The organism is Mojavia sp. (genome assembly GCF_059505145.1).
This window is the reverse complement of the sequence record NZ_JCACKA010000047.1, coordinates 506,982-564,652: the sequence shown is the minus strand read 5'-3', so window position 1 is coordinate 564,652 and position 57,671 is coordinate 506,982. Positions and strand designations below refer to the sequence as shown.

The following is a 57,671-nucleotide window of genomic DNA, read 5'->3' as shown; positions in this document are numbered from 1 at the left end:
GGGAGGGCATCCTTTGCAAGGCCATGTAAAAGTGAGCGGGGCCAAAAACTCAGCACTGGTGATCATGGCTGGAACTTTGCTATGTTCAGGAGATTGTCACATCCGTAATGTTCCCTTATTAGCGGACGTAGAGCGGATGGGTCAGGTTTTATCAGCTTTGGGTATTCGTTTAACACGAAACGGTGACACTTTAGATATCAATGCCAGTGAAATTACCACATCCAAGGCTCCCTACGAACTCGTTACCCAATTGCGGGCAAGTTTTTTTGCCATTGGCCCGATTTTGGCACGGCTGGGAGTAGCCCAAATGCCGTTACCAGGCGGTTGTGCAATTGGGGCAAGACCAGTTGATTTGCATGTCCGGGGACTGCAAGCCATGGGAGCCGAAGTCCAGATTGAGCATGGTATTTGTAATGCCTATGTTCCTGGCAGCAGTGGCAGGTTAAAGGGAGCGAAGATTTATCTGGATAGCCCCAGCGTGGGAGCGACAGAAACTTTGATGATGGCCGCTACTCTAGCAGATGGCGAAACGATCATCGAAAACGCTGCACGAGAACCAGAAGTAGTCGATCTGGCGAATTTCTGTAATGCGATGGGGGCTAAGATTCAGGGTGCTGGCACTAGTACGATTACAATCGTTGGTGTACCCAAGTTGCATTCTACTGAATACAACATTATTCCCGATCGCATCGAAGCAGGAACTTTTTTGGTCGCAGGGGCTATCACTCGCTCAGAGATTACTTTGTCTTCAGTGTGTGCAGATCATTTATTTCCGGTGATTGCCAAGTTGCGAGATATTGGCGTGCGGATAATTGAGGAAGGGTCTGATTGCTTACGTATCCTGCCTGCGGAATCTCTCAAGGCAACAGATATTGAAACATTACCCCATCCAGGCTTTCCCACAGATATGCAAGCACCATTTATGGCTTTGCTAACTCTGGCAGAAGGCGACAGCTTAATTAACGAATCTGTGTTTGAGAATCGGTTACGTCATGCCTCAGAGTTAAATCGCTTAGGGGCAGATATTCGCGTCAAGGGCAATGCTGCCTTTGTTCGAGGAGTACCGATGTTATCAGGCGCACCAGTAATAGGCACAGACTTGCGAGCATCAGCAGCCCTAGTCTTAGCAGGACTGGCAGCAGAAGGGAAAACTACATTTCAGGGATTGCACCATCTTGATCGCGGCTATGATCGATTCGATTTGAAGTTGCAGCAATTGGGAGCGAGAATCTTGCGCGTGAGCGAAGCCTCAACAAATGTAGAATTGGCAACCAGCACTAACAATTCCCCAGCGTCAATGACGACCTAGTAGTTAGGTGGGCATTGCCCACCCTACTTAATCGTTATACTAACTGTGGGAGGCTGTTTAGCTGACCAGCCACACTCCCCAGTACCGTTGTTTTTGAGCTTCCTGCACCATGTCTTTCCTAAAAACTCCGCTGATTGGTTTAAAAGCTGACTCCTTTCGTCATCCGTTAGATTTGGAAGCTACCAAAGCTCTCAAGCAGATACCTGGTTTAGATATGATGGTGCGGAATTGGCTTGGGCCAATGGCAGAACAGGTTTTCTATGTAGAAAATATTGCGTCTAGCGTTTTGGTAGGTGAAAAACAACTACCCGATTTACACAAGCTGTTGTTAGAAGCTTGCAAGATTTTGGATTTAGAGCCTCCGCAGTTGTACATCAGGCAACATCCTGCTCCCAACGCCTACACTTTTGCGATGCGAGGTAAACAGCCTTTTGTGGTGCTGCACACCTCCCTAATTGATATCCTTACACCAGAAGAAATTCAGGCTGTGATTGCTCATGAATTGGGTCATCTCAAGTGTGACCACAGCGTTTACTTGACTCCTGTGAATTTATTAGTATTGGCAGCAGGTATCTTGCCCAACGTCGGGGCTGTGATTGCTCAAGCAATACAGTCACAGCTTTTGGAATGGGTACGCTGTGCTGAGTTTACCTGCGATCGCGCCGCATTGTTAGCCACCCAAAATCCTAAAGTTGTTATGTCGGTGTTGATGAAACTGGCGGGTGGTTCCCCAAGCCTAGCACCGCAACTTAATCTTGATGCCTTTGTTGCCCAGGCTCGTGCCTACGATGATATTAGCAAGACTGAACTGGGTGAAATGGTTAAAGCCGCCCGTACAGCTCAATTAACTCATCCAGTACCAGTACTACGGGCACGAGAAATTGACCGTTGGGCAAGCAGCACAGAATATCAATCTTTATTACACAATCACGACTTAAAGTCTAACAATGAGGTTGCTTCCAAGGGCGGTTGGCGCAACTGGTAGATGTATCCTCATTAACAGGACTTACGCCAAATCTCTCTCAAACCCTCTTACTTTGTGACCTTTGTGGCGGCAGTCGCTCATGGGGGAAACCCCCAAGACCGCGCTGCCTCTCCTTTGCGGTTCGTTTTTCTTTGTTACTGCGTAAGACAAAGGGCATTGCTGATTGATGGGATGATTTTTCTCACGCAGAGGCACAGAGACACAGAGAGAATGAGGGTTTAGAGATTTTAATGCTAAAATTTTATCCCTCATTTATGCAACGCCAGACAAACACATCAAGATGCAAAAGTTTTTTTAGCAGCTTTACGTGAGATAACAAGAAGTGGTTACCACTCAAGCGCCATCATGACAGGTGTATCACAGGATAATCACTTCCTACCCATTAACTTATTTGAGTATGAAAATCTAGCGTCACAACATTTGTCTCAAATGGCGCTTGATTATTACAATAGTGGGGCTTGGGATGAAGTCACATTGCGAGATAATCGTGCTGCGTTTGAGCGAGTTAAGCTGCTACCGCGAATGCTAGTTGATGTGAGCGATCGCAACCTTAATACTTCAATTTTAGGAGAACCTTTACAGCTACCCCTACTAATTGCACCAATGGCTTTTCAATGCCTTGCCCATCCAGATGGAGAAGTGGCTACAGCAATAGCTGCGGCATCAGCTGGTGTGGGTATGGTTTTGAGTACATTGGCGACTAAAAGCATTGAAGAAGTGGCAACAGTCCAACAGAATTTTCCTAATGCCTTGCAATGGTTCCAGCTTTATATTCACAAAGACCGGGGACTGACTCGCGCTTTGGTGGAGAGAGCTAAAACCGCAGGTTACAAAGCATTATGTCTGACGGTAGATGCACCTATTTTAGGACGGCGGGAGCGTGATCGGCGTAATGAGTTTTCCTTACCGCCAGGATTACACGCAGCTAATCTTGCAACTATATCAAGGCTAGATATTCCCTATGAACAGGGAGAATCTGGGCTATTTACCTACTTTACCCAACAATTAAACCCAGCGTTAACTTGGAAGGATTTAGCATGGTTGCAATCAATCTGTCCTCTTCCGTTAGTTATAAAAGGTATTTTACGTAAGGATGATGCTGTGCGTGCTGTAGAGTGCGGAGCCAAAGCTATTATTGTTTCTAATCACGGCGGCAGACAACTAGATGGTGCGATCGCATCTTTAGATGCCTTGGCTGAGATAGTAGCAGTTGTAGATGGCAGAGCCGAAGTGTTATTGGATGGGGGTATTCGCCGAGGTACAGATATTTTAAAAGCCATAGCATTGGGTGCAAAAGCTGTACTCATTGGACGGCCTGTTTTGTGGGGGCTAGCATTAGCCGGAACCGCAGGTGTATCTCATATCATCTCGTTGCTAGAAGATGAATTCAGTGTGGCTATGGCACTCAGCGGCTGTGCCAAGCTACAGGATATTGACTCTACTTTAGTTAAACAAGTAAGTGTCTCCGGTAGCTAGATCAGAGCTTCCCAAGTGTAGATTAAAACGGGTGAATGCCACAATTCTCTGTACTAAATTTGTAGTTTTTAGGAGTAATTCTGGAATCCATATTATTCCTTGTTGCAAAATTCCTAAATAGTATATAATAGTAGAGTTGCATCCAAGGGCGGGTGGCGAAACTGGTAGACGCACCACACTCAAAATGTGGCGACCTTGCGGTCATAGGAGTTCGATTCTCCTCCTGCCCATATTGAAAGATTTAGCTACAAAACACTTCAGGCAATAAGCTTCTTTGACATGGGTAGTCAGGAAACAAGAGAAGACTACAGAGCTAACCCATATAAAATAAACAAAATTTGGCGTTGCAGAACAGTGGGATGAATTGGGCAAGCTGGGGTAGCAGGGGGAGAAGTTTTCTGGTGTTGCTAAATCATCCCGCAAATAAGCAACGCCCAAAATTTTAGTAGTTGCCAAATATTTTTTGAAGAATTTGGAACTATCCAGCGTGTAGCTGTGTCTAACGATTCAAATGCTACTGTTTGCATATATGAATTTATAGTATTTGATCCCCAATTTCAAAACTATAAATTTTAAAAATAAATATTTCTCAAAGTGGCAACAAAAATCTAGCAACTGTTGTTAGTGTTAACCGTAACTATTTTTGTGATACGGGTAAAATCTGCGTTTTAAATTTCAAGTGTTTATACGGAAAATCTATCTCGACGCAACTTCCTTTGGGGAGTTGACAAAAAAGTATTTATAAGATATTTTTAAAGCAAAATATAATTTATGCATGATGCCCTCGTTAGTAATTTTTTAACTTTAAACAAAGATCGAAAATTATGAGATTAAAAAGATGGGAGTCTCCTCGTCGAGAAGGCAGGAATGATAAAGGTAAAGGTGGTTCAGCGAGAAAGCGGCAACTAAAAAAACAAAGGCAAATGCTGCGGCAGAAACTCAAAGAAGCAAACAAGAAAGACAACAATAATAAGAAGCAGGGGGAAGAACAAATGTTCTTCCCCTTATTTTTTTAGTTTTTCGCAAAGAACCAAATTAAAAGTTTTTTTGCTTAATAGCATAGATAAAAAATATAAATGTAACAATTGTAACTATTATTTTAAGTAATAAAAAAAAATTATTATTAACCTAGTGGAAAAATAGTATTTTACATTACATTTTTTATTATTTATCCTCATATAGTCAGTATTTGACAGCTTGTCTGTCTGGGTTTAGTTTTTGCTAAATGATTATTTTAGACAAAAGAAAATATTATTACGTTAATTCTATTTATAGAAATTGTAATGGTTATATGAAGTAATTACAAACTAATTATGAAGTAACCGTAAAATTACATATTAAAAATGGGAAAAGCCTTAATTCAACTTGTAAACTAATATACGGAAACATCAAAATTTAAAAATACTAGGGTAGCCACGAATTTGCTGATAAAGCTATTGGATCTCCATGTGTATGCACCCGACCATGCTACAAGCCTAGAAAGAAGTCAGCAATAGTACCACCTAATTTTTCAAAACTTCGCAAATTTTCCAGGTGGTATACAGGATTTTTGTCTTTGACACAAGGAGTAATTTATGGGCGAGATAGCTTTCCTGCCTACTCAAAAAGTTCTTGATTTTCCCATTACTGCCTTACGCTTTGAAGAGCAGATACAAACAATACTAAAGTGGGCGATCGCTCGAGAAAGTAGAACAGTATGTGTAGCCAACGTGCATATGCTCATGGAGGCTCACTGGAATCCAGAGTTTGCCAGTGTATTACATCATGCAGATGTAGTAACCCCTGATGGGATGCCTCTAGTTTGGATGATGCGGCAAATGGGAGTTCGCTACCAAGATCGTGTGGCAGGGATGGATATCCTACAAGCATTATGTAAGTCAGCTCAAGTCCAAAATCTCAGTGTTTTCTTTGTGGGTTCGCAAACGGAAATTCTTTCTAAAATGAGGAAAAGGCTAGAGCAGGAATTTCCTAGCCTGAAAATAGCGGCGATGGAACCCTTACCCTTTCGTCCTCTCACAGAAAATGAAGATGCAGATCTAATTAATAAGATTAACTCAAGTGGTGCTGGTCTAGTATTTTTATCACTAGGTTGTCCAAAACAAGAAAATTGGATGGCTCAACATAAGGGTAAAATTCAGGCAGTCATGATTGGTATGGGTGGAGTTTTCCCGGTTTACGCAGGAATCCATAAGCGAGCGCCTCGTATAGTTCGAGATTTAGGTTTTGAATGGTTGTATAGATGGATTCAAGAACCACGCCGCCTCTGGAGCCGTTATATAAAAACGATCCCACCTTTTATGTGGCTAGCTACAAAACAGCTACTGTCATCAAGTCGTCTTGCAGAAGTAACTTTCAAGGAAGCGGGAATTGAGAAATCATAATTTGGGTAGTTGACAAAACAACTATGTTTCTGAATGAACGCAGATATGACAAATTTCAAGGCAAGTTTCAGGCGATCGCGTCCGGCACTAGGCATAGCCCAATTGCACATTGCCTATATATAGCGATACAACTTCCTGCTAATTAGATGAACGACAAACAACTCATGATTGAGGCAGGTCGGACTGAGCGCCAGTACTAGAAATGCAAAGAGTTATTCGACTTTCTGGCATGACATAGACATTAATTTATCGATTAAATTACGAATCTGTATGTATGAAGCTGAAAAAAACCAGAGTTGTATACCGACCTGAAAGTCCAATAAGACATCCACTGCAACTATTTCAAGACATGGGGCGGGACTTACTAGCATCGCGAGAATTAGCTTGGCGGCTTTTAGTGCGTGATATTAGCGCTCAATATCGTCAATCATTGCTAGGAATTTTCTGGGCATTCATACCTCCAGTAATTACAGCAGCTGGTTTTACCCTTGCTAAAAGTAATGGTATTGTCAACATTGGTAATACAGAGTTACCCTATGCAGCCTATGTTATGTTTAGCATGTCACTGTGGCAAACCTTTGTCGAAGCATTAAATGGCCCGATTCAAGCAGTAACAGCAGCTAAATCAATGTTGGCAAGAATTAACTTCCCTCGCGAAGCATTAATTGTTGCCAAATTAGGGGAAGTATTTTTTAACTTTGGCATCAAGCTCATCTTAATTGTGGGTTTATTTATCTGGTTCAAAATACCAGTAACTTTGAGCTTAATTTTAGCACCAGTAGCATTAATTCATTTAATATTGCTAGGGACATTTATCGGTTTGCTGTTAGCCCCAATGGGAGCTTTATACCAGGATGTTACCAAGGGATTAACATTGATTACGGGATTTTGGTTATTTCTCACACCAGTAGTTTATCCAGTTCCTAGTAATGGCGTATTTGGCAATATTGTAAAGCTAAATCCTGTTACTCCATTGTTAGTGACGACACGAGAATTAGCGACAACAGGTGTCATCTCAGACCCGCAGGGATTTTGGATAGCAAGCCTTATTGCAATATTAGGTTTGCTGTTAACTTGGATTATTTATCGTCTAGCAATGCCCTTTGTAGTTGAGAGGATTAGTTCCTAATTATGACGATTATCAATGAGAAAGCAATAGTCGCACCGCAAAGTAGTGAAAGTGATATTGTCCTTTCAGCTAATGGAGTGTCTAAAAAGTTTTGTCGAGATTTAAAGCGGTCTTTGATGTATGGTGTTCAAGATATTACCTCAGAGTTATTAGGGCTACGAGAAAAGAGCGATAAATTGCGAAAAAAAGAATTTTGGGCACTGGATAATGTAAGTTTTGAATTGCGACGAGGAGAAGCATTAGGCTTAGTTGGAAAAAATGGTAGTGGTAAATCTACTCTGTTGCGGATTATTGCAGGTTTAATTAAACCAGATGCTGGTTGTGTTGAAGTTAATGGTCGAGTAGCACCATTGATTGCACTCGGAGCAGGATTTAATCCTATTTTGACAGGGCGGGAAAATATTTATGCCAATATGTCAATTTTGGGGTTGTCAAAAAAGGAAATTGATGAGCGATTTGATGAAGTTATAGATTTTGCTGAAATTGGTGATGCAATTGATGCACCAGTGCAAAGTTATAGTTCGGGAATGGCAGCTAGGTTAGGTTTTGCCAGTGCTATTCATACAGAGCCAGACATTCTTCTCATTGATGAAGTGCTGGCTGTGGGAGATGTTAAATTTAGGGCAAAGTGTGAACGTAGGCTGCATGAGTTACGTCGTAAGGGTACGTCGTTTGTATTGGTTAGCCATCAACCTTCTGCAATATTGAATGTCTGTGATACTGCAATTTACCTGTCAAACGGTCAGTTAATCGCGTCTAGCGATAGCTTTTCAATCATAAGTCAATATGAAGAAGATTTATTCTTCGGTGACATGAAGAAAGCCGTCGGAATGATGACATTTCCGGAAAAAAATGTAATTGAGAGTACAGGAGTAGATATAGTTTCTCTATTTTTTAGAGACGAAGATGGAAATATTATTGAAACACCTGTAACTGGAGAGCCATGCATTTTTTGTGTAGGATATAACTCTTACGTAGAAATAGATAATGCAGGACTTAATTTTACTATTCAAGAAGTTGGTGGAGAAAGTAATCATGTGTTACGAATAAGTAGTTTTCAGGATAAACAATTATTGAAGATATTGCCAGGAAAGCACGAAATACAAGTTCGTATGCCATACCTTGGAATTAAGCCAGGTTCATATACGATGACTCTTAACATTAGAAAAGATTCACTTTATATATTTGATATAGTTGAGTCTTTCAAATTTTCAGTAGTCGCAAATAAGCCAATGTCTTACTGTTTATTTTATCAACCCCGAACATGGGAAGTTGTTAGTAACTAAACTGCTGATATGCACTTGGGTTTACCGGAATAATCAATCACGCACGATAAATTATTTAATATGACAACTACGTCAGCTAAAAAGCTCGATATTTCATTATTTTTAACTCAGAGCTTAATTGTTAATTTTAAAGGAGAACGCTGCAAATGTTCAGTTTAAAAAAGTTTTATTGGAATTGGAAAAAGCGGTTGATGCAGCGATTTAAAGTGCAAATTGTCCCGCTCTATCTCTCAACTTACGTTGCACTGCAAAAGGTAATTCGCCAGACTAGAGTTAGTGGGGATAAATTTTCATCAGTCCTTATACTTCCTCCAGCACCACCGGGCAGCCTTGGGGATGAGGCTTTATTAACTGCCACCGTAGAATATTTTAAGATGCAGGGTGCAAAGCGTATTGGTATAGTTACGTATGAATCAGACTCACAGTGGGCAAATATTAGTCTAACTGACGACGAAACTACAAGCCTAAACTACCATTACCTGCATGAATATTTGAGTTCCCCAGAAGCCTTGTTCCACTTCGCTCACGCAGTAAGCTCCTACGAATGTTTTTATTGTATTGGAGCAGATGTAATGGATGGGTATTATTCTGAGAAAGATACTCTTCAAAGACTGAAATTTGTTTCAATGGCGAATGCGATGGGAGTTAAGGCTGCTGTTGTGAGTTTCAGCTTTAACGATAAACCTATACCTAATGTAATTCAGTCTTTGCAGGAATTGCCTTCAGATATTCGATTATGCTCGCGTGATTTAATTTCATATCAGCGCCTAATTCATCATCTCAAGCGTCCGGTTGAACTTGGAGCAGATCTAGCATTCCTTCTCAACCCCGATATGGATACGGAAATTGTTGAGAGCATTTCTCAGTGGGTCTGTCAACAACGTGCTAACAATCGTATCGTTGTTGGAATAAATGCTAATTACAAACTTATAGATGAACTTGAAGTTAAAACTCTCGATCAATTAATTAAAACTTTTGTTGATACTTTAATAGGACTTTACTCTAAAAATGAAAAACTTAGTTTTTTATTGATTCCCCATGATTTTCGCAATATCGGTGAAAAGAACAGTGATGTATTTCTAGCTGAGGCAATTCTTGAGGTTCTTCCTTCAGAAATACGAACTCATTGCACCAAAGTTCCAACACCATGTAGTGCTAGAGAGATAAAAGCTATATGTAGAAATTTAGATATTGTTCTGAGTGGCAGAATGCATCTTGCGATCGCCTGCTTGGGTCAGGAAACTCCGGCAGCCTGTATTACTTATCAGGGCAAGTTTGAAGGTTTGTATAAGCATTTCGAGCTGGATGGAATGACAATTGAGCCACAACAAGCTCTTCAACCCGGTAATTTAGTCAACTTTTTTATGCCTCTAATTGAAAAAAGAGACGATATTCGTAAACATATACGAGCAAAGTTACCAAATATACAAAAATTAGCCAAGGCAAATTTTGGCTGATGGACGTTTTAGGCATTAACAGAAACTTGAAAAGAGGTAAGTTTCAATGAGGGTTTTATTTACTAATAATTATGCAATGGATCGGACTTGGGAGCAATGGAAAAAAGGAGAGCATCCTGGAAATCATCTTTGGGGAGTTACACATTTACCGCAATATGGGATTGATGTTGATATCTTGCCTTATGAGAAATATGCAATTTTGAATCAAATAGGGCGTAAACTTAAACTCGGAGGCTATCTAGATCAAGAACTTAGAATTTTCTTCAACTTGTCTCAGTATGACCTAGTTTATTCAGGAAATACAGACACTACATTTATACTGTCATATCTTCGTTATCTGGGGATATTTAAAAAACCAATTATCTGTGTACTACACCATACGTTACAACCAAACAGGTTACGCCATAAAACAGTTGTGAAAGGTCATGATAGATTGTTGTGCTTGAGTAATAAAATTAAAAGCGATATTGAAATGAATTTTAGCATAAATCAAGATAAATTAGAAGTTTTAGAGTGGGGATTTGATTTATCTTTTTATGACAATCAAGCAAAAAAATATAACATTGCAAATAGTAAGCCTGAGTTGATTATAAGTGCTGGGCATACGTTACGAGATTACGATACTTTGGTAAGAAGTTTTACTGATATTAATTATAGGTTGCATATTTATTCTTCAGAACATAATATTCCTAAAATTTCCGATATCCCTTCAAATATAACATTTAAATGCGGAAGTTTTCTTGGAAAACATGCACTTGAATATGGTGAACTTGTAGCAGAGTATGGAAAAGCATATGCAGTTGCTATTCCTTTGGATATTCCTTTTGAAGAAAGTAATACAGTAACTCAAATTGGACTAACAAGCCTTCTGGAAGCTATGGTTCTCGGAAAAGCAGTGGTAATGACTAGAAGTAAGCATATTAGTATTGATATAGAAAAGGAAGGAATTGGAATTTGGGTTGATTACAAAGATGTAAAAGGGTGGCAACAAGCAATTTCATATTTGCTGGAACACCCTCGTGAGACTATCGAAATGGGAAAAAAAGGACGTCAGTTGTGTGAGAGCAAATATAATTTAGAATCGTTTTCATCAAAATTAGCTGGAATTTTGAAAGGATTTATTACGAAAGGCTATTCTTAAGTAATAACTTAAGCAAAAGTATAATGGACATAGAATTTGTTCTTGTAGATAATACTGAAAATCCTGCCGATCCAATCACAAACTCAGGAAAAGTAGATTATATTTTTCAAATTGGAAAATATCAAATTACCAATACTCAATATGCGGATTTTTTGAACGCAGTTGCGGCTTATTCCGATCCGTACAACTTATATAACGTGAATATGGAAAGGGGACTCTTTGGTGGAATCAAACGCACCAAAAAAGATAGCTGCTATTTTTACGAGCCTTTAGAAGGCTATTGTGATTTGCCAGTAGTTTATGTCTCCTGGTTCGATGCTGCTAGGTTTTGTAATTGGTTGCACTTTGGTAAGCCAAAGTTAGGGGAATCAATCTTGGGTACGACTGAAGGTAATTCAGAAATAGGAGCATACAACACTTCTCTATTTTCCGATGGGCGTGAAATCCAAGAAGTTAAAGCGCATAATCCTGAAGCAAAATATTGGATTCCTACTTTAGACGAGTGGAACAAGGCAGCATACTTTGATCCATCGAAAAATGGAAGTGGTGGATACTGGCTTTATCCTACAAGAAGCGATACTAAACCTCAAGCAATTGCACCACCTGGTGATCAGTTTTCGGCTAACTATTATGACTTCAAATGGGCAGCACCAGAACTATATTTAACGCCTGTTGGTAGTTATAAATATGCAACCAGTTATTACGGCACTTACGATCAAGGTGGTAATGTATGGGAGTGGGTTGAAACCCTACGTGGTAACCATCATCGTTGGGTAAGAGGTGGGGGGGCAACAACTTTTGACCATGCCCTTTCTCGTCTTAATGTTGACTCTGAATATAGCGACCATAAATTATATATTTTCGGTTTTAGAGTAGCAAAAAATGCTGAATAAAAGAGCTAAAATTGCCTTATATTATGTTAGTTTTTCTTTTATTATTAGACTTAATTGATTAATTATTCCCTACTAATTCTTGAAATGAGGATAACAATAAATGATATGGAATTTGTAGTTATTGACGAGGTAGGAAATAGAGAAGACCCAATTTATGGGTTTGGTCATGTTCCTTATATCTATGAGATTGGTAAATTTGAAATAACCAATGAAGAATACGCAGAGTTTCTAAACGCAGTTGCCAAATATGATGACCCTTATTCGCTGTATAGTCCTAGTATGTCGATGGGATTATTTGGCGGAATTGATAGATTCAGCAAAGAAGGTATTTACGTTTATCATCCCAAGCAGGGGTGGGGGAAAAGACCTGTAGTCTATGTTTCTTGGTATGATTTGGCTCGGTTGGCTAATTGGTATCATTATAAAAAACCATGTACAGGAAGAGCAGAGCTAGGTACAACTGAAGGAACTAATAATCTTGGTGCTTATGATACGCGTAATTTTCCCAAAGATCATACAGTCATGATTGATTATCGTAAGCTCCCATTCCGCAGAAACAAGAAAGCACTATATTGGATTCCCAATGAAAATGAATGGTACAAAGCAGCTCACTATGACCCGACAATAAATTCTCAACGTAAATACTGGGATTATCCTGTCAGAACTAACAACGTGCCCAATAATTCTGAACCACCAGGTGATGAATATTCAGTTAACTTCTTCAGAGACACTTTTGCAATTGGAAAGCCAGATTTTTTAACAGAGGTAGGAGCCTACCGCTTGGCTTGCACCTACTTTGGAACCTATGATCAAGGCGGTAATGTATGGGAATGGTTAGAGAATTGGAGACTTGAAGATCGAGGGGCTGAAAAAGTACGTGCAGTGCGAGGTGGCTCTGCTACTTATAGTGAAATTGGGTTACATGCTCGTAACACTGATCCAGGCAACCCTTCTCATGAAAAATTTATTTGGGGAGGGAGGCTTGCCAGAGCACATGTCACCAGTTCAGGTAAAGTGCATTATAGCAAAGTTTCTTATATACCCTTCGATAGGTACTTGAAAAAAATAATTAAAAAGATTCTGCATGGGAACAACGCCAAGAAATTTCTAAATCTATTTAAGAAAAGCCACCAAATATAAAATAACAAGTAACTAGTAATTTTGATCTGCTATTGGCTGCCCTTGCTAATTAAAATGATGTAGGTAAAAATGAGCAAGAAAGTACTAGTCATATCTCCTGTCCCATCACATCCTCAAGATGCTGGCAACCGGACTAGAATTTATAACCTCCTAAGAAATCTGCAAAAGCTTGGTCATGAAGTACATTTTTTATACATTCAACAAGAGACAAAAGATGACTATCTCATGCGCCAAGCTTGGGAAGAAAATTTCTACTCTTTGCCCTATAGACAAATAGGGGATAGAAAACGGAGTTTGGCACAAAAAATTACCAGAAAGTTAAGATGTTATCTTACCGATTATCCTAAATATCCAGGTGCAGTAGATGATTGGTATGAAAATTCCATAAATCATTTTTTGGTGGAATTACATCGGAAAGTTAACTTTGATGTTGTAATTGTCGAATATGTATTTTTCTCGAAAGCTTTAAATATCTTTGGAAAGGATGTCTTGAAAATAATTGACACCCATGATGTATTTGCTAATAGAACTGATTTATATAAAAATAATGGTCAAGAATATTATTGGTATTCTACAAATATTAAGGAAGAAACTAAAGGACTCCGGCGAGCAGATTTGATTATTGCCATACAAAAAGAAGAAGAGGAGTATTTTCAAAAGCTAGTAGGTAATAAAGTTATTACAGTAGGTCATACGGTTTTATTGCGTAGGCCAAAACAGATGCTATTACCGGCGGGTAACAAAATTCTATATATAGCTTCTCTAAATGAAACTAATATTCATGGTATTAAATACTTTATTAACGATGTACTTCCAAAAGTTAGAGCCAAGCTACCCGACATTCAACTTTTAATTGCGGGGAAAATTTGTGAAGCATTAGATAAAATTGAGGGTTGTGTAAAACTGGGGTATGTAGATAATTCCAATGAGATATATGATAATGCCAATGTAGTTATTAATCCTATGTGTTTTGGAACTGGTTTAAAAATTAAAAGTATTGAAGCTTTAGGGCAATCTAAAGTTTTAGTTACTACACTAGAAGGTGCTAAAGGATTAGAAGCAGGAGCCAACAAAGCTTTTCTTGTTGCCAAAGATGCAGATGAATTTTCTCAATATCTTATTGAAGTTTTGACTAATTCACTATTGTCTAGCAATCTGGCAAAACAAGCTTATGACTTTGCAGAAGTTTATAACAAAAAAGCTCTCGAACCTCTGGAGAAAGTACTTGATTCTATACCAGGGCTGTGATTGATAAAATACAAAAATATTAGTCTTATGAAACCTAAAATTTTATGGTTGCGCGAACGCTTTGGTTGGATGGGAAGTCATAGTGGTTATGATCAACTTTGTGAGACTATTTCTCACATGTCCACAGTTAAGTCTTCAAGTGTTTGGAGAGAAATGGGGAAAAAACTTCCTAAAGGAAGTCGAAGAATTCTTACAAGTTTAGGCAGGGGAGTAAAATTTAGCCAATTCTACGATCATTACAGTACTTTAGCTGAGTTAGAGGTACTATGGAAGACTATTAGCCAGAGGCCAGATTTACTTCACATTAATTATGTAGAAAATAGTTTAGGGTTTTTATTAAACTGGAAGAAAACGCTATCTCTAAAAATGATTGGTACAGTTCATCAACCAGCCAGTTGGTGGCGTTTAATGCATTGCAATACAAACTATGTTGCTGGTTTAGATGCTTTAATTGTTCCTGCAACTAGGGAGGTTTCATATTTTGAACCGTACCTTGATGGACGTGTTTTCTTTGTTCCCCATGGTGTAGATATAAAATTTTTTCATCCTAAACCTGAAATAGAAAATTTTGATAAAGTTCCCAGCTATCCACGCTGTGTTTTTTCTGGAACTTGGTTACGTGATATTTATACACTTATCGAGGTTATTGACAAGATAGTTGCTCAAAATAACAAGGTTGGATTTGATATTATTTTGCCAAGGTATAGTCGAAACAATCCAGCATTATACAAGATTGCTCGTCATGAGCAAGTTGTGTGGCATGCTGAAGTTTCAGATGAAAGATTACGTGCACTTTATCAGCAAGCTAACCTATTACTACTGCCTGTTCTCGATAGCACTGCTAATAATGCACTTTTAGAAGCCATGTCTTGTGGCTTACCTGTTGTCTCTAATTTTATAGGAGGGCTACTAGATTACACCAGAAGTGACTTTGCTGACTTACTGCCAGTTGGAGATGTAGATGGGATGGTAGAGGCAGTCATGAGATTGATCGATGATCCAAAGGAACTAAAAATCAGGGGTGCAGCAGCCAGATTATTTGTAGAAGAAAATTTCAGTTGGGATAAAATTGCTATTCAAACTTTGGATATCTACTCCAAAATCCTTAGTAAATATGATTGATATATGAAAATAGCGATTATTAGCAAGTCTGATAGAAATGGAGGTGGGGCAAGCAGAGTTGCTGAGGATCTCGCTACCTGGTTAAATGAAGCAGGGCACCCAACTGATCATTTCATTGCTTTCAACTTCAAAAAGACTCTTTCATTCCAGCAAAGTCTTTATGGGAAAGGTTTGACACTCAAGCTTTCTAAAAAAATTCATAGAGTAAGTAATGAATTTGGTTTCCGAGAACTATTACCTGTTGAATACTGGTTTAACCTGAGCAGAATTATTAATAATTACGATATAATCCATTTTCACGATTTATATACTTCTATATCTCCAGTTACTCTTGCCCTGGCTTCTCAACGCAAACCCACTTTTTTCACGATACATGATTGTTCTCCATTCACTGGTGGCTGTTTGTACCCAATGGGGTGTGAGAAATTTACTAGCTATTGTCATCAATGCCCGCAATTGCCTCATGGTGGATGGAAAAATGAATTACGCGATCGCACCAAAGAAATTCAAGCAATCAAACGATGGGTTGCTGGACAATTCAATATTCGCTATATATTTCCGAGTCATTGGATGTTGAAACAGGCCCAACAAGCTCTTAAGTTTAAAATTTCACCTATTGTTATTCCTAATGGGCTTGATTTAAGACCTTTTCCTGCTGCCAAAAAGGTAGAAGCAAAAATTAATTTAGGTATACCAGAAAATCGCAAAGCAATTGCCATTTCAGCCCACGTACTTCACGATCCTCGTAAGGGGGTAAAGTATGCCATCACGGCCCTTCAAAGTGTACGTGATATATCACCATTTGTTTTAGTTGTAGGACTTTGTAATGATGAGTTAAAGCAGGCATTAGATGGACTTGAATTCAAGGAAATGGGTTATATCTCAGAGCCTAAGTTCTTAGCTCAAGCTTACTCCGCAGCAGACATTATGCTCTTTTGTACCCTCGCCGATAACCTACCACTTACTGTTTTAGAAGCAATGGCTGCATATACTCCCGTAGTTGGTTTTGCGACCGGGGGTGTACCAGAGATGATCAAGACTGGACATAATGGCATTTTAGTTGAGCCTACTAACCAGGAGGCACTAAACCAAGCCCTACGCCAAGCATTACTATCTACAGATTTGGAAGCGATGGGTCAGCAGGCAAGAAGGGATGTTGAAAATCATTTTTCAAAGGCTACCTGTATTAAGCAGCATCTGCAAACTTATCAGAATTTTGAGCCTTCTTTAAGTGGCGCGGTTGAGGAGTCGTTAATCCGAGGTTAAACCCTGATGAAAAAGACAGTCTACTCTTTTGACGTATTTGATACATCTCTGGTTCGGATTTGGGCTAAACCAACTGATCTTTTCTGGGAAGTAGGTTATCAATTACAAAAAGATAATTTAATTCAAATTTCACCCGAATCTTGGTCTACCCTGAGAATCGCAGCTGAAAGAAAAGCAAGAGAGATAGGAACTTTTTATGAAATTACACTAGACGAAATATATGAACAGCTTGCTCGGTCTTTAAGCTGGTCAGCAGATGAAGCTGAAAAGGCAAAACAAAAAGAATTAGAAATTGAACTATTAAGTTTACGCCCAGTACCTACAACTCAAAAGCGAATCCAATCACTTCATCAAGCAAATGAACGAATAATTTACATTTCAGATATGTACCTACCTGAAGAAGTTATTCGTAATTTCTTGAAAGAAAACAAAGTTTGGACTCCGGGTAGTACATTGTACGTTTCCTGCGAGGCAAGAGTTAATAAAGGAAGTGGCCAGTTATTTCAATATTGCTTGGTAGAAGAAGGAGTTAAACCATCACAGTTTAAACATGTTGGAGATAACCGACACCCAGATGTGAAAGTACCGAAAAAACTCGGTATCCAGACTGAATTATTCACTCAAGCTCACCTCAATCGCTACGAGCAAAAAATCGCAGACGCAACTCAATTTCCTTTAAAATTTAGATCTCTACTTGCTGGCGCTAGCAGACTTACTCGTTTACAGTCTCAAGGAACCGATTTTAATAACAAAGTTATTTGGGAGACAACAGCGAGTGCCGTTGCTCCAATGCTGTTTGGTTTTGTTTACTGGTGCTTAGTAGAAGCGCAAAAAAAAGGAATTCAAAGACTATACTTTGTTGCCAGAGATGGGCAGATTTTGCATAAAATTGCCCAAGTGATCTGTCGAAATTGGAAATTTGCAATCGATTGCCGCTACTTATATGGTTCTCGTCAAGCATGGCATCTGCCTGCTATTCAAGAAGTTGGTGAAGTTGAGCTTGATTGGATTTTGTCTTGCACTAAAACTATCACTCAGTTTGTATCAATTCGTTCGATATGTGAGCGGGTTCACATAGCGCCAGAGCAAATTCAAGATATCTTAAACCGTTATAATTTTAAAGCAGAAAAATGGGATATTAATCTTCAACAACACGAACGTGACTTGATGCAGGAGATTTTTACTGATAAGGAAGTTACTGAACTTATCATCTCAACTGCTGCTACCTATCGTGAGAAGGCAATTGGTTACTTCCGTCAGGAAGGGATAGGTGATGGAGTTCCTTTCGCCTTGGTGGATATTGGCTGGACTGGGAAAACCCAACGCTCGTTTAGTAAATTACTGAGTATCGCTGGTATTTATCCTGCATCCGGTGTCTATGGGTTTTACTTTGCGTTTGAGTCTCGTGTTAAGCCATTTAAAAATGATAGGTTATTTGCTCATTTTTATGATACAGACGAACCAATTGGTGATCGCTATTTTCTCTGTAAGTATAGACTCTTGTTTGAGCTTTTCCTTGCAGCAGATCATGGTAGCACTAAGTATTACGATTCACGTGATAACAAGTATATTCCCGTTCTTCGTCAGCCAAAAAACCAAGAAGCAATTAATTGGGGGTTATATGTTTTGCAGAGTGCAACTGTTGAATTTGCAGAGCAACTTACTACCAATCTGAGCGCGCAAGAATGTACGACTAATCTTTTAGTTGAGGCGACTGAAATTTTATCACGAGAGTTTGTCTTACATCCTTCATATCAAGAAGCAAAAGTATTTGGCTCTTTTCTGATATCTGGGGATATAACTGAAAATTATTTCTATGAGCTAGCACCAAATTACAGTTTATTTGATTGGTTGCGACTGCTAGTCACTAGCAGGCATCCCCATGTAGATGCTTGGTTTCCTGCTTCAGTTGCCAGAGCTAACCCTACTATGGGGAATCCTTTTGTAGTCAAACTAGTTAACAAAATTCGCCAAATTAGGAGAAAATTTCTTAAGCTTTAATGACCGTTTTTCCCTAGATATCAATACTATACTATCCCAACTTCGTTCTACGGTATCCAGCATGTACGTCAATACAGGGCTGAAACAAAAAGAGAATAATACAGAGTTAGAAACGATCGCGGTGATGGTTCAATCAGCAGCCAAAAATTATCAGGGTGATAGTTTAACACTAGTTGCATTGCTGCGATTGCTAGAGGGCTTGCATCAAGAAATAAGAGACAGTCTATTTCTGGAATCTTTGCCAAGCGATCGCCAAGCTTTTTATCCCCTATTGAAGAATATTGAGGAAGAGGGTGGTTGGCCGTACATCCATCGCATGAAACTGCAATCTCTACTAGAAAATTTAGCAGAAAACACTTTCATTGAGTTAGAAGTTGACAAAACTACAGAATCTTCTGTTGAGTTTGAAATCTCAAAACCTCTTAGCGTGAACCAAGGAGAAATTGTATGAAAATAGATTGGTTAATCATCGGTGCTGGATATTCAGCCTGCGTAATAGCTGAGAGAATTGCTAATGAGCTTGGGCAGAGAGTCTTAATTGTAGAACAGCGAGACCATATCGGCGGTAATGCCTACGATTACTACAACGAGCATGGCATTTTAGTTCATAAATACGGCCCTCACATCTTTCACACCAAATCCAAAAAAGTTTGGGATTATCTCTCACAATTTACAGAGTGGAGACATTACTATCACCATGTGCTAGGCGTGGTAGAGGGTAAAAAAGTTCCTATTCCTTTTAATTTGAATTCCCTTTATGCCCTTTTCCCTCCAAAATATGCAGAGAAGCTTGAAAATTTACTTTTAGAAAACTTCGGTTTTGGAGTTAAAGTACCCATTCTAAAGCTACGTGAAAGTGCCAGTGGCGACCTAAGCTTTTTAGCTGATTATATTTATGAAAATATCTTCCTTCGCTACACCATGAAGCAGTGGGGAGTGAAACCAGAGGAACTTGATCGGGCTGTTACAGGACGTGTTCCAGTTTATATCAGTCGAGATAATCGTTATTTTCAAGACCCTTACCAGGGTATGCCTAAGTTGGGCTACACCGAGATGTTTCGCAAAATGCTGGCTCACCCGAACATTAAAGTACTCCTAAATACAGATTACCGCGAGATTATCAATGATGTAAAGTTTAACCGAATACTTTGCACTGGGCCAATTGATACCTTTTTCGATTATATGTATGGCGAATTGCCTTATCGTAGCTTACGGTTTCAATTTGAAACTTTAGATCAAGAGTTGTATCAAGAAGTTGGTACAGTTAACTACCCCAACGACTACGATATCACCCGTATAACTGAGCAGAAATATTTGTCAGGACAAACCTCTCCCAAGACTACCTTGGTAATGGAATATCCTCAAGCGTATATACCAGGAAAAAATGACCCTTATTATCCCATTCTCAATGAAGATAACCGCGATCGCCTGAATCTATACCTTAAGGAAGTAGAAAAACTCAACGGTACAGTGCTATTTGCCGGACGCCTAGCAGATTACAAATACTACGACATGGATCAAGCAGTCGTTCGCGCGCTTGGTCTGTTTGAGAAAGAAATAGTGAATTTAACAATCTAGGAATGATAAACAACCTCACACATAGCAAGCTATTAGCGTTCTATTGTAGGTAAATTAGAAATTTATTCCATCGAATGCTGCGTCTAGAAAAGCATTAAATATGTCAACACTCAATATTAGCCAGATGAACGTAGTAAACAGAATTCAATTTCCGTCTACATCTGAAACCGCTAGCTTGTACATGAAATGTCATGAGGGTACATCTCTAAATTTTAGTTCAGAACACCCAGAGGTTGTTTTAATTAAAAATGGTGTTTTATCTTTAAACACCTATTTTAATTCGTTTTTTGAAACATTCTACGCCAAATATACCGAGATTACCTCTTTATATTACTTATTAAAGCTTGAGGGTAACTTTCAAGTTTCTCTTTACAGAGAGCATCATGATAAAGACGAGAGAGAACTTATTTACGCAGAGAACTTTGATCAATGTCAATTATGCCAACCTGTGAAATTCTCCCTACCAGATTCTTGGCGAAGTGAATATGCTGGTAGAGTTTATCTTGAAATTACTTGCTTGAGTGAAAATGGCTTATTCACAGAAGGCGTAATGATAACCGACCAACCCAAGATTAGGGAAGTATCTTTGGGTATTGTTATTTGCACTTTTAAGAAAGAAACTTATGTAAAAAATACAGTTAATACCATATTAAAAGATAATTTGCTACAAGACAAAAAGTTCAAAGTTTTTGTTGTAGATAATGGTAGCACTTTAAAAGAAGATGAATTTGCTCAACAAAGAGTGCAATTGATCCCTAATAGAAATGTAGGTGGTTCTGGAGGCTTCACGCGGGGATTAATACAAGCTATCGAAGAAGAGGTATATACACACTTTTTGTTGATGGATGATGATGTAGAACTAGACAGCGAATCTATCTATAGACTTTTTCCATTATATGAGTATGCTAATCAAGATTTTGCAGTATCTGGCGCTATGCTAGATTTGTATGAAAAATATATTATACATGAGGCGGGAGCGCTGTACGGTATACACTTTGGTGCTAATGGCAAACCTGTATATAGCCCGTTTGGACGTGTCCCTCTGAAGCACAAACTTAATCTTGAAAATACTACTAATAACATATTTATCTCTGAAGAAAGCCCAGACTACGGAGCATTTTGGTTTTTCGCTTTTTCTAAAGAAATCGTTGAAAAAGCCGGACTGCCTATGCCTTATTTCATCAAGGTAGATGATATGGAGTTCGGGTTAAGGATTAAAGAACGACTTGGCAACCCAATAGTAGCTTTTCCTGGCATAGCGGTTTGGCACGAACCTTTTTATGCAAAAAATCCTGTTTGGGTTGCTTATTATGCAACTCGTAATAATTTGATAACTCATTCTATTCGTAGCTCAATAGGATATTTAGATGCAGTAAATTTCCTGACAAGAGGCTTATTATATCAGCTATTTATATTTGACTATAATTCAGCAGAAATGCTAGTCAGAGGATTTGAAGATTATCTGAAAGGTTCAAGTACAGTAAAAACTGGTGATCCAGAGAAGCTACATGCAGGTATTGTAGAACTTAGCAAAAGCTATAAAAGTCAGAGTATACAACCTATAGAATCACCCAATAACAAAATTTATACAAAATCAAGTGTTCAAAAGACTAAGTTGACTTTCTCAAAAAAACTTATTGCTTTATTTACTTTAAATGGTCATTTAATTCCCAACTTTTTACTCAGCAATGAAGATGCTTTTCTATGGATGAGTTCTGACCATGAGGACTGGTGGCCTAAAGCATTTGCAAAAAAGAGAGTTGTGATTTTGAGAGAAGGAAATAACTCTATACAAAAAAATGAGATGAGTCGGTCAACTTGTATCAAAATCTTAATTAGATGGGTACAAGTTGTTATTAAAGGCGGGATTAGATGGTCTTCTGTTAGTTCAGAGTGGAGGAATGCTTTTAAAGATTTAACATCTTATAAATTTTGGAAAGAGTATTTGAAGCTAAAGGAGCAAATGTAAAACCTTAATAAATATTTTTAATAAATATTAAATTATAGCTCTTTAAGGGTTAAGAAATGCAAAAACTGCAAGCTCAAAATTTACAACCAATGGAGCTGTCTCAACTGCCCGACAGTCCATTGATATCAGTTTTAGTTCCAAACTACAACTATGCAAAATATATTGGCGAAGCTCTAGACAGCGCACTTCAACAAACTTACCCCCATTTTGAAATCATAGTTTGTGATGATGGCTCCAAAGACAACTCTTGTGAAGTTATCGAAAGCTATATTCAAAAAGATTCTAGAATCAGATTGATACGCAAAGAAAATGGAGGTGTTGCTACAGCATTAAACGCAGCCTATAGGCAAAGTAAGGGTGAAATTATTTGCCTATTAGATGCGGATGACATTTGGATAAATAATAAATTACAGAAAGTTCTAGAGGTATTTAGGCTTAATTCTCAATGTGGCTTTGCTATTCATAATGTGATTCAAATTGATGGTCAGGGTAATTTCATAAAATCAACTCCAATGTTTAGGCGTTTAGCTTCAGGGTGGATGGGTCAGTCTGCTTTGGAAAATGGTGGATTCGTTTACAATATTCCCCCAGCATCAGCTCTTAGTATCCGGCGAGAAGTAGCTAACTTTATATTTCCTCTAAATGAAGCATTTGTTCGTAATGCAGATAGTCTAATATTTCGTTTTGCTCCGTTTATCACAGTAATTGGGTCTGCACCAGAAGTCCTGAGTAAGTTTCGCTTACATGGCTCAAATACTACCAGTCAAGTAACTTTGACAGCAGATTCCTTAGAGAAGGAGCAAGTGACTTTAGAGCGTGTGCATCAAGAACAAAAACTGTTTCTCACAAAAAATTATGGTGCAGCAATTGCAGACAGTCTGACAGATTTGGATTTTAGTGTTGCAGTCTGTCACGATCGCTATTTACTAGCTCGCTTTAAACATTTATCTAAATTAGAGCGTCGGAAAATACATCAGCGGCTTGTTACTCATCCAAATTTTAGTAACTGGTCTGTAGCTCAACAGTGGCTATTTCGCTGGGGTGAGTATCTACCAGATACTCTTTTTCAGAAGTGGTTTGATCTGATCTATGGACAGAGCCGTCTGAAACGTTTAGTAAAATGGTTTATCGACAGAAGGTTTACTCTAAGTCATCTAAGTGCATAGTTTCATTTGCCATTACCTTAAAAAAGGTGCTTCTCATGCCACTTGTTTCAGCATGAATGAGCGGGTAGGGCAGGATGGGATCTGTTGATAGCTTCGCAAGTACTGGACAAGCAAAAATTGAAGTCAATTTATCGCTAAGTGTACTATTGGCAGTCACGCTTATGTAGTCGGTGTGAATCAAGGAAAGCTGAATGCGATCGCTAGTGGAATTTCCTAATAAATTGGAATTCTAAACAGAATTTATGATGGAGGAGTAAATATTATGTCTTTAAAAGATGCGTCTACAAGCAATACAACCGGAGAGCTGTATGAACGATATAACGAAATCTCTGGTAGACCAACAGTTAAAGACCATACAGTAAAAGAAAAAATTTTTAAATCATTCCAACGTACTTTAGATAACTGGTTACCGAGAGATAGATCGCTCAAAATTTTAGATATAGCTTGTGGTGAAGGAACCTTACTAACATTTTTGAAAGAGAAGGGATATAAAAATCTTGCAGGCTTCGATCTTTCAGAGCAAAATGTAGGTATTTGCCATGAATTAGGATTAACATTTGTGCAAAGATTTAATGCAGAACAACTAAATAAATTCAGAGGAGCAGAAAAGTATGATGTAATTTTCGCATTAGATATTTTGGAACATTTGCCAAAGCAATCAGCAACTCAATTTCTCAAGCAAATTCGAGAAAAATTACAACCCAATGGCTGCCTCGTGATTCAAACACCTAATATGGGTAGTGTATTTAGTTGTCTGTGCAGATATAATGACCTTTCTCACGAATTCGGAGTTACAGAACACACTCTTCTCCATCTCCTATTAATAGCTGGATTTGAAGCTAATAAAGTTGAGATCAAACCACAGTGGTCTGCATCAACACTCTTAGGACGTTTCAAAGAAACCTACTTGTGTTTATTACACCAACTCATTTTTATTGCAGAAGGAGCAGGTCGTCCCAAAATACCAACAAAAAATCTCTTGGCTCGAGCATATCGCTCATAGCATTCTAATTGATGAATTTTGGTATTACAAAATATCGCTCATAGTATTCTAATTGATGATTTTGGTATTACAAAATTATGTTCCAATACAGTTAAGATTGCCCACAATGACGAACTCTAAGCTGCGTGTACTTTTTGTTAGTCACGCTTATGTAGTTGGTGTAAACCAAGGAAAGCTCAATGCGATCGCCCAAACTGGTAAAGTAGAAGTCGGCTTGCTAACTCCTAGCAACTGGAAGGCCCTGGAGTGGAACCGTGTTTTTGAGGTAGAAAAACCTTACCCTAATATCAAAGTTTATACAGCCCCTGTACTTTTTTCCGGCCGGGGTGGCGCTCATATCTATGCACCTTGGCAACTTTGGCAAGTATTGAACGATTTTCAGCCTGATGTAGTGCAAGTTGAAGAAGAAGTATTCTCACTTTGTACCTTTGAGTTAGCAATTTGGAGTAGAATCACAGGCAAGCCAATGGTCGTATTTGGTTGGGAAAACATGGATCGCACCTTGCCTGTTGTACGTCGCTGGATACGTCAATTTGTGATGAATACAGCTCAGCTGATGCTTCCTGGTAACCAGGACGGAGCTAATTTACTACGCCAATGGGGTTATAGGGGATTAATGGAAATTATGCCCCAGATGGGAGTGGATACCCAATTATTTAGTCCGCGATCGCCTGAAAATAAAAATGAAGCGTTTCACATCGGATTTCTTGGTAGATTAGTTCCTGAAAAAGGTGTTAATACAATCTTTGGAGCCGCGCATTTACTCAAAGAAAAAGGACTCAACTTCCGAATTATTATCTGTGGTTCTGGTTCCTATGAAGAAGCTCTCAAACGAGAAGCGCAGCAGCAGCAGATAGCAGATTTAGTTATCTGGCGCGGGTCAGTACGCCATGAACAAGCACCTGAAGAAATTAGTAAGCTTGATGTTTTGGTTCTACCTTCCCTAACTGCTGCCACATGGAAGGAACAATTTGGTCACGTCCTCATTGAAGCGATGGCAATGGGTATTCCGGTAGTAGGCTCTAGCAGTGGCGAAATTGCTAACGTCATTGGGCGTTCTGATTTGGTATTTCCAGAAGGAGAAGCAGAAAAATTAGCAACAATTCTAGAGCGAATGATTTGTAATCCAACTTGGCGGCAAGAGTTAGCACAACATGGCCTAACTAGAGTTTATCAGCACTATACCCACGAAAGAATTGCAGAACGTTTAATCAACCTTTGGCAAACCCTAATTCAGCCAAGTAGCAATAAGTATGTCACGAGCAAAAGTTAACTGTATATTGAAATTCGGAGTGTGATGCACAAGGAAATTAGTAATGCGTGTAGTTATTGCCCGTACAATGCAAGAATTTAGCATGGATGTCTATGCCAACGGCATTATTTCCGGTCTAAAAACTGTCCGACCCGATTGGGAAATTGTAGATCTAGCACCCCGACATTTTGATAGAGCAAGTTCCTCTTTATCTCTAAGAGTCAGAAAATATTACGAGCGTTTCTGGCGCTTTCCACGCTTAGTAAAACAGCAAACAGCTGATATTTTTCATATAATTGAACCTGCCGAAGCCCATATAGTTTACTGGTTACAAAAGCCTGCGAAACCTGTTGTTGTCACTTGTCATGACCTCATCAACTTTTACTATTCTGACAATCTACAAGGTTCGGTGCAACTGCCATTTGTTAGTAAGACTGTTTGGCTATATGGTGTAAAAGGCATGAAGTCCGCTAATCATATCTTTGCTGTTTCTTCTGTGACAGCTAAAGATACAACTCAATTATTAAATATAGAACCAAGCAAAATTTCTGTAACTCCTAATGCCGTTGAGTCTATATTTCAACCATTATCTCAAGCAGAAATTGAGTCTTTTCGGCACAATAACGGATTATCTCCAAAAACGATTTGCTTACTTAATGTAGGGTCAAACCATCCTCGTAAAAATATTGTCACAATACTCGAAGTTCTCAATATACTGAAGCAAAAAGAAATATCGGTAAAGTTTTGGAAGGTTGGTGCAGACTTCACAAATGAACAAAAGGAATTTATCCAAAAATTTAACTTGGAAAATTATATCACTTACTTTGGCAAACCAGATAAAAATACTTTAGTTCAAATATATAATGCTGCTGATGTGTTAGTAGCACCTTCACTACACGAAGGATTTGGCATCACAATTTTAGAAGCAATGGCTTGTGGAACTCCAGTAATTACGTCTAACACCTCGGCCATGCCCGAAGTTGCTGGAAATGCAGCAATTCTAGTTAACTCCAAAGATAGCAAAGCTATATCAGAAGCAGTACTAAGGTTGCATAACGACCATGTTTATTATCAAGAATTAGTAGATAAAGGACTAGTAAGAACTAAGTTATTTACTTGGGAAAAAACAGCAGAAAAGTTAGCTGAAATTTATGAAAAATTGTTATATAGCTAAATTTTAAAAAATCAATTTGGATGATTAAGCGCAGTGTAAAAAAATTGATAGAACTATGTAAATTAACTTGTTTTTCAAACTATATGTTTATTCTTTATTGCTTATGAAAGTACTAATTTCTGCCTACTCGTGTGAACCAGGGAAAGGATCTGAACGTGGTGTCGGCTGGAATGTGGTTCGGGAAGCTGCCAAATATCATGAAGTTTGGGTTTTAACTCGACCTGATGAAAGTAAAGAAGCCATTGAAGCAGAGCTAGCCTCTAACCCAAACCCTAACTTGCACTTCGTCTATTTCACCCTACCCATCTTGGGTAGTCTGTGGCGCTTGGGGTCGAATGGCGCAATGCAAATCCACTACTATCTGTGGCAGATACAAGCATACTTTGTAGCTCGTCGTCTACATCGTGAAATTGGCTTTGATGTCGTACATCACGTTACATTTGTTAAGTATTCTAATCCCAGCTTTCTGTCATTATTGCCAGTTCCCTTTATCTGGGGGCCTGTTGGGGGTGGGGAAACTGCACCAAAAAAGTTTTGGCAGGATTTTAACTTTCGTGCTAAAGCTTACGAAACGGCACGCATTCTCACTCGCTCTTTAGGGGAACTTGATCCCTTTGTGCATATGACTGCGAGAAAGAGCGCCATAGTAAGAGCCACAACAGAGGATACGGCTCAAAGACTATACAAAATGGGCGTGAAATATGTGAATATTCTGTCCGAATCAGGTTTGCTCCACGAAGAAATAGCCGCTCTTAGCCAATACAAAATGCCTGATAACTACCCTGTAAGGTTTATTAGTATGGGTAGACTTTTGCATTGGAAAGGTTTTCACTTAGGGTTACGCGCCTTTGCACAAGCAAACCTACCAGAAGCAGAGTATTGGATTATCGGGGATGGGCCAGAAAGAGAGCAACTGCAAACCTTGGCACAAAACTTGGGAATTGCTCAACAAGTAAAATTTTGGGGCACATTATCTAGAGAAAAAACTTTAGAAAATTTAGGGCATTCTCATGTGTTGGTTCACCCCAGTTTACATGACTCTGGTGGATGGGTATGTATCGAAGCAATGGCAACAGGACGCCCAGTGATCTGTTTAGATTTGGGAGGGCCAGCACAGCAGGTAACGAAAGAAACTGGCTTCAAAGTTCCGGCAATTAATCCAGATCAAGCAGTTGTTGATTTGTCAAAAGTAATGATTACTTTAGCTAAAGATCCAGAACTTCGTATCCGCATGGGGCAAGCAGGACAGAAGTTAGTTAATGAGAATTATAGCTGGCAGGTTATGGGTAAACACTTAGCCCAGGTCTATGAAGAAATTGGATGTTCTCAAAGAGCTAAAGTACTTAACTGAATCAGAAATTTTTTACAGAAAAATTTCTAATTTTAGTTTATTTAACCATCTTCTAATATGCACATTTTAATTGCCGCTTTACATAGGCCTACAAAACCTACTGGAGTTTGCAGACACGCTGCAAATCTTGCTAGATGTCTTGCTGATACAGACAAAATTAGCAAAGTGACTTTGGTTATAGGCTCATGGCAAAAAGATTACTTTGAATCTTCTTTTTCTCTAAAATCAGATAAAATTGCGTGGGTAAATGTAGATATTGAAAATCGGTCAGTTACGAGGAATATCTGGTTTTTATCCGGTCTACCAAAACTTGCCAAACAACTTCATGCAGATCTGGTACATTTGGCATTTCCGTTACCATTTTTTCGTCAACTTTTACCATGTCCTGTGGTAGCTACTATTCACGATCTATATCCTTATGAATACCCAAAAAATTTTGGTTATCCTAATGTCATTTTTAATCAATTATTTTTGAGACAATGTGTTAACAATAGTGATGGGCTATCTTGTGTTTCTAAATATACACTAGAACGCTTAAAAAATTATTTTCCCCACATAGAACAGCGAAAAAAAACCGCTGTAGTATATAACTACGTAGACTTTAGTCAAGTCACTCCCAAAGTTCCCAACGCTAGCAATGTGAAATTACCTTTTTTACTCTCTGTTGCCCAGCATCGCAAGAATAAAAATTTAGATATTTTAATACAAGCATATTATTTACTTTTAAAAAATCATCAAATCGCAGATCTAACTCAACTAATTATTGTGGGTAGCTCTGGCCCAGAGACAGACAATATTCTTAACCAAATTCAAGCGCTTTCTTTGGCAAACAGGGTTCTACTAATGACATCAATAGATGATGATGAACTGTGTTGGTTATACAATAACTGTGACCTTTTAGTTGTGCCTTCTTCAACAGAAGGTTTTTGTTTACCTTTAGCTGAAGCATTATATCTTGCGTGTAAAGTAGTTTGTTCTGATATTCCTATATTTAGAGAAATTGGCAACCATAACTGTACTTATTTTGAATTGCAGGGAGATAACAGCCAAAATCTTGCTCAAGCTATTATTAATTGTTTATCTAAGCCTGATTATGATAATAATGTTTCAGATCAACGCTTTTCTAAATTAAAAGTTTCGCAACAATATCTTGATTTATATGCTAAAATGTTAAAATTTTAAATAATTTTTTATGAAAACATTAATCTTATAGGAAATATATGCAAAGCATTATCCATGAATCAGCAAATTTTCAAGGAAATAGACAAGGTTATATTAAAAATATATTTCTTATATTATTAGCCTTTGCTAGTGCTTTTTATCCTCGGATTTTTAGTGCAGTAGGTGCTCCATCGTTAATCAACTTTATACATTTTATAATTGTTCCTTGCACATTAGGGATTGTGCTAGTTAGTACTAGAACAAAAAATCGGCTACAAATAGGATTTACATGGGAAATTATAGCTGGATTACTTTTTTTCTTGGGTGTCATGCTCGCTAGTGCGCTATTGAATCAAGCGGGAGTAATTAATGTCTTATTAAACTTTATACTACTCACTGAGCCTTTCATGATATTGCTAGCAATATTATGTCTGCCGCTATCAATAGCAAGTTGGAAAAAATTGAGATCTTTTCTTTTAATATCTTCTATTATAAATATAATTTTAGCAATTGCTCAGCACTTTCTTTTAATCACAGGTATCTTAAAATATTCTCGATATTCCTTAGCGGATAATGTACAAGGTGTATTTTATTTATCAGGAGCAGGTAATTATGTATCTGTTTCTGTTTCATTAAGCGTTGCCATATACTATTTTATAAATGCTAAATTTTCTCCTCTTTGGTTGCGTATATTTTGTATATTTGCAGCATTCTATCAATTAGTAGTTTCTGACTCAAAACAAATATTGATAGTGTTCTTTTTAGCATGGATAATTTTAGTATTTACGAAATTCAATAACTTTAGAAAGCTACTATTATATTTAGTAGCCATAGTTGTTGTTATAGGTGGCTTTTTTTGGTTAGTACTAAATTCAAATATAGAAGCTTTAAGTGCATTTAAACATTGGGCTAATAGAACCTCAATTTACATCCCTCCTGATGGCGAGGGTTTCCAGGCTAAAATAGCAGGAATTGAGATGATCGCTAGTTATTTTAAATCTCCTTTCAATTGGCTGCTGGGCCTTGGCCCTGGCCATACTGTTAGTAGATTAGGAGGATGGGTATTTCGGGATTATGCATCGATGGTGATTCCGTTAGGCGCTACAACTCATCCCGTCACAGAACAAGCCTGGACTTTTGTGAATTCCAACTGGCTGATTTTGGAATCTTCCCTGTTTATGCCTCTTTTCAGCTGGGCTGGTATTTGGGGAGATTTAGGGTTTATCGGTTTAGCAACTTATGTGTATCTGGGCTATATCGTTTGGAATCGTCTTTGCTGGGACGATTTTTCCAAATTTTTGATGCTGACTCTGTTTATCTATGGATTGATTATTACTCAGATGGAGGAGCCTGGCCAAACAATGACTGTAGCTATCTTGATTGGGTTGCAATGGCATCAGAGGCAAATGAGTAAGCGATCGCTTACTCATCAAGCATACCTGCACAACGATGGCAACGCTCAGATACCTACCCACAAAAGTTAGATTACTCGGATGATCGTTATCTGGCTGTAGTCAAAAGGAAAAAATCTAGGTTTTTCCAAAATCAACTTTCAAAGTACTTGACATAACACTAGGAGTAGCTGCTATATTAATCAAAGTGTGAACATTGGGGCGTAGCCAAGTGGTAAGGCAGCGGGTTTTGGTCCCGCCATCCCTAGGTTCGAATCCTAGCGCCCCAGTTAAATGAATTCTCAGATCAAGAGCAAATTTATATTGTTATTTGAATAGTTAGCTAATTATTAATTAACTACGAATTTGCTATAGGTACAATTAACTTGAAAGATGTAATGCATTTGCATCTTAGCGCTTAATAATTGCGAAATTGATTGGTTTAGCGTGAATTTACTTAAGTAAGTACAGCTAAAATTAATACAATTTATGTTAAAATTTAATATCTAAACGAAATTACCCAACTTATCCTGCGTAATGTTACTGTAGTTATAATGCATTTATCGTAATTAGTCTGCATTTTCCCTACTATAGCCAGCCAAGGTCAAAGGACTGTATAGGTAAGTCTTTTGCTAATATAACCCCCCTTGAGATAATTTGGACTATCTAATAGGTATCCAATGAAGTGATTGTTGTACCAAGTACAGAAATAGAGAAGGCAACTTTTAAGAAATTTAACTGCCTATACCAACATTGACTTCAAGAATTCACCCATTCCAGGAATACAAGTAGTTTAATTGACAAATCCTATGCTGAATTCAGAAAAATATATTCACCCATTGTCACAAGCAAACTTGAGCCAGTTGAATGATATTGATGAAGGTGGATTAAATCTGGGTCAAGTTGGAGTTGTTTTACGACGGAGATTATTATTAATTGTTGGTACAACTGCCTTAGTAGCAACGGCAGCAGTATTGAAAGCGGAAACAGAACCCCCAGTCTACCAAGGCAGTTTTGATATTTTAACCAAACCTGTTACTGGTGAAAGTCAAGCTGTAGCTAATCTTCCTCAAAATTTAAATGTAGCGTCTCCTGAGTTAATAAGAGACATTCGGACAACCATAACAGTTTTAAAAAGCCCTCGAGTTATTTATCCTATTATTGATGAGTTGCAGAGCCAATACCCTGACCTAATTCAGAATTTTCTTGACGAGCAATCTCCAGGGCTAAATGCTGCAAGTGTAAGTTCAGCAGAACTCACTCCAGTCTTATATGGTTACTTGGTTGAAAACTTAACTATTGCAACCAAACAGCCAGATATCGTAAATGTGCAATTTACCTATCTAGACCAAAAGCTAGTTAGCGTTTTTTCAAATTTACTTGCTAAAGCTTACTTAAAATATAGTCTAGAAGAACGTCAATCAGATGTTGATCAAGCTATTAATTTCGTTAATGTACAAAAACAGCCAGTAGAGAATAGGCTGAAATTATGGCAAGAGAGATTGCGATCGCTGCAAGTTGAGAATACCCTGATCGAGCCAGCACAGAAAGCTCAAGAAGTGTCTAGTCAAGTTGCTTCTTTCAGGCAACAGCGAATAGAGAATCGCGTGCAGCTAGAACAAATGATGGCTAAATATGAAGACTTACAAAGGGAGTTAGCGCAGGAACCTGGTGAGAGAGCTGGTAATTCTTTGCTTAGTGATAATCCTCGCTACCAAAAGATACTTGATCAGATTCAGGCAGCAGATATTGCCATTAAACAACAGTCGGCTCTGTTAACAGATGATAACCCAGTAATGGAGACTCTAAAACAGAAAAAAGACTATTTACTGCCATTACTTGCACAGGAAGAGGCGCGGGTTCAAAAAGACTATCAAAGTCGTATTCAAGAACTTAGAGCGCGTGACCAATCGTTGGAAAACAAAATTTTTAATCTTAACAATGAAATTAGAGAATTGGCAACAACTAGCCGTAATTATGACAATATTATACGGGAATTAAAAATTGCCAACGATGCCTTGGTTCAATTTACAACCAAACAGCAAACTTTACAAATTGAGAAAGCCCAAAAGCAGCAACCTTGGCTTTTACTTGATCCGAGGCTCACTAAAGTAGAGCAACCTGCTGCTGTTTCAAACAGTACTAAGAGAAACTTAGCGTTGGGCGGTATTTTAGGTTTGCTCTTGGGTGTAGGAGCAGCTTTAGTAGTGGATAAACTTAGTAATATATTCTACTCTGCTCAAGAACTCAAAGATGCTACTAAACTGCCATTACTAGGAATAGTTCCCTTAACAAAGGAACTGCAAGCGGAGGCTAAAGAAGGTCTAGCTAGAGGCGTGCATAATTCAGATGGTGCCTCTTTCTTTGAGGTTTTTCGCTCTCTTTACACCAATATTTTACTCTTGAGTTCGGATACACCGATTCGCTCTCTTGTGATCAGTTCAGCCGGGCAGGGCGATGGCAAGTCTACAATTGCTATGCAGCTAGCACAAGCAGCAGCAGCGATGGGTCAACGAGTATTAGTGGTAGATGCTAATTTACGTGCTCCTAGCTTACATAATCGAGTCGGGCTGATGAACATTCAGGGCTTGACTGATGTTATTTCACAAGATTTAGATTGGCACAATGTAATTGAGCCATCGCCCTTGGAAGACAATATGTTTGTGATGACAGCAGGGCCAATTCCGCCAGACTCGATGAGGTTGCTTGCGTCTCAAAAAATGCAAAATCTGATGAAGGAACTGCAAGCAAATTTTGATTTAGTGATTTATGACACGCCTCCGCTTTTAGGATTTGCAGATGCCTATCTATTAGCTGCTAATACTAATGGTCTTGTGCTAGTAGCTGGTTTGGGTAAGCTCAAGCGCACTGCACTACAGCAAGCATTGGAACAGATCCAAATCTCTGGAACTCCTTTGTTAGGGGTGATAGCTAATAAGTCTAAGGATGCTGCACCTGTTTCTTATCAGTACTATCGGCAATATTACAAGCAGCAGAGTGTGAGTGCTGAACGAGTAGGAGTAAATACAGAAGCAGAGCGCGCTAGAATTCAGGATAGACTTCGGGAAATCAGAAGAAAACAATAAAATCGAACCTACACACGAAGAGTATCTGTTGAGAGTGGGTGTAAGGGGGTGAAGAGTAATTCTCCCTCATAGCTCTACACCCATTGTCCAGTCCCTTGATGAGCGTTTATCACTGCGTAAGTTTTACTTTGTTGGGTAGTTGCTAGAACAAATTTTACGGTATCGGTCTAGTTATCAAAAAGACTGCGATGGCATCCATGCAGATTGGAAAAATTCATGCTCACAGAACATTGCATAACGATAGGTAGAGTGTACTAACGGTGTGGCAGTGGCATAACTTTCAATTAAAGTTTCTAATTGTTGTGCCAAGGGCTGAAAATCTGCACTGCTGTAAGTCCGAATCCAGTTTGCATATAGATGCTCGGGAATGCCATCATGAGCTAACTGTTCTCCCAAAAAAGCGTAAAGACGCATACAGGGGGACATAGCCGCAGCAGTCAAACCCACATCCCCACCCCAGGCTGTAGCTAATAAAAAGTCAGTATAACGGCGAGTGGCTTCTGCTGGTGTTACAGAGTGTAAATTAACTCCCCATTGAGCAGCATAGCTTTCATGTAGCTGTAGTTCCGCCAAAACTCCATCAGCTAGGGTATGAAATGTAGTAAATCCTAGCCAGTCTGGTGCTTTAGCGGCAGCGATACTGTAGGCGCGGGCAAAAGCTTCTAAGAAAAAAGCATCTTGTCCTACGTAGTAGGCAAATTTCTCTTGCTCAAGAGTACCTTTAGCAATACCTTGAATAAAAGGATGCTCTAGACAAGCTTGGGCTAGGTCTTGATTTGCTGCCCATAATTCGCTCGATAGACTCATTATTTATTAATTAAGCTGTTCTACAAATTGATCATGAGCATTTTAGGTAAAATCTACAAACCCTTTCTTGTGCTAGTCTGCCGCCTCAATGTGTAAATTAAACCACAACAGCTTATTCTCTCCATATCTAAAAGGGTAAGAACTGGAGCAAGACTGAGCCGAGACTGCCTAAAAAGTCAAAAAAACTGGGTTTACCAACACTGACTTTATTATCTGGGGGTGTTTGCAGTTCTTTAATAAAGGCTTGTGTTGTTAGCTGCCCAGGGCTATTGTTTTGGGATGTGAAAAGTTTTTCTGCAATCTGAGCATCTTGGAATGCACCTTGTCGATCCAAGATTTGATAACGGGCAACACCACGCGCTAAGTAAGCTCCTGCATAGTCGGCTTTGGTGGCGATCGCTTGATTAAAATATTCAATAGCTTGCTGTTGGTTGCCTTTTTCCGCTTGCGCTACCCCCAAAGCATAAAATTCTTCTGGTGTGGCAATTTGTAATGGTATACCAATCGCACCTTGAATATTAGCGCTGTTAAGGTTGACTCCACTTAATTCTGCATTTACTAAATAGGTATTTCTCAAGTCAGCACCAGCCACATTTGCCCCACCGAGTTTAGCGCTGCTCAGGTTGACGCCAAATAAACCAGCACCGCTCAAGTTCGCACCTCTTAAATCAGCACCACTCAAGTTGGCACGGCTGAGGTTAGCACCAGCAAGATTGGCTCCGCTCAAATTAGCTCCAGATAAGTCAGCCAAAACCAAGCCTGCACCAGTTAGGTCACAGTTTTGACATTCTTTAGTTGCTAATAAATGTCTAATATCGTCAGAATTTGCAGCCTGGACGGTCGTTGCCAGGCTAATGATTGTTAAAAATACAGATATGCTGAGAATTTGGCTTTTCATACTGGCTGTTGCAATATCTCTTACTTAATACCCAGCCTTAGCTGAGACAAATTTATACTTCAGTTTATGATATGAGAACTTTAATGAATTTGACCTCGGTAGTAGTCTATATTACTTGTTAGGTTGGGTCAGAGCGAAAACTTGATTGTTGTGCAAGTTCATTTCTTGAGCGTTCTTTACCTCATGCAACTTTGCCGCATGGACAATGGCACAATCATTCTCCTACTCTAACTAGTGAGAAAAAGTATCGATTAAAAAGTATTACTACCGCTGCACCCTGTTATAACTGAAAAGCATTCAGAGCAAGCATTTCGCACAAGATGGCATGATTTTTCACAAATCGTTGCCATACCCCTACATCAATTGAGGGATAGCGATTATCGCTGTTAACTTCTAGTTTCAGTAATAATACTAGTTTAAAAATGAGGTAAGAAGCTAATGAATGGTAATACAACTATAAGAACTAATCAGTAAGTTATTGAAATTATAGGTATTACCACTCAAATATGAAGAAATGTGTTAGTTACAGCAAAAGGAAAAATGATTGTGAAAATTTAAAATTATGCTCTTTGAGAGACGGGTAAAATTTACTTCATGAATATGCTTAGTTTAAATTGATATCTTTTCATTAATTTTATATTTTATTTATAATTACTTTTTGCAAAACTAGCCAAACTTTATATTTTTTAATTTGTTTTATTTCTTTATTATAAAATAATGAAATCTAGCGCTTTCTTCATTATTTATTATCTTTAATATCCTTATAATTACTATTGGAATAGCAGCTTAAATAATTGATATTAAAGAAGAAGTTTCCGAATGTAGCTTGTCTAATACGTGAATAATAAATGGACTGTTAAACGAATTACTATCAATCTCACATCAGGCGAGGCAGAGAAGCTTGAACAATACTGCTCAATGACAGGGAGACCAGCAACAGATGTAGTTCGGGAGTTAATCCGCTCTGTTTCAACTGGCAAGGAAAAACCCTCTGAAAATTAGCAAATCACGAGAATTGGCTACACAATCTGTTCATTGCTGCTCCAATCAATGGGTATCACCCCACCTCCAAACCGCTTAAGACAATCCGCTATAACCAGCAATATTCGGGTAAATAAAATGGATATCGACTTTCTTTCTGAGTATCAGCAGATTCTCAATGAAGCATCTCAGTTTCATTTAGGCTATCCCTACAACCTTAAACACGATAATACTTTTTTGCTACCTTTTCTGAAGTATTCAATTAATAATCTTGGGGGAGATTGCTTCACCAAATCGAACTATCGAATTGATTCACGAGACTTTGAAAAAGAAGTTTTGCAATTCTTTGCGAATTTATACCATGTTCAAGATTGGTGGGGATATGTAACCACTAGTGGAACTGAAGGCAACTTATACGGAATACTTCTCGGAAGGGAAAACTATCCTGATGGTATTTTGTATGCATCGGCAGCCTCGCATTATTCTGTAGGAAAAGCAGCTAAGTTTTTCAGAATTCCTTATCAAAAAATTGGTGTGCAAACTCCCTCAGAAGAAATGGATTATGGTGATTTCTACGAGAAGCTTGTGCCTAATGCGCCTGCCATCATCTGTCTTAACCTGGGTACTACTTTTACAGGAGCAATAGACGATATCGATCAGATTCTCAATGTTCTGGAGATGAAAAAGGTTAAGCAATTCTTTATTCATGTGGATGGTGCCTTAGGTGGAATGCTTCTACCTTACTTGCGTCCGCACTGGATTGATTTCCACAAACCCATCAGTTCGCTTTCAATTTCAGGACACAAATTCATTGGTAGTCCTTTTCCTTGTGGCATTGTTATTACTAAAAAACATTTGATTGAATCCCTCGCATCTGATATTGAGTATATCGGCGCTCAGGATATGACAATTGGAGGTAGCCGCAACGGACATACTTCGCTTTGTTTATGGTATGAAATCTTCAAAAGGCGTTCTAGCTTTGGATTAGAAGTAGTTGATTGTGTAGCCAAAGCAGAGCATTTGTACGAAAAACTGAAGCTAAGAGACTTAAATCCATTTCTCAATCCCTATTCAAATACAGTTGTTTTCAATAAACCCTCTAACAATCTTGTACAAAAGTACCAACTTGCAGCAAGGGGAGATTATGCACACGCAATTATAATGCAGAATCATTACATTGAATTTCTGGATTCCTTTGTTGAGGAACTTGCTAGAGAGCAGCTCAGTTTGGCAAAAATAGGGTAGAGGAAAATAATTCGCAAGTATTAGGGGTATAAATAGCAGGCGATGCTGTTAGCAAAGCTAGATTTTGCCCCTTAAGTCTAAAAAATCGAGATATAGAAGAGTTAACAGCAGCGTCAAGGTATCAGAAGGAATCAAGTCGTTTATTTTATTGTGAGTGCCTAAGTGGAATTGAGATCGCAAATTCTGTACCCTTGCCTGGAGAGGAAATACATTGTAATTTTCCTCCATGTTTTTCAGTAATTATTTGATAACTAATAGATAAGCCTAGCCCTGTGCCTTTACCTACTGCTTTGGTGGTGAAAAAAGGATCAAACAATTGTTTTTGAACACTTTTCGGAATGCCACAACCATTATCGGCAATACGAATAATTATTACTTGCTGGTCAGCAGCGAGGCCAGTATGAATGCAAATCTGGGGATTGCTAGTTGTTGTTCCATTGGCCATTGACTCCTCCAAAGCATCGATCGCATTCGCCAGAATATTCATAAACACCTGATTGAGTTGTCCAGCGTAGCATTCCACAAGTGGTAGATCGCCGTATTCTTTGATGAGTGCGATCGCTGGATAATTAGTTGTAGCTTTGAGGCGATGTTCCAAAAGCATCAGCGTACTATCAATGCCCTCGTGAATATTTACCAACTTCATCTCCGCTTCATCCAAGCGGGAAAAGTTTCGCAAGGACAGTACAATTTCTGTAATTCTTTCAGCACCCACTCTCATGGAAGTTAGCAATTTTGGCAGGTCTGCTACTAAAAAATCAATATCTATAGCTTGTGCTTGCTCTTGGATTTGGGGTGCTGGGTTGGGATAATACTGCTGGTATAATTGCAGCAGTCTGAGTAAATCTTGGGTATATTCGTTGGCAGGGGTGAGATTGCCATAGATAAAACTGACTGGGTTGTTGATTTCGTGCGCCACACCTGCCACTAACTGCCCCAAACTAGACATTTTTTCACTCTGCACCAGTTGAGATGCTAGCAGTTTTGCTTCTTTTTGCAATTGTGCTTGTGAGTGTCGTAATTGTTCCTCTGCTTGTTTGCGTTTAGTAATGTCGTGGAGAATGACGACATATTCTTGAAAATCTTGATGCGGTCGGTCTGAAATAGAAACTTCCAAAGTTCGGATACCAGCCTCGTGGAATAGGGTGTGTTCACTTCGCTTTGTCCATTGTTGTGGCTCGTAGGGTAATCCAGGTAGCCATTTGCTGAGGTGATTTTCTAGCAACTCAAATGGTTTGATATCAAAGATAAATTCGGTTGCTGGGTTTGCCTGCCTGATAATACCCTGCTCATCCAAGACCAAAATACCATCCTGGGCAACAGTAAACAGGTGTTCGGCAGCTTCTCGCGCCTCTGCGATCGCCACTACCTGGGGTAAACTCGTCCAACAAGCTATAGCTACTCCCACAAATGCCACTGTCATCAGTAGCACAACAAATAGATTTTCACCTCTAATATTTGTTAGTGTGTTAATTTTGGCACAAAATAACCAGCCCGTTCCGACTGCACCGCACACTAGAAAAATTAGGATGCTTACCTGGAGCATCACCGAATCTTGGATGATTACCAAAGGACGTGCGCGATATCGCCGCATCCACCAACTTAAATGAAAAGGAGAAAAGGCAATGCGACGGATCACCGCATCAATTCCCATGATCGCAATGGGAAATAATAGCCCAATCAGAAAGTTGATCCAACCCCAGGCAACTCCGCCCACTAGCAGAACCACAACTTCTAACAGTAGAATGCCCAAAGATATCCGAGGGAACAAAACTTCTGGGCGATTGCGCTGTAGCCAAAGCCCTAAATGTAATAACATAAAGGAGACAAACCAACCGATATTTCCAACGGTCACGATTCGCGCCACATCTCCCCAAATTAGATAAATTAAGCAAAGCACCAGAGTTAAGCTCAGAGCAGGTATAAACACGCCGCGGCGCGACACGGCAGAAAATACTGGTGAGATATGATTGTCTAAGGCAAGCTGATACAGAATTCTAGGGCAATTAGAAACTACCGTTGCAGAACCTAACAGACAGGCAGCCACCAGCAAGAAGGTGACGTTTATAGCAGCCCATTGTCCCCAAAAGGGCGCAGAAGCCGCCAAAAGATTCAAGAAAGCATTGTCCTTGAGGTCTGGAGCTGTTGCTAACCGCATAATTACCCAAGACCCTCCTATAAAGATGGGTGGCATCATCCAAGCAGCAATATCCAGAAAGCGCAGCGTCTGGGTGGGATGACGGCTATCTGCGACAAAAGAAGAAGCCGTTTCACAGCTGTAGGTGGCGTAGGTAACGTAAAAGAACCACTTTGCCCAATCCACGAAGCTCAAGGATGACCAACTGCTGGGAAAAAGCCCAGGACTAGCACTAGAAAAAGTTAACCAGCCAAGACCCTGTATACAGAAGGTAATTAGCAGCCCAAACGCTGGAATTGCAAAAAACAAATGCAAAATACTCAGCGCACGAGTGCCACTAAATGCCACTACAAACGGCAGCAGGGTAAAGCCAATGTGCAGGAATATTTCAGGACAGGCAATCCCCAAGGCCTCCAATTGCACCTTAATTAAATCTGTGAGTACGATCGTATTAACTGATAAGTAGGAAACCCAGTTAAGAAGGTATCCAATTGCAGCATAGCGAGCTAGTCCAGGGTAGCGTTTGAGGAGATGGCTGACATAGTTAGGCGTTCCTCCAGCCACATCAATAAAATGCATACCCAAGCGTTTGACCTGATAGTTGATCAGCATCCCAACAATCACGCCAGGTATCCAAACAAGAATAGCTTGTGAACCAAGAGCAGCATGAATTGCTGGAACCAATGCTACCCATGAAATATGAGCTGTAAAACCGAAGCCCCAGCTTTCAATAGCACTCAGGCTTCTAGCCAAACGAGGGTATGAAGATTGGCTCACAGAGGGATAATCTTGATTGGACATGATTGGCAATACTGAGCTTTTTTAGTTAACCTTATTACCTAGAGTTCCCATTGCATCATTGTCCTGAACACAGACATTCAGTAAATCACAAGGTTTTTCCATTCTTGCGATCGCAAGGAGACAAGGAGAGAATGTTATTTAAACACACCCCCTTCCTCTTTTTGAGTAGAAAAATAATAAGCCTGCACAGAAGCCAAGAGGGTAGGCTAGGCAGGCTTAGAGGATTTCTATGAATTCGGCAGACTCATGCTGACGAAATTACATATATATAGAGATGCAGAGTTTATCCAGGTAACACAAAACCTGTGACGGCGATTGCTCCTGCGATCGCACTGGCAACAAGAGAAGTCAGAGCTGTACCAAATAACCACCAAGCAGCACTGGCAACGGTTTTTTTGGTTTCTTCAGCTTGCTTTTTAGCTTGCTTTTGAATTGCTTTTAAGCGTTTTTGTGCTTCTTGCTGGATACGTTCAGCTCGTTGCAAGACACCATCTCGCGCTGCTTCTATTTGATTAATGATGCGGTTGGCATCCTCTTGGGAAATATCCTGGCGAGAACTGAGGACAGCAACAAGGGTATCACGATCAAAATGACTGAGGCGATCGCGTAACGCTTCAAATCCAGTTTGCGGATCGTCAAACAATTTGGCAAAGTCTTGCTTAATACCTTCGTAGTTCAGTTCTGGACGATCTAGTGAGTTGAGATAGTTGCGAATTTGGCTAAAAGTTCCATCAACTACTGATTGCACCCGTTGCTGAATCTGCTGATATTGCTGCACAAGTGAAGCCCGAACAGACTCGATTTGCTCCACAATTTGGTTTGCTTCTTCTTCGGAAATATCTTCGCGTTGGGATAGCAGCGCCACAATTGTAGAACGGTCAAATCTGGCCAGGCGATCGCCTAAATTCTCGATTCCCAGCCGTGGATCTTGCAGTAGCAATTGTAAATCACGCTTGATACTATCTGGGTTTAGTTCTTCTTTGTTGGTATGACGCAGATAGTTTTCGAGATTGGTTTCAAAATCTAAAACTCTTTGTGTGGCTCGATTTGCCAAGCGTCGTGGTGATCTGACAATGGTACGAATCGCTTCTTGGACTTGATCGATTATTTGATTAACTTGTTCTTGGCTCAAGTCTCCCTGTTGGGTTAGTAGTTTGACCAAGGTTTCCCGGTCTACTTGAGATAAGCGATCGCGTATTGCCAAAGCACCTTGTTTCGGATCAGCCAGCAAAACTTCCAAATCTTGCCTGATACCCTCTGGGTTGAGTTCTTCGAGATTTGTGTTGCGGAGATACTCAGCGATCGCTGTGGTTGTTTGCTCGTATTGTTCTTTGGCTCGATCTGCTACTGCTTGCGGTGCTTGCAGAATACTATCCCTGACACCTTCTAGCTGATCGAGGATTTGGTTAACTTGCTCCTCGCTTAAATCTTGACGTTGACTAAGCAGTTGCACCAAACTATCACGGTCAAATTGCGATAGGCGATCGCGTAATGCGGCAAATCCTGCTTGTGGATCATCTAGTAAAGCTCTAAAATTCTGTCTGATACCTTCAGGATTAAGTTCTTCTAAGTTGGTATTTCGCAGATAGTCTTCTACTCTTTGGCGCAGTTGATCAGCTTTGGTTGTTGCTTGCTCTTGTAAATCTCTCGCACGGTTCAATACAGAATCACGAGTGCTTTCGAGTTGATTAACAATATTATTAGCTTCCTCTTCGCTAATATCTTGACGTTGCAGGAGCAATTGTACAAAGCTATCACGATTAAATTCTGATAGGCGATCGCTTAAATCTGCCAAACTAGCTTGCGGCTCTTCTAACAACTTGGCAAAATCACGCTCAATAGCTTCAGGATTCAATTGTTCTTTCCCTGTCGCACGCAGATAATTTTCGATCAAGGTCTGAAAGCTTTGGCGTTGTTCTCTTACTTGCGCCTGTTGCACAAGTTCTAAAACTTCTTGGCGAATGCTTTCCATCTGCTGGGAAATTTCTTTTACCCTGGCTTCGCTGATATCACCTCGCTGTGTCAGCAAGTTAGCAAAATATTCTTGATTGATTTCCTCCAATTCTCGCTGCGTAGTTGCAGGATCTGCCTGTGCATCGTAGATGACTTCTTGGAATTCATCTTTCATCGTCAAGCGGTTAAAATGCCAAGGCAAAGAATTGAGGATGTAGTCTTCTACATCTCCTTTAATAGTGTTGTGGCTTGGTGCAGGCAATCTTTGAGCGATTTGCTCGGTGGTTTTATCTGTAAAGCTTTGCAGTTCGTGGGTAATTCTCTCGACATCTATATCCTGAACCTTATCTTTGAGCTTTTGTAACTGTGCCTTAATTTTCCCCACATCTATATCAGAGAGGTCTAGCCTGTTCAACACTGCTGTCCCAGCAGTACCCAAGCCATATTGAACCGCTTGCTTGATCACACCATTGTTGCCATTGCCATTTTCTTTGCCATTTTCTCTACCGTTGTCTCTGGCTGTAACCAATTGCTGAAGCCGTTCACCTAAATCTTCCGAATTCAACTCTTCAGGAGTCGCAGACTTGAGTAAATTAATTACTGTCTCCGTCGGATTTTTCCGGGATGAAGCTTGTCGCCAAGCAGCTTCTAACTGGTCAGCAATTTGATTAATGTCCGCTTGAGACAAGTCTGTACGACTGCTGATTAAATCAACAAAAGTTTGGCGATTTACATTTTTTAGCACATCGTTATTAGCGATCGCTTGCCAATCTATATCATTGAGTATTTTGTCAAATTGATTGCGAATTTCTGACAAATCTAGCTTTGGAAGTTGCAAAGAATTTAAGGAGCTTTGTAGAGTATTGCTGATACTTTCAGGATCAAAACCTGAAGTTAGTTCACGCCGGACAGCAGCTGTAATTTCCTCAGCAGTAGCCACCATTTGTTTTTGAGCAGCATTAGCGCTTATACCAGCAGTTGCTGTACCCATTAGAGCTTGAAAACCAGAAGTGAAAGTGCTGGCAATAGAACCAATTAAAGAACCTACAGCTGATGAACCCAACCAAACTACTATCGAGAAGTAGGTAGACCAGATTACTACACCGATGATTGCTCCTAAAAACGCACTTTCGATTAAAGTGAGTTTGACGGCTAGAAAACAAGCTAAGAATAACGCAATGCTAGCAGTTATTATCGCCCAAAAGCCTAGTTTAGTTTCAATTTCACGAACTTTACTACCCCAAGTTTCTGAATCATCATCACTATCAGAATCAGAACCCAAAGTTGAAATTCCTGCGGCAACTGAAAAATTTGTTAATAGCAATTGAAAGGCAAATGCCATCAGAGTGCCAGCCAATAATGCTACTAAAAACTTAGAGCCAGAAAATACAACCGGTATTGCGTCTGGAGTGAATAAAGATTCTTGCGCTCTAGACATAGGTGCTATTCCCAAACGTAGCCAACCCCATGTCAAATTAGATTCGACAAATTGAAACATAGTATTTTCTCACTTGTATTCAATCTAATATCCATTTTTTAAGTAAATGGCTTACCTACTACTCTAGATATCAGCTAGCTTGACCTACACAATCTTAAGTGGTAAATTTCCTCACCAAAAGTCGTATTCTGCACTAAGAAATAGGTAATTTTAGTTTTAGTTGTAGCTAATTAGGTCAATTTTAATTTTTGTATAAATAATTATTAATTCATATGGAATTTGTATAATTTGAGATAAAAATTAATTTGAATAAGTTTAAAATTCATGATATTAAGCGGTAAAAACCATATTTAATCAAATTATTAGTCATATTTATTACATTTAGGTAGTTATTGGTATTGGGAATTTATAAATTTGACAAATTTGCTCAAAAAAATTAGTTGTCTCGATTTTAAAATTCAATATTTTTATTTCTAATTTACAAGCGATTTTTGATTGTGAATGGTCGCTTATTCATTAATTTAATTATTTTTATCAGCGTACCTATATCTAATGATAGATATAAAATTTCTTCCAAATGATTGATGAAAAATAATGCTAAATAAAACAAAAATAGACTTTAAGTGAGCTTAATAATTTTTTGATTAAAAATGTTCTTATTGAGGAGGAGAAAGAATGGTTGCAAATAAAGTAAGGCGTGCTATCGGTATATTTTCTAATCGTCGGGATGTTGAAGGGGCGCTACGTGAGTTAGGTAATTCCGGCCTAGTGATGGATAAAGTATCTGTAATCGCACGAGACGCAGATCGCAACGATGAAATTGCAGGTACTCAAGTACACGATAAAGTTGGCGATAAGGCTGACGAAGGTGCAACAGTCGGAGCAGTTTCCGGTGGTGCTTTGGGCGGTTTGACAGGCTTATTAGTAGGTCTTGGTACGTTAGCAATCCCCGGAATTGGGCCAATCATGCTTGCTGGGGCAACAGCAACCGCTTTGGCTACAACTTTAGCAGGTGCAGGTATTGGTGCAGCAGCCGGTAGTTTACTTGGCGGACTAATTGGCTTAGGAATCCCTGAAGAACGCGCCAGAGTTTACAACCAAGGAGTAGAGCGGGGCGGCTATTTAGTAATTGTAGACGGCACAGACGATGAAATTGCAAGAGCTGAACCAATTTTCAGACGGTGGAATATCGAAGAGTTTGCCGTTTATGATCGACCAAATGATGTGACATCTGCGCCTGCTGTGGCTCATACAGCTACACCTGTCGTTGCTCATAGAGATGTTCAAAGAAATAAACGGGCGATCGGTGTCTTTTCTCATCACCGAGATGCAGAAGCTGCACTAACTGAACTGCGAGATGCAGGCTTCTCGATGAATCGAGTCTCGATCATTGCAAAAAACAGCAACGGCAATCAAATTGCTGGTGGAGATCAGAATTTCGGTGCAGGCAATAAAGCAGACGAGGGAGCGAAAGCTGGAGCAGCTACAGGCGCAGCTTTAGGCGGTTTAGGAGGCTTATTAGTAGGTCTTGGGGCTTTAGCAATCCCTGGAATTGGGCCTGTGATTGCGGGGGGTGCAGTAGCTACAGCTTTAGCAACAACACTGACTGGTGGTGCTGTGGGCGCAGCAGCTGGCGGTATTGTTGGCGCACTTGCTGGCTTAGGAATTCCCGAAGATAGGGCGCGAGTTTATAGCGATCGCTTCCAAAAAGGTGACTACCTAGTTATGACCGATGGTTCGGAATCTGAAATCCACCACGCTGAAACTATTCTGAGACGTCGAGGAATTGAAGAATTCGCTGTCTATGACGCTACTGATATAGATCACGAACATCGTCAAGGATACGGCCAAGTTAACCGTCAAGATACACCAGTGGTTGATACCGCTCGCAGTACTAACACAACGGGTCTGGATAGACAAGACCCTGCGGTAATCATTATTGACCGCCGCGATGAAAAAGTTTAACCCAAGTTAGTTGCCACTCTCCAAAACTTTTCTAATAGGAGCAAGGGCATACATAACTTGTTCAAATCTTCTCCCACACACATCAGCACATCGACAACTTGTATCTTTATACCAACATTAAACAGATGAAAAAGCTAACACCCTTCTTAATTACTGGACTTTTGGTTTTTGGTGCTGCTGCTTGTAGTAATGATACTGCCAGAACAAGTGATGCAGCCCCTGATAATCCTAACGAAGCTGTACAAGCACCAAGTCCCCAGACAACAGAAGCATCTCAAAGAGACGCACAAAGTGAAGTTCGTCGTAGACAACTAAATTCCGACATCCGTGCCCGTGAAGAGCGCGAAAATATCGCTGGTGGTGGCGATACAAACAGAGCAGCAGCCGATCTTGCCAGTGAAGTTCGCTCCAAATTGGAAGCTAATATACCTAAGAGCGCTCTAACAGTTGAAGCCGCAGAGAATGGCACAGTCACTGTAGGTGGAACGGTCAACAACCAGCAGGAGTTAGACAAGATTGAGCGTTTGGCAAAAGAAATTAAAGGTGTCACACAAGTAGTTGTAAAAGCAGCAGTTGCTCCACCAGTTCAATAAAGTAGTCAGCAGTAAATTCAGGTCAATAAGGGTGCATCGCTAAATATCAAGAGTTCAAGAGTCTATAGTCTATAGTCAAAAATCTTAGTATGTAGATTAATAGACTATAGACAAAATATGCTCAATTCTAGGCTCTAATCATGACTATTATACTGATTGAAACTTAAGCAATTATAGAAAGTGTTGTAATTACCAAAATATAACAACCATGGAAACAGAACAACAGCAAGTCGAATTAGTAGATTCTACCTCACCAGAAGGTACAATGGCTCTTGTAGGCACAGAAAATGAGACATTACCAAAGCTACCGCCTGCGAAAGAACCTGATAATCAATGGCAGGAAATTGGTAAAAGTATTTCTGACTTCTTAGCGGAATTACCTGAATATTTAGGACGCTTTTTTAACGAATACAAACAGCCTTTGCTAACAATAGGCGCACTTGTGTTAGCAATTGTTGCGCTTAGAGTAGTGCTGGCAATACTGAGTGCAGTTAATAGCATTCCGCTATTAATGCCAACCTTTGAGTTGATTGGCATTGGTTACACAGCTTGGTTTACTTCCCGTTATTTACTCAAAGCTTCGACTCGGCAAGAATTAGTTAATGGAATTCGAGATCTGCAACAAGAAGTTGTGGGCGAAGAACATACAGAAAACTTAAACTAACCCTATTAAATTAAGCCAACCAAATAAAATAACATATCTATGTTAGTTAAATGCGTTAGCGCTACTCGTAACGCATCTAACTTCAAGAAATCGTGCGTTAATACGCTATCTTCAATTTATTTTGGTCGGGTTACTTATTAGGGTTGATGCCATTTGATTAATTGGTTATAGGGTGAGCAATGCTCACCCTATAATTTGCTGTTTTGAAAATTATAACTGTTAATTTGCTACAGTATTTGTCCTGAAAATTTTAGTGATTTAGTTAAGTCAATTATATATATATTTATACATTTAATTATAAATTTAAATATATCTTCTGATAGAGTAAATAGTTGTTTTTCCGAATCAACTCACTTCCAAAGATAGTAGATTCATCTTTACTAAAAGCCTAATCTAGTTCAGTAAGTTATTCAACAGAATGTTTAACGAGGGCATAAATTATGAGTAATAAAGAATTTAATAAAGCAATAGACTCATCTGATCGCGTTGACTCAGATGTATACGATCGCGGTATTGTCCCAGCGGAAACTGCTGCGCGTAAAGAAAGAGAGGGAGATCTGTTCAAAACAATCCCCACAGAAGAAAGAGAAGCAAGCGCTGTGACTGATGACCAAACCAATTCCGAAAGCATACGCACCACAGACGGCTACACTGTGGACAAAGAAGGTTTATTGAACAACTACCCAGTTGAACCGGAAATGTACTATGAAGTCCCTGGTGATGCACGCCAAGCAGAAGCGCAGGACACTGCAAACCGTGTTGAGGAACTCATAGAAATAAAACAGGACAAGGAAGGTCAATTAACAGAAGAGGGTGATACCCGCGGTAAAGGAACAGGAATGGTTTAACTTGATTGCTACATCAAGTCTGTGAAGTTTGTGGGGATACTGTAACTATAATGATGGGGAAGAAATCCTCATCATTATTTTTATCGGACAGTACGATTGGGAGTGAGAAGAATCATCCTTAAATCTTGAACGGCTCAAGTTCTCGGTTATGCCACTGCCGCTGATACCAGTCGGCAACTAAAGGACGGACAATGAAGTTAGCGTGGCGTTCGCCGGAGGCGTTGGTTCCGCCATCGCCTTTGACATCAATGCGAAGACATGAGTAGGGCCTGTGCTTCTGGGAACCTTGACCATTACGGCCGACGTAAAGATGCGATCGCGCTACTAATTTATCTGCATCTTCCATAGTTTCCCTTAAATCTGCACCCTCAGTTCGTTGGCGACGCAAACTAAAACCACTACCCCCACATACAATCCAGTGAATATGAGAATCAGCGTGTCCTGTGTCCAAAGTTTGCAGATATTCTAGGCAGTGGGCGTGTCCATTGATTACTAAATCGACTAAAGGACGCCCCTGAGTTAGGGAACCTAGTTGTTTAGCCACCGCATCTAGCACCCCACGTAAGCGGCTACGGATTGCTAGAGTTTGCGCTTGTTGCCATTTCGTCGCCTCAGTTACATAGGGAGGATGATGGAAATAAATTACCCTACCTCGAACTTCTTGAGTGTTCCAAGATTCAATTAACCTCTGCCTCAGCCAGTCCAACTGTTCGGCATCAGTTATGGTTGTTTTGTTCGTGGTTAGTTGCTTATCGATATCAACAATAATCTCCTCAATTTGCGAGAGTTTACTTTGCAAATCGTCCAGTTGTTCAGCTTCATTAGGATTACTGGGATTGAGGGTTGCTGAGGTTTGTATGATTTGCTGCATTTCCTGCTCTAAATCTTGACGACGTTTCTCCAAGATTCGGCGATCGGCATCACCTTCTTTAGTTGTAGGTAGCGGTGGCGGATCGTTAAATGTATTAGAATCGAGTGCAAAAAAGTCAATACCACCGTAGCGAAAGGTGTAGTAACGATTTGGCAACCGAGTGAATTGCCCTGGTTGGTAGGAAAGACAGCGACCAGTATCTGTTTTGGCAGTGTAATGTTTGTCTAAATGTCGGGCGAGATCTCCGGGAAACTGAAACGCGTTGAGATAGTCTAGAAAAGCCCGTGCATAAGCATCACCCGTTCCTGAACCATACAAACCTACATCCAAGTCTAGCCGCGATCGCAACAAACGCCGAATAGGTAATGTTGTCAGAGAAACTAAGCTAAATAAAATCGGCAGGTCATAATAATCGTGATTTCCTGGTATGGGGAGAATAGGCAAATTGAAAACCATTTGGTCATAGGCAATTTTTTGGGGATGTTCCCCGCCTAAAAGAAACTCTCGGTAAGGCTGAATGAAGTTCTGCTGGTAGTACTCTTTCGACCCCACTAAATAAATCACATCGCCCGTATGCAGCATAAAACGGCATTCGTGGTGATGGGGTAGCATCAGTTCCGCAACTTGTCGTTGGGGATTATGTCCCTTGTGTATTCCAGAACCGCTGTCACCCACAACCAAAAATGAGAAATCAGCATCATTTGCTTGACCATCCTCCAGCACTAGTCGAGTTTGGTCAATGTTCCGTTCTACAATTAACGGATCTTGCCATTTTACCCGCTGCTGCATCTTACGAATTTTTTTGGCGATCGCCGGGTCAGAAACGAGTTTCAATGCAACTTACTCCTGAATTTTCTAGCGATTGAGTGAGGGAGTTGAGGAAGATAGCTTCCCCATCTCCACCTTACCGAAAGTCGGCGCGGGAAAAGCCCATTCCTTCTAAGGGTGGAATGAATTGCTTTCCTATGCCCTATGCCCCATTCCCTATGCCCGCGGAGCTTAATCACTTGCTGTGTCTTTCAACTCAATTGTCAAGTTGGGCAGACCTTCTAATTTTTCTGTAGGTACAACTTCTTCTAAAAGTGGTGAAAAAACTTTTAAGCCACTTGGTACACACTTCACTTCAATCGGAGTTTTACCGATGATTTCACCATCAAGGACGACCTTTTGTGGTGGGTTAGTGGTAATTTTGAATTGTTTGGCTCGTAGGTAGCCAATGTCATCACGCTCAACTGGACTACCCGCAGAAGCCGTTTGAAATAGGTGATATGTTGCGGCGATCGCTCCCGCCTTACTAACTGGAGCCACTATCGTCAAATCTAGCAGCCCATCATCATAAATAATTCCTGCTGGCCCTTGAGCCAAAACGGAAGTGGGAGGTGCAGCATTCGCTACTGTTACCGCACAAGCGCTAGTTTTAATGATTTTATCTTCAGTCTCAATCTCTACATCAAAGCTCTCTAATTCTCGCAGCTGTTGCAGCCCTGCCAGAATATACGCCATAATGCCAAAGCGTTTCTTAGACTCTCGGTCTGCTTTTTCTACAGTTTCAGCTTCAAAGCCAACACCTGCCAGCAGTACCATTGGCAGATCATTGCAATAAGCTACATCTACACAGCGTGTTCCTCCCTGCAAAATTGTCTGGCAGGCGGCTTCAATTGTGTCCGGTAATGCTAAAGCTGTGACAAAAGCATTTGCTGTGCCTCTGGAAATAATGCCTATAGGAATATTTGTACCCACTACAGCTGCTGCTGCTGCTGAGAGAGTACCATCTCCACCCGAAGCAATAATTTCATCTACCCCCCGCTCGACTGCTGCATAAGCCAGATCATCAGCACCGATTTCTTCGGTTGTGAAGTAAATATCTAAATCAATTTCTGGCTCTAGTATTGCCCGAATCTGCTCCAGTTCTTGTTCTGAATCACCTTGACCCGCAACCGGATTAAAGATAAGGCAAGCGGAACGCTTCATAAGAATAAAGATAAGATTGGAATGAATAAAATATCAAATTATTCATAGCATACCGATAAAATTTCCGCTTCCTCCTGATGGTTGGTTCCTTATCTAGCAAACTGCCAAAGTTGGCGTTGCATAAATGCAGGATGATTTTATTGATTTACAGATTATTGTAGGGTGACAATGCGATCGCATCTACTTGCAAAAATTAACAACGTCTACTCGTTTAGAGCAGTTTTGAGAGTACCAGGTGACAATGCGATCGCAAACAGTGGCTCGTGATTTGGTTTTTTGGTTTGCTCTAGAGTCCGAAAACCCGCATACTCAAAATGTAGATATCTGCCAGTTTAACCTTCCTTTTGGATTTCTTCGGTTCAAATCTCATGATGAGTAACCAAAATCAAACTCGCAAAATCCTACTTTTATCCGCAAATCCCAAAGGTAGCAGTCAGTTGCGTCTGGGTGAGGAGATGCGGGAAATTAAGGAGGGGTTGAAAAGGTCAAAGAATCGTGACCAATATTCTATTGCTACAGCAGAAGCAGTACGCTACAGAGATATACACAGAGCTATTTTGGAATACGAACCGCACATCATTCACTTTTCTGGACATGGGATAGGAGAAGAAGGCTTAGTATTTGAAGATGAATCGTGTCAAATCAAGTTAGTTGATGCGGAAGCTTTAGCTGGGCTATTTCAATTATTTGCTGACCAAGTACAATGTGTAGTTCTTAATGCCTGCTACTCTAAATACCAAGCTCTGGAAATAGCACGACATATTAATTATGTTGTTGGCATGAGTCAAGAAATTGGTGATAAAGCAGCCATTGAATTTGCAGTGGGTTTTTATGATGCACTTGGCGCAGATAAAGGTTATGAGTTTGCTTATAAGTTAGGTTGTAGCTTGATTCGTGTAGCTGGGATACCAGAAAACTTGACACCTAAATTAATTACCACAAGAGAAACAGCATTCGACTCTTCAACAGAAGCGACGACAATATATGTAGAAAGACCGCCCATTGAGGAGAAATGTTGTGAAGCAATTTTACAACCAGGAGCGCTAATTCGCATTAGATCGCCGCAGAAGATGGGCAAAACATTGCTGTTAGAGAAAGTACTCAACCATGCTAGAAAGCAAGGTTATCAAACAGCAAAATTAGATTTAAAACTTGCTGATATTAATATTTTGGCTGACACTAAAACATTTTTACAATGGTTATGTCTTAATGTTTCAGACAGCCTATAACTAGAACCCCAATTAGATAAATACTGGCAAGATATTTCAGGCTTTTGATCCCCCCAACCCCCCTTAGGAAGGGGGGCAAAACCTCTTAAAGTCCCCCTTAAAAAGGGGGATTTAGGGGGATCTAAAACTTTTTGCTACCAACAAGAGAACTTTTAAAACATCCTCTTAGGGTAAGTGATGCATGACCACTATCAATTCTCTGGAAGTCTACCTGAAAATGCCAGCACCTATGTTACACGCAAAGCTGACAGTGATTTGTATGCAGGACTTAAAGCCGGAAAGTTTTGTTATGTATTGAATTCTCGACAAAGCGGAAAGTCTAGCTTGCGTGTGCGAACCATGCAAAGACTCAGAGAAGAAGGTGTACAATGTGCAGCAATTGACCTTTCGGCTGGCGGTATTCAAAATGTCCCTCCCGAACAATGGTATGCAGATTTAATTGATAATTTAATTGAAAGTTTTGGCTTAGATGTAGATTTTGGTGATTGGTGGGAGGCTAATCAGTTAAATTCGCTGGTGACAAGATTTCGTAAGTTTTTAGAAGAGATATTACTTACTGAAGTTAAAGAAAATATCGTTATTTTTATTGATGAAATTGATAGTGTACTCAGCCTTAACTTTCCCACAGATGATTTTTTTGCCTTGATTCGTGCCTGTTATAATAAGCGGGTTGATAATCCTGAATATAATCGCCTCACTTTTTGTTTGTTAGGAGTCGCATCACCCAGCAATTTGATAGAAGATAAACAACGCACCCCGTTTAATATTGGCCAAGCTATCTCGCTAACTGGTTTTCAATTGCATGGAATTGAGCCGTTAGCCAAGGGTATGGAAGGGAAATTTTCTAACCCGCAATTAGTAATGAAGGAAATCTTATATTGGACAGGAGGACAACCATTTCTTACGCAAAAACTGTGTCAGTTTATGAGTGAAGAATCTTTGCAAGACAATCCTCGTACTGTTGAGCAGGTGGTGAAGTCTCGGATTATTGAAAATTGGGAATCTCAAGATGAGCCTGAGCATTTACGCACGATTCAAGCGAGAATTTTGCGGGATGAACAACGGGCTGGATATTTACTAGAACTGTATCAGCAAATTCAATTGAGGAACGAACAATCTCAGATTACAGCCGATAATACTTTAGAGCAAAGTGAGTTACAGCTTTCAGGCTTGGTTGTTAGGCAGCAAAACAACTTAAAAATTTATAATCCCATATATCAAGAAGTTTTTGATCGAGATTGGATAAATAATCAATTAAAAAATCTGCGCCCATATTCAGAGAATTTCCGCTTTTGGGTTGCTTTCCAAGGAAAGGATACATCACGATTATTGCGAGGAAAGGCTTTAGAAGAAGCTGAAATATGGGCGAGGGATAAGAGTTTAAGTTATCAAGATAGGCAGTTTTTAGCAGCTAGTAAAGAGCAAGAAATCCAAGAAGAGATTGCTGTTAAAGAGCAAGAAGCTGCTTTAGAACGTGAGACAAAGGATAAGGAAGCAGCAGAGAAAAGAAATCTGACACTGGCTGAAGCTAATCAAAAACTAGCTGAAGCAAATCATAAAGCTCAACAACATATTCGTATTGGTTCAGTTGTTTTAGTGCTGACATTATTAGGAGCAGCAATTTCTATAATTTGGGCAGGTAAGGATATTCAAGATATTCGAGAAAATACTAAATATGTCTCGCAATTATCTAAACTGAGCGAGGAACTTTATAAGAAAGACAAATCATCTTCAGCAAGTCAAGCGAGGGAACAAATAGGTTTATCTTACGAAATTAAAAATCACGAATTGAAAAAAGCAATGTTATTTACTTCTATGTCTCAAGCATATCAGCAACTTGGAGAATGGAAGCAAGCTGAAAAAGAGATTAGAGCAAGTCAAAATATTTTAGAAGCAAATAAACATATTATTACTTCTATTCAAGGGTTACAAATTCAAGTTTTAGCTAAGAAGGCTCAAGGTGATTTACTAGCACAGAAAAAAGAAATAAACCAAGCTATAGAATCTTATAAATCAGCATTTGAAATTCTTAATAAGAACCCAGAGCAAACCAGTCCATTTACAAAAACTAACCAATTGCTCGCAGCCAAAGATATTGAAGCTGTTCATCGAAATTTACTTAATTTACTCTCAACCAACACCCCAGCAGCAGAATTAAGAAAGCAGGTAGAAGAATCTCTTACCCAACATTTATATGCTCAACTTGAATACTCTTTGAAGGCTAAAAATTGGGAAGCAGCTGATGGGCAAACATACCAACTTATGCTCAATATTGCTAAAAGAGAAAAAGAAGAGTATTTAGATCTCGCCTCTATTAATAATTTTTCTTGTCCCGACTTTAAAAAAATAGACCAGCTTTGGGTCACTTATTCAGACAAACGTTTTGGATTTAGTGTGCAAAAGGAAATATGGATTAGCGCCGGGAATAGGATGCGTATAACACCAGAAGAGTGGAATGGAAAAGATATAGAAAATTATTATCGGTTTGCCAAGGCAGTAGGATGGTATGATGACAAAAAAACTAGGGATGAAGAAACGGGCGGCAGAGGAGGCGACTTAGCTGTGACGTATGCCGAACTGCTGAGGCGTATAAAAAATAACCCATCAAAGTATAAAGGTAGCCTACCCCATAGTCTTTGGAGATTAAACGAGAGAGAAGGCTGGAAAGATTTAAATATATTATTGGAGTGGAATAACGATGAGAAGGATGAGCTATTCTTCTCTCGCGCTGCGACTTGTAAAGTTTAACGTTTAAGGCTTTCAGAAGTTTGTAACCAATTATTGCTGCTTCATTTTCCACGTGACCATCAGCATTTCCAGTTTCCGATACCTGGCACTGGGGGCTGATAGCCGTTTGCGTGAATAAATTTTTCTGCTAGCTCTTGCACCTCTGTAGATTCTGTAACTTTTTGCTTGTTCCAAGGTAAACTAATCTGTCCTGGGGAAGATTTTTTAGCTTTAGCACCCTTTATTACCGAGGTTAAAAAGCGGCTACCCCAATAATTTCGTTTCTCTGGCTTTGCCTGTGGTCGATATTTCTGACAAAACCTACGATACTTCGCCGCGCACTCTTCCAAAGTTCGCCCCAGTTGCAAAAACGCTGGATGCCATTGAGTGATACCATCATGACTCAAACGGTCATGAATACCATAATTGCTGAAGTCGTAGAAAAAACCCTGTTGCATCCCCGCCGCTTTAGGATTAGCGTGGATATATCGCAGAGTATTTAAAGCTCGTCGCTTATCTGTATTGGCAAACCCTGTGCTATGGTATCGTTTCTCCCAAAAATGCCCTGTGCGGTTCAGCATTCGATTAAAGCACATAGCAGTGTACCAGTTAAGCCAGTGCATGATTTTGGGTAAATCTTCTGGCTGCTTGGGTTCCAGCAAGTAGTGAACGTGATTCGACATTATGCACAACGCATAAAGCTTAAACTCATACTTTTGTTGTGCTTTTTTAATTGCATACAGGAAGACTTCTCGGCATTCTAACCGCGTCAGCCGAAATTCCCGATTGTTGCAACGGGTGGTGATGTGATAACAAAAGCCTGGTTGAAAGTTACGTGCTGGGCGAGACATTGTAAAGTGTAAAAGCGCTCGCATCCACTGACAATGCGATTGTATCGGATGACAATGCCATTGCATCGCCTGACAATGCGATTGTATCGGGTGACAATTTGATTGTATCGAGTCACAATTCGATTGTATCGGGTGACAATTCAATTGTATCGACTAACAATTCGATTGCATCGGGTGACAATTCAATTGTATTGACTAACAATTCGATTGTATCGGGTGACAATTCGATTGTATCGAGTCACAATGCCATTGCATCGGGTGACAATGCCATTGTATTGAGTGATATTGCGATCGCATCGATTTGCTACCAAATAGTCACAATTGTGGTTAAAGCTTGAATTCGCAAATCACGAGTCACCAAGGGAATACCTAAAGAAAAAGCGGTGGCTGCAATAATTCTATCAGGCATATCAGGAACCGTTGCCCTGTCAATTTGCCTAATACCTCCTGAAATATTGCGATCTAGAGGTACAAGTACAATGCCGACATTGGGATCATCCAAGGCATTTAAAATTCGTGTAAGCACTTCTTCTGCAATTCTTCCTCTCTCAACTAAATAAGAAATCTCTATGATTGTGATAGCTGAGATGTAAATAGGATTACCCGCATTAACTGCTTGTTCTAATGCTGTTAATGCTGTTTGGGATAGTCTATTTACGTCAAAAATGTACCAAATTAAAGCGTGTGTATCTGCTACTACTGATGTCATTAAACAATATCTCTAGGAAAATTACCCCACATTTCTTGACGCGCATGAGCAATATCTTCTTCTGTAATATCTACCTTTAAATCAGTACATAAACCTCTAACACTGAGTAAGGCAGATTTTGTAGTTGTTTTTTGGTACAGAAATTCTGCAAAATCCAGTAATTCTTGTTGCTTATCTATAGGTAGCTGCCGAAACTTTTCTAACACAGCTTGTTCAAGATTCATAATATTTCCCCATGATTTTGCGTAGACGCAAAGCGGCTTGTCGTAAACATCGCATCCACTGACAATGCCATTGTATCGGGTAACAATGCGATTGTATCGAGTCACAATTCAATTGTATCGGGTGACAATGTCATTGTATTGAGTGATATTGCGATCGCATCGACTGACAATGCCATTGACGATTAACTTCTAACTACTCATAAGTATTAATTTGTAATTCAGAAACTTTAAGCAACCTTGAAGCATGAAACACAGTCAAAATGTTTACTTCATCCCCATCTAGCAAATAAACAATCCGATAGCTTCCTAAAATAATTTCTCGAATATTTTCCTGGTTAATTTCTGGTACTATTCGTCCTGAACGCGGAAAGTTCTCTAACCTTTGTACTGCATCAAAGACTTTATCTACAAGCACTTGTGCAAAAGCTGGTGTATCTCGTGCAATAAAATCACCAATAGCCTGAAGATCGTCAAGTGCTTGAGAAGTCCAATTTATTTGTGCCATTTCTTCATTTGTGCTTTAGCTTCTGCATGGGAAATAATATCACCATCTGCAACTTGCTTTAGCCCTTGTTCTATCTTATACAAGAAGTAAAGATGTTCCATAATCTCCGGAAACGAAACATCTTGTGGCATCTCCTCTAAAGCCTTAAGTATTTTTTGCTTTGCTGTAGTACCTGTCATGACTGTTCGCCGCCTTTTGCAACTAGTGGGTTATCTTTTAGAGTAAGCTGCGATCGCATCGACTGACAATGCGATTGTATCGAGTGACAATTCAATTGCATCGACTGACA

46 protein-coding genes and 2 tRNA genes (1 of these 48 only partly in view) are annotated in these 57,671 nt (G+C 39.6%); 37 read left to right on the top strand and 11 right to left on the bottom strand.

Annotated features, from left to right (window positions below; all coding sequences use genetic code 11):
• The 28 genes from murA to AC5JL8_RS09435 form a co-directional block, all read left to right on the top strand.
• Nucleotides 1-1,309, top strand: the 3' portion of a protein-coding gene (murA, locus tag AC5JL8_RS09570) for a UDP-N-acetylglucosamine 1-carboxyvinyltransferase (RefSeq protein WP_495879573.1). Its footprint begins 71 nt before the window's first position; only the last 1,309 of its 1,380 coding nucleotides appear in the window; its start codon lies off the left edge, out of view; it ends in the stop codon at nucleotides 1,307-1,309.
• Between the two features lie 109 nt (nucleotides 1,310-1,418).
• A complete protein-coding gene (locus AC5JL8_RS09565; protein ID WP_495879537.1) occupies nucleotides 1,419-2,294 on the top strand; it encodes a M48 family metallopeptidase in 876 nt (291 codons plus the stop codon).
• A gap of 345 nt (nucleotides 2,295-2,639) precedes the next feature.
• Nucleotides 2,640-3,770 carry an alpha-hydroxy acid oxidase gene (locus AC5JL8_RS09560; RefSeq protein WP_495879536.1) on the top strand — a complete coding sequence of 377 codons (1,131 nt, stop codon included), beginning with the start codon at nucleotides 2,640-2,642 and terminating at the stop codon, nucleotides 3,768-3,770.
• 146 nt (nucleotides 3,771-3,916) lie between these two features.
• Nucleotides 3,917-4,000 (top strand) — tRNA-Leu (locus tag AC5JL8_RS09555).
• 594 nt (nucleotides 4,001-4,594) lie between these two features.
• Nucleotides 4,595-4,786, top strand: a complete 192-nt coding sequence (locus tag AC5JL8_RS09550; RefSeq protein WP_495879535.1) for a hypothetical protein — start codon at nucleotides 4,595-4,597, stop codon at nucleotides 4,784-4,786.
• Between the two features lie 558 nt (nucleotides 4,787-5,344).
• On the top strand, nucleotides 5,345-6,151 hold the full coding sequence (locus AC5JL8_RS09545; RefSeq protein ID WP_495879534.1) for a WecB/TagA/CpsF family glycosyltransferase: 807 nt from the start codon (nucleotides 5,345-5,347) through the stop codon (nucleotides 6,149-6,151).
• A 274-nt stretch (nucleotides 6,152-6,425) separates the two neighbouring features.
• The gene (locus AC5JL8_RS09540) at nucleotides 6,426-7,280 is read left to right on the top strand and encodes an ABC transporter permease (RefSeq protein WP_495879533.1); all 855 of its coding nucleotides are present in this window, start codon (nucleotides 6,426-6,428) and stop codon (nucleotides 7,278-7,280) included.
• Between the two features lie 2 nt (nucleotides 7,281-7,282).
• Entirely contained in the window at nucleotides 7,283-8,566 is a 1,284-nt protein-coding gene (locus AC5JL8_RS09535; RefSeq protein WP_495879532.1) for an ABC transporter ATP-binding protein, read from the top strand.
• A gap of 146 nt (nucleotides 8,567-8,712) precedes the next feature.
• Nucleotides 8,713-10,023, top strand: coding sequence for a polysaccharide pyruvyl transferase family protein (locus AC5JL8_RS09530; protein ID WP_495879531.1), 1,311 nt, complete (start codon nucleotides 8,713-8,715; stop codon nucleotides 10,021-10,023).
• Nucleotides 10,024-10,069: 46 nt separating this feature from the next.
• A complete protein-coding gene (locus tag AC5JL8_RS09525; protein WP_495879530.1) occupies nucleotides 10,070-11,164 on the top strand; it encodes a glycosyltransferase family 4 protein in 1,095 nt (364 codons plus the stop codon).
• A gap of 23 nt (nucleotides 11,165-11,187) precedes the next feature.
• Nucleotides 11,188-12,057 carry a formylglycine-generating enzyme family protein gene (locus AC5JL8_RS09520; RefSeq protein ID WP_495879529.1) on the top strand — a complete coding sequence of 290 codons (870 nt, stop codon included), beginning with the start codon at nucleotides 11,188-11,190 and terminating at the stop codon, nucleotides 12,055-12,057.
• 105 nt (nucleotides 12,058-12,162) lie between these two features.
• Nucleotides 12,163-13,197 (top strand): formylglycine-generating enzyme family protein, encoded by a 1,035-nt coding sequence (locus AC5JL8_RS09515; RefSeq protein ID WP_495879528.1) that lies wholly within the window; start codon nucleotides 12,163-12,165, stop codon nucleotides 13,195-13,197.
• Nucleotides 13,198-13,266: 69 nt separating this feature from the next.
• Nucleotides 13,267-14,445, top strand: coding sequence for a glycosyltransferase family 4 protein (locus AC5JL8_RS09510; RefSeq protein ID WP_495879527.1), 1,179 nt, complete (start codon nucleotides 13,267-13,269; stop codon nucleotides 14,443-14,445).
• A gap of 27 nt (nucleotides 14,446-14,472) precedes the next feature.
• A complete protein-coding gene (locus tag AC5JL8_RS09505; RefSeq protein ID WP_495879526.1) occupies nucleotides 14,473-15,567 on the top strand; it encodes a glycosyltransferase family 4 protein in 1,095 nt (364 codons plus the stop codon).
• Nucleotides 15,568-15,570: 3 nt separating this feature from the next.
• Entirely contained in the window at nucleotides 15,571-16,833 is a 1,263-nt protein-coding gene (locus AC5JL8_RS09500) for a glycosyltransferase (protein ID WP_495879525.1), read from the top strand.
• 6 nt (nucleotides 16,834-16,839) lie between these two features.
• Nucleotides 16,840-18,834: an HAD family hydrolase gene (locus AC5JL8_RS09495; RefSeq protein ID WP_495879524.1), complete on the top strand. Its 1,995-nt coding sequence runs from the start codon at nucleotides 16,840-16,842 to the stop codon at nucleotides 18,832-18,834.
• Between the two features lie 61 nt (nucleotides 18,835-18,895).
• Nucleotides 18,896-19,285, top strand: a complete 390-nt coding sequence (locus AC5JL8_RS09490) for a hypothetical protein (RefSeq protein ID WP_495879523.1) — start codon at nucleotides 18,896-18,898, stop codon at nucleotides 19,283-19,285.
• Complete coding sequence (glf, locus tag AC5JL8_RS09485) at nucleotides 19,282-20,412, top strand: UDP-galactopyranose mutase (protein ID WP_495879522.1); 1,131 nt, start codon at nucleotides 19,282-19,284, stop codon at nucleotides 20,410-20,412. Before AC5JL8_RS09490 ends, glf begins: the two co-directional genes overlap by 4 nt.
• A gap of 100 nt (nucleotides 20,413-20,512) precedes the next feature.
• Complete coding sequence (locus tag AC5JL8_RS09480; protein WP_495879521.1) at nucleotides 20,513-22,381, top strand: glycosyltransferase; 1,869 nt, start codon at nucleotides 20,513-20,515, stop codon at nucleotides 22,379-22,381.
• Between the two features lie 56 nt (nucleotides 22,382-22,437).
• A complete protein-coding gene (locus tag AC5JL8_RS09475) occupies nucleotides 22,438-23,547 on the top strand; it encodes a glycosyltransferase family 2 protein (RefSeq protein WP_495879520.1) in 1,110 nt (369 codons plus the stop codon).
• Nucleotides 23,548-23,809: 262 nt separating this feature from the next.
• Entirely contained in the window at nucleotides 23,810-24,550 is a 741-nt protein-coding gene (locus tag AC5JL8_RS09470; protein ID WP_495879519.1) for a class I SAM-dependent methyltransferase, read from the top strand.
• A 106-nt stretch (nucleotides 24,551-24,656) separates the two neighbouring features.
• Complete coding sequence (locus tag AC5JL8_RS09465; RefSeq protein ID WP_495879518.1) at nucleotides 24,657-25,823, top strand: glycosyltransferase; 1,167 nt, start codon at nucleotides 24,657-24,659, stop codon at nucleotides 25,821-25,823.
• A 43-nt stretch (nucleotides 25,824-25,866) separates the two neighbouring features.
• On the top strand, nucleotides 25,867-26,976 hold the full coding sequence (locus AC5JL8_RS09460; protein ID WP_495879517.1) for a glycosyltransferase family 4 protein: 1,110 nt from the start codon (nucleotides 25,867-25,869) through the stop codon (nucleotides 26,974-26,976).
• A 103-nt stretch (nucleotides 26,977-27,079) separates the two neighbouring features.
• Nucleotides 27,080-28,327, top strand: coding sequence for a glycosyltransferase family 4 protein (locus tag AC5JL8_RS09455; protein ID WP_495879516.1), 1,248 nt, complete (start codon nucleotides 27,080-27,082; stop codon nucleotides 28,325-28,327).
• A 57-nt stretch (nucleotides 28,328-28,384) separates the two neighbouring features.
• Nucleotides 28,385-29,509, top strand: a complete 1,125-nt coding sequence (locus AC5JL8_RS09450; RefSeq protein ID WP_495879515.1) for a glycosyltransferase family 4 protein — start codon at nucleotides 28,385-28,387, stop codon at nucleotides 29,507-29,509.
• Between the two features lie 38 nt (nucleotides 29,510-29,547).
• Nucleotides 29,548-30,972, top strand: a complete 1,425-nt coding sequence (locus tag AC5JL8_RS09445) for a hypothetical protein (protein WP_495879514.1) — start codon at nucleotides 29,548-29,550, stop codon at nucleotides 30,970-30,972.
• 125 nt (nucleotides 30,973-31,097) lie between these two features.
• A tRNA-Gln gene (locus tag AC5JL8_RS09440) sits at nucleotides 31,098-31,169 on the top strand.
• 519 nt (nucleotides 31,170-31,688) lie between these two features.
• On the top strand, nucleotides 31,689-33,965 hold the full coding sequence (locus tag AC5JL8_RS09435) for a GumC family protein (RefSeq protein ID WP_495879513.1): 2,277 nt from the start codon (nucleotides 31,689-31,691) through the stop codon (nucleotides 33,963-33,965).
• Between the two features lie 174 nt (nucleotides 33,966-34,139).
• Here AC5JL8_RS09435 and AC5JL8_RS09430 read toward each other — a convergent pair whose 3' ends face one another.
• Nucleotides 34,140-34,772, bottom strand: a complete 633-nt coding sequence (locus AC5JL8_RS09430) for a TenA family protein (RefSeq protein ID WP_495879512.1) — start codon at nucleotides 34,770-34,772, stop codon at nucleotides 34,140-34,142.
• A gap of 127 nt (nucleotides 34,773-34,899) precedes the next feature.
• Nucleotides 34,900-35,670 (bottom strand): pentapeptide repeat-containing protein, encoded by a 771-nt coding sequence (locus AC5JL8_RS09425; RefSeq protein ID WP_495879511.1) that lies wholly within the window; start codon nucleotides 35,668-35,670, stop codon nucleotides 34,900-34,902.
• An 837-nt stretch (nucleotides 35,671-36,507) separates the two neighbouring features.
• On the opposite strand from AC5JL8_RS09425, the gene AC5JL8_RS09420 reads away from it, so the two are divergent.
• The gene (locus AC5JL8_RS09420) at nucleotides 36,508-36,672 is read left to right on the top strand and encodes a ribbon-helix-helix domain-containing protein (protein ID WP_495879510.1); all 165 of its coding nucleotides are present in this window, start codon (nucleotides 36,508-36,510) and stop codon (nucleotides 36,670-36,672) included.
• A gap of 117 nt (nucleotides 36,673-36,789) precedes the next feature.
• Entirely contained in the window at nucleotides 36,790-37,896 is a 1,107-nt protein-coding gene (locus tag AC5JL8_RS09415) for a histidine decarboxylase (RefSeq protein ID WP_495879509.1), read from the top strand.
• Nucleotides 37,897-38,041: 145 nt separating this feature from the next.
• On the opposite strand, the gene AC5JL8_RS09410 is transcribed toward AC5JL8_RS09415, so the two are convergent.
• Together AC5JL8_RS09410 and AC5JL8_RS09405 are read right to left on the bottom strand one after the other, a co-directional pair.
• The gene (locus tag AC5JL8_RS09410; protein ID WP_495879508.1) at nucleotides 38,042-40,834 is read right to left on the bottom strand and encodes an ATP-binding protein; all 2,793 of its coding nucleotides are present in this window, start codon (nucleotides 40,832-40,834) and stop codon (nucleotides 38,042-38,044) included.
• A gap of 283 nt (nucleotides 40,835-41,117) precedes the next feature.
• Nucleotides 41,118-44,285: an MFS transporter gene (locus AC5JL8_RS09405; RefSeq protein WP_495879507.1), complete on the bottom strand. Its 3,168-nt coding sequence runs from the start codon at nucleotides 44,283-44,285 to the stop codon at nucleotides 41,118-41,120.
• Nucleotides 44,286-44,900: 615 nt separating this feature from the next.
• Between AC5JL8_RS09405 and AC5JL8_RS09400 the strand changes: the two genes are divergently transcribed.
• The 4 genes from AC5JL8_RS09400 to AC5JL8_RS09385 all read left to right on the top strand — a co-directional run bounded on the left by AC5JL8_RS09400 (nucleotide 44,901) and on the right by AC5JL8_RS09385 (nucleotide 48,295).
• Nucleotides 44,901-46,190 carry a histidine kinase gene (locus tag AC5JL8_RS09400; RefSeq protein WP_495879506.1) on the top strand — a complete coding sequence of 430 codons (1,290 nt, stop codon included), beginning with the start codon at nucleotides 44,901-44,903 and terminating at the stop codon, nucleotides 46,188-46,190.
• A 125-nt stretch (nucleotides 46,191-46,315) separates the two neighbouring features.
• Nucleotides 46,316-46,783 carry a BON domain-containing protein gene (locus AC5JL8_RS09395; protein WP_495879505.1) on the top strand — a complete coding sequence of 156 codons (468 nt, stop codon included), beginning with the start codon at nucleotides 46,316-46,318 and terminating at the stop codon, nucleotides 46,781-46,783.
• Between the two features lie 208 nt (nucleotides 46,784-46,991).
• Nucleotides 46,992-47,447, top strand: coding sequence for a CAAD domain-containing protein (locus AC5JL8_RS09390; RefSeq protein WP_495879504.1), 456 nt, complete (start codon nucleotides 46,992-46,994; stop codon nucleotides 47,445-47,447).
• Nucleotides 47,448-47,887: 440 nt separating this feature from the next.
• Nucleotides 47,888-48,295, top strand: a complete 408-nt coding sequence (locus AC5JL8_RS09385) for a hypothetical protein (protein WP_495879503.1) — start codon at nucleotides 47,888-47,890, stop codon at nucleotides 48,293-48,295.
• 118 nt (nucleotides 48,296-48,413) lie between these two features.
• Here AC5JL8_RS09385 and AC5JL8_RS09380 read toward each other — a convergent pair whose 3' ends face one another.
• Together AC5JL8_RS09380 and AC5JL8_RS09375 are read right to left on the bottom strand one after the other, a co-directional pair.
• Nucleotides 48,414-50,000, bottom strand: a complete 1,587-nt coding sequence (locus AC5JL8_RS09380; RefSeq protein ID WP_495879502.1) for a metallophosphoesterase family protein — start codon at nucleotides 49,998-50,000, stop codon at nucleotides 48,414-48,416.
• A gap of 165 nt (nucleotides 50,001-50,165) precedes the next feature.
• Complete coding sequence (locus tag AC5JL8_RS09375; protein WP_495879501.1) at nucleotides 50,166-51,137, bottom strand: YegS/Rv2252/BmrU family lipid kinase; 972 nt, start codon at nucleotides 51,135-51,137, stop codon at nucleotides 50,166-50,168.
• 368 nt (nucleotides 51,138-51,505) lie between these two features.
• Here AC5JL8_RS09375 and AC5JL8_RS09370 point away from each other — a divergent pair, with 368 nt between their 5' ends.
• Nucleotides 51,506-52,366 (top strand): AAA-like domain-containing protein, encoded by an 861-nt coding sequence (locus AC5JL8_RS09370; protein WP_495879500.1) that lies wholly within the window; start codon nucleotides 51,506-51,508, stop codon nucleotides 52,364-52,366.
• A gap of 177 nt (nucleotides 52,367-52,543) precedes the next feature.
• The gene (locus tag AC5JL8_RS09365; RefSeq protein WP_495879499.1) at nucleotides 52,544-55,114 is read left to right on the top strand and encodes an AAA-like domain-containing protein; all 2,571 of its coding nucleotides are present in this window, start codon (nucleotides 52,544-52,546) and stop codon (nucleotides 55,112-55,114) included.
• 59 nt (nucleotides 55,115-55,173) lie between these two features.
• Here the strand turns inward: AC5JL8_RS09365 and AC5JL8_RS09360 are convergent, their stop codons facing one another.
• Nucleotides 55,174-55,944, bottom strand: coding sequence for a transposase (locus AC5JL8_RS09360; RefSeq protein ID WP_495879498.1), 771 nt, complete (start codon nucleotides 55,942-55,944; stop codon nucleotides 55,174-55,176).
• Nucleotides 55,945-55,982: 38 nt separating this feature from the next.
• Here AC5JL8_RS09360 and AC5JL8_RS09355 point away from each other — a divergent pair, with 38 nt between their 5' ends.
• Complete coding sequence (locus tag AC5JL8_RS09355; protein ID WP_495879572.1) at nucleotides 55,983-56,282, top strand: hypothetical protein; 300 nt, start codon at nucleotides 55,983-55,985, stop codon at nucleotides 56,280-56,282.
• Here the strand turns inward: AC5JL8_RS09355 and AC5JL8_RS09350 are convergent.
• The 4 genes from AC5JL8_RS09350 to AC5JL8_RS09335 form a co-directional block, all read right to left on the bottom strand.
• Nucleotides 56,249-56,653: a type II toxin-antitoxin system VapC family toxin gene (locus AC5JL8_RS09350; protein ID WP_495879497.1), complete on the bottom strand. Its 405-nt coding sequence runs from the start codon at nucleotides 56,651-56,653 to the stop codon at nucleotides 56,249-56,251. The two genes, AC5JL8_RS09355 and AC5JL8_RS09350, sit on opposite strands and share 34 nt — an antisense overlap.
• Nucleotides 56,653-56,982: a DUF2281 domain-containing protein gene (locus tag AC5JL8_RS09345; RefSeq protein WP_495879496.1), complete on the bottom strand. Its 330-nt coding sequence runs from the start codon at nucleotides 56,980-56,982 to the stop codon at nucleotides 56,653-56,655. The genes AC5JL8_RS09350 and AC5JL8_RS09345 overlap by 1 nt, the downstream gene beginning before the upstream one ends.
• Before the next feature lie 88 nt (nucleotides 56,983-57,070).
• The gene (locus AC5JL8_RS09340) at nucleotides 57,071-57,382 is read right to left on the bottom strand and encodes a type II toxin-antitoxin system RelE/ParE family toxin (protein ID WP_495879495.1); all 312 of its coding nucleotides are present in this window, start codon (nucleotides 57,380-57,382) and stop codon (nucleotides 57,071-57,073) included.
• Nucleotides 57,370-57,561 carry a hypothetical protein gene (locus tag AC5JL8_RS09335; protein WP_495879494.1) on the bottom strand — a complete coding sequence of 64 codons (192 nt, stop codon included), beginning with the start codon at nucleotides 57,559-57,561 and terminating at the stop codon, nucleotides 57,370-57,372. The genes AC5JL8_RS09340 and AC5JL8_RS09335 overlap by 13 nt, the downstream gene beginning before the upstream one ends.
• Nucleotides 57,562-57,671 lie beyond the last annotated feature (110 nt).

Excerpts from the sequence above, each read along its gene's own strand:
- AC5JL8_RS09565 (WP_495879537.1), top strand. The coding sequence starts at position 1,419 with ATGTCTTTCCTAAAAACTCCGCTGATTGGTTTAAAAGCTGACTCCTTT.
- AC5JL8_RS09560 (WP_495879536.1), top strand. The coding sequence starts at position 2,640 with ATGACAGGTGTATCACAGGATAATCACTTCCTACCCATTAACTTATTT.
- AC5JL8_RS09550 (WP_495879535.1), top strand. The coding sequence starts at position 4,595 with ATGAGATTAAAAAGATGGGAGTCTCCTCGTCGAGAAGGCAGGAATGAT.
- AC5JL8_RS09545 (WP_495879534.1), top strand. The coding sequence starts at position 5,345 with ATGGGCGAGATAGCTTTCCTGCCTACTCAAAAAGTTCTTGATTTTCCC.
- AC5JL8_RS09540 (WP_495879533.1), top strand. The coding sequence starts at position 6,426 with ATGAAGCTGAAAAAAACCAGAGTTGTATACCGACCTGAAAGTCCAATA.
- AC5JL8_RS09535 (WP_495879532.1), top strand. The coding sequence starts at position 7,283 with ATGACGATTATCAATGAGAAAGCAATAGTCGCACCGCAAAGTAGTGAA.
- AC5JL8_RS09530 (WP_495879531.1), top strand. The coding sequence starts at position 8,713 with ATGTTCAGTTTAAAAAAGTTTTATTGGAATTGGAAAAAGCGGTTGATG.
- AC5JL8_RS09525 (WP_495879530.1), top strand. The coding sequence starts at position 10,070 with ATGAGGGTTTTATTTACTAATAATTATGCAATGGATCGGACTTGGGAG.
- AC5JL8_RS09520 (WP_495879529.1), top strand. The coding sequence starts at position 11,188 with ATGGACATAGAATTTGTTCTTGTAGATAATACTGAAAATCCTGCCGAT.
- AC5JL8_RS09515 (WP_495879528.1), top strand. The coding sequence starts at position 12,163 with ATGGAATTTGTAGTTATTGACGAGGTAGGAAATAGAGAAGACCCAATT.
- AC5JL8_RS09510 (WP_495879527.1), top strand. The coding sequence starts at position 13,267 with ATGAGCAAGAAAGTACTAGTCATATCTCCTGTCCCATCACATCCTCAA.
- AC5JL8_RS09505 (WP_495879526.1), top strand. The coding sequence starts at position 14,473 with ATGAAACCTAAAATTTTATGGTTGCGCGAACGCTTTGGTTGGATGGGA.
- AC5JL8_RS09500 (WP_495879525.1), top strand. The coding sequence starts at position 15,571 with ATGAAAATAGCGATTATTAGCAAGTCTGATAGAAATGGAGGTGGGGCA.
- AC5JL8_RS09495 (WP_495879524.1), top strand. The coding sequence starts at position 16,840 with ATGAAAAAGACAGTCTACTCTTTTGACGTATTTGATACATCTCTGGTT.
- AC5JL8_RS09490 (WP_495879523.1), top strand. The coding sequence starts at position 18,896 with ATGTACGTCAATACAGGGCTGAAACAAAAAGAGAATAATACAGAGTTA.
- glf (WP_495879522.1), top strand. The coding sequence starts at position 19,282 with ATGAAAATAGATTGGTTAATCATCGGTGCTGGATATTCAGCCTGCGTA.
- AC5JL8_RS09480 (WP_495879521.1), top strand. The coding sequence starts at position 20,513 with ATGTCAACACTCAATATTAGCCAGATGAACGTAGTAAACAGAATTCAA.
- AC5JL8_RS09475 (WP_495879520.1), top strand. The coding sequence starts at position 22,438 with ATGCAAAAACTGCAAGCTCAAAATTTACAACCAATGGAGCTGTCTCAA.
- AC5JL8_RS09470 (WP_495879519.1), top strand. The coding sequence starts at position 23,810 with ATGTCTTTAAAAGATGCGTCTACAAGCAATACAACCGGAGAGCTGTAT.
- AC5JL8_RS09465 (WP_495879518.1), top strand. The coding sequence starts at position 24,657 with ATGACGAACTCTAAGCTGCGTGTACTTTTTGTTAGTCACGCTTATGTA.
- AC5JL8_RS09460 (WP_495879517.1), top strand. The coding sequence starts at position 25,867 with ATGCGTGTAGTTATTGCCCGTACAATGCAAGAATTTAGCATGGATGTC.
- AC5JL8_RS09455 (WP_495879516.1), top strand. The coding sequence starts at position 27,080 with ATGAAAGTACTAATTTCTGCCTACTCGTGTGAACCAGGGAAAGGATCT.
- AC5JL8_RS09450 (WP_495879515.1), top strand. The coding sequence starts at position 28,385 with ATGCACATTTTAATTGCCGCTTTACATAGGCCTACAAAACCTACTGGA.
- AC5JL8_RS09445 (WP_495879514.1), top strand. The coding sequence starts at position 29,548 with ATGCAAAGCATTATCCATGAATCAGCAAATTTTCAAGGAAATAGACAA.
- AC5JL8_RS09435 (WP_495879513.1), top strand. The coding sequence starts at position 31,689 with ATGCTGAATTCAGAAAAATATATTCACCCATTGTCACAAGCAAACTTG.
- AC5JL8_RS09430 (WP_495879512.1), bottom strand. The coding sequence starts at position 34,772 with ATGAGTCTATCGAGCGAATTATGGGCAGCAAATCAAGACCTAGCCCAA.
- AC5JL8_RS09425 (WP_495879511.1), bottom strand. The coding sequence starts at position 35,670 with ATGAAAAGCCAAATTCTCAGCATATCTGTATTTTTAACAATCATTAGC.
- AC5JL8_RS09415 (WP_495879509.1), top strand. The coding sequence starts at position 36,790 with ATGGATATCGACTTTCTTTCTGAGTATCAGCAGATTCTCAATGAAGCA.
- AC5JL8_RS09410 (WP_495879508.1), bottom strand. The coding sequence starts at position 40,834 with ATGTCCAATCAAGATTATCCCTCTGTGAGCCAATCTTCATACCCTCGT.
- AC5JL8_RS09405 (WP_495879507.1), bottom strand. The coding sequence starts at position 44,285 with ATGTTTCAATTTGTCGAATCTAATTTGACATGGGGTTGGCTACGTTTG.
- AC5JL8_RS09400 (WP_495879506.1), top strand. The coding sequence starts at position 44,901 with ATGGTTGCAAATAAAGTAAGGCGTGCTATCGGTATATTTTCTAATCGT.
- AC5JL8_RS09395 (WP_495879505.1), top strand. The coding sequence starts at position 46,316 with ATGAAAAAGCTAACACCCTTCTTAATTACTGGACTTTTGGTTTTTGGT.
- AC5JL8_RS09390 (WP_495879504.1), top strand. The coding sequence starts at position 46,992 with ATGGAAACAGAACAACAGCAAGTCGAATTAGTAGATTCTACCTCACCA.
- AC5JL8_RS09385 (WP_495879503.1), top strand. The coding sequence starts at position 47,888 with ATGAGTAATAAAGAATTTAATAAAGCAATAGACTCATCTGATCGCGTT.
- AC5JL8_RS09375 (WP_495879501.1), bottom strand. The coding sequence starts at position 51,137 with ATGAAGCGTTCCGCTTGCCTTATCTTTAATCCGGTTGCGGGTCAAGGT.
- AC5JL8_RS09370 (WP_495879500.1), top strand. The coding sequence starts at position 51,506 with ATGATGAGTAACCAAAATCAAACTCGCAAAATCCTACTTTTATCCGCA.
- AC5JL8_RS09365 (WP_495879499.1), top strand. The coding sequence starts at position 52,544 with ATGCATGACCACTATCAATTCTCTGGAAGTCTACCTGAAAATGCCAGC.
- AC5JL8_RS09360 (WP_495879498.1), bottom strand. The coding sequence starts at position 55,944 with ATGTCTCGCCCAGCACGTAACTTTCAACCAGGCTTTTGTTATCACATC.
- AC5JL8_RS09350 (WP_495879497.1), bottom strand. The coding sequence starts at position 56,653 with ATGACATCAGTAGTAGCAGATACACACGCTTTAATTTGGTACATTTTT.
- AC5JL8_RS09340 (WP_495879495.1), bottom strand. The coding sequence starts at position 57,382 with ATGGCACAAATAAATTGGACTTCTCAAGCACTTGACGATCTTCAGGCT.
- AC5JL8_RS09335 (WP_495879494.1), bottom strand. The coding sequence starts at position 57,561 with ATGACAGGTACTACAGCAAAGCAAAAAATACTTAAGGCTTTAGAGGAG.